61 protein-coding genes and 1 pseudogene (1 of these 62 running past the window's edge) are annotated in these 57,671 nt (G+C 48.3%); 5 read left to right on the top strand and 57 right to left on the bottom strand.

The window, feature by feature from the left end:
- Positions 1-526, bottom strand: the 5' portion of a protein-coding gene (locus JO375_RS16665) for a Crp/Fnr family transcriptional regulator (RefSeq protein ID WP_229525524.1). 173 nt of this gene lie to the left of the window's left edge; 526 of the gene's 699 nt are visible here — the first part of the coding sequence; its start codon is at positions 524-526; its stop codon lies off the left edge, out of view.
- A 114-nt stretch (positions 527-640) separates the two neighbouring features.
- On the opposite strand from JO375_RS16665, the gene JO375_RS16660 reads away from it, so the two are divergent.
- Complete coding sequence (locus tag JO375_RS16660; RefSeq protein ID WP_229525523.1) at positions 641-985, top strand: DoxX family protein; 345 nt, start codon at positions 641-643, stop codon at positions 983-985.
- Positions 986-1,341: 356 nt separating this feature from the next.
- Here the strand turns inward: JO375_RS16660 and JO375_RS25100 are convergent, their stop codons facing one another.
- Positions 1,342-1,593 carry a helix-turn-helix domain-containing protein gene (locus JO375_RS25100; RefSeq protein WP_377532126.1) on the bottom strand — a complete coding sequence of 84 codons (252 nt, stop codon included), beginning with the start codon at positions 1,591-1,593 and terminating at the stop codon, positions 1,342-1,344.
- A gap of 204 nt (positions 1,594-1,797) precedes the next feature.
- A pseudogene (locus tag JO375_RS16655) lies at positions 1,798-1,968 on the bottom strand (transposase); the annotation flags it as partial.
- A gap of 324 nt (positions 1,969-2,292) precedes the next feature.
- Between JO375_RS16655 and JO375_RS16650 the strand changes: the two are divergent.
- Both JO375_RS16650 and JO375_RS16645 read left to right on the top strand, forming a co-directional pair.
- On the top strand, positions 2,293-2,868 hold the full coding sequence (locus tag JO375_RS16650; protein WP_108532995.1) for an HD domain-containing protein: 576 nt from the start codon (positions 2,293-2,295) through the stop codon (positions 2,866-2,868).
- Positions 2,869-2,889: 21 nt separating this feature from the next.
- Complete coding sequence (locus JO375_RS16645) at positions 2,890-3,480, top strand: TetR/AcrR family transcriptional regulator (RefSeq protein ID WP_229525522.1); 591 nt, start codon at positions 2,890-2,892, stop codon at positions 3,478-3,480.
- Between the two features lie 557 nt (positions 3,481-4,037).
- Here JO375_RS16645 and JO375_RS16640 read toward each other — a convergent pair.
- The 27 genes from JO375_RS16640 to JO375_RS16510 form a co-directional block, all read right to left on the bottom strand.
- Positions 4,038-4,649, bottom strand: coding sequence for a flavin reductase family protein (locus tag JO375_RS16640; RefSeq protein ID WP_229525521.1), 612 nt, complete (start codon positions 4,647-4,649; stop codon positions 4,038-4,040).
- 167 nt (positions 4,650-4,816) lie between these two features.
- Positions 4,817-5,599, bottom strand: a complete 783-nt coding sequence (locus JO375_RS16635) for a hypothetical protein (RefSeq protein WP_229525520.1) — start codon at positions 5,597-5,599, stop codon at positions 4,817-4,819.
- Position 5,600: 1 nt separating this feature from the next.
- A complete protein-coding gene (locus JO375_RS16630) occupies positions 5,601-6,863 on the bottom strand; it encodes a multi-tm2 domain protein (RefSeq protein ID WP_229525519.1) in 1,263 nt (420 codons plus the stop codon).
- A 45-nt stretch (positions 6,864-6,908) separates the two neighbouring features.
- The gene (locus JO375_RS16625) at positions 6,909-7,379 is read right to left on the bottom strand and encodes a hypothetical protein (RefSeq protein WP_229525518.1); all 471 of its coding nucleotides are present in this window, start codon (positions 7,377-7,379) and stop codon (positions 6,909-6,911) included.
- A complete protein-coding gene (locus JO375_RS16620; protein WP_267497752.1) occupies positions 7,376-7,864 on the bottom strand; it encodes an RNA polymerase sigma factor in 489 nt (162 codons plus the stop codon). The genes JO375_RS16625 and JO375_RS16620 overlap by 4 nt, the downstream gene beginning before the upstream one ends.
- Before the next feature lie 341 nt (positions 7,865-8,205).
- Positions 8,206-8,934, bottom strand: coding sequence for a DnaD domain-containing protein (locus JO375_RS16615; RefSeq protein WP_322098748.1), 729 nt, complete (start codon positions 8,932-8,934; stop codon positions 8,206-8,208).
- A 3-nt stretch (positions 8,935-8,937) separates the two neighbouring features.
- Complete coding sequence (asnS, locus tag JO375_RS16610) at positions 8,938-10,233, bottom strand: asparagine--tRNA ligase (RefSeq protein WP_229525516.1); 1,296 nt, start codon at positions 10,231-10,233, stop codon at positions 8,938-8,940.
- 127 nt (positions 10,234-10,360) lie between these two features.
- Positions 10,361-11,557 carry an acetate/propionate family kinase gene (locus JO375_RS16605; protein WP_229525515.1) on the bottom strand — a complete coding sequence of 399 codons (1,197 nt, stop codon included), beginning with the start codon at positions 11,555-11,557 and terminating at the stop codon, positions 10,361-10,363.
- Positions 11,554-12,426: a 3-hydroxyacyl-CoA dehydrogenase family protein gene (locus tag JO375_RS16600; protein ID WP_229525514.1), complete on the bottom strand. Its 873-nt coding sequence runs from the start codon at positions 12,424-12,426 to the stop codon at positions 11,554-11,556. The genes JO375_RS16605 and JO375_RS16600 overlap by 4 nt, the downstream gene beginning before the upstream one ends.
- Positions 12,427-12,562: 136 nt before the next feature.
- Positions 12,563-14,065, bottom strand: a complete 1,503-nt coding sequence (locus JO375_RS16595) for an AAA family ATPase (RefSeq protein ID WP_229525513.1) — start codon at positions 14,063-14,065, stop codon at positions 12,563-12,565.
- A complete protein-coding gene (locus tag JO375_RS16590) occupies positions 14,058-14,591 on the bottom strand; it encodes a hypothetical protein (RefSeq protein WP_229525512.1) in 534 nt (177 codons plus the stop codon). The genes JO375_RS16595 and JO375_RS16590 overlap by 8 nt, the downstream gene beginning before the upstream one ends.
- 1,123 nt (positions 14,592-15,714) lie before the next feature.
- Positions 15,715-16,239, bottom strand: coding sequence for a cell wall elongation regulator TseB-like domain-containing protein (locus JO375_RS16585; RefSeq protein ID WP_229525511.1), 525 nt, complete (start codon positions 16,237-16,239; stop codon positions 15,715-15,717).
- Between the two features lie 37 nt (positions 16,240-16,276).
- Positions 16,277-17,578, bottom strand: coding sequence for an amidohydrolase (locus JO375_RS16580; RefSeq protein ID WP_229525510.1), 1,302 nt, complete (start codon positions 17,576-17,578; stop codon positions 16,277-16,279).
- Positions 17,565-18,218 (bottom strand): redox-sensing transcriptional repressor Rex, encoded by a 654-nt coding sequence (locus JO375_RS16575; protein ID WP_229525509.1) that lies wholly within the window; start codon positions 18,216-18,218, stop codon positions 17,565-17,567. Before JO375_RS16575 ends, JO375_RS16580 begins: the two co-directional genes overlap by 14 nt.
- 43 nt (positions 18,219-18,261) lie before the next feature.
- Positions 18,262-21,129, bottom strand: a complete 2,868-nt coding sequence (dinG, locus tag JO375_RS16570) for an ATP-dependent DNA helicase DinG (RefSeq protein WP_229525508.1) — start codon at positions 21,127-21,129, stop codon at positions 18,262-18,264.
- A 156-nt stretch (positions 21,130-21,285) separates the two neighbouring features.
- Positions 21,286-21,933 (bottom strand): tetratricopeptide repeat protein, encoded by a 648-nt coding sequence (locus tag JO375_RS16565; RefSeq protein ID WP_229525507.1) that lies wholly within the window; start codon positions 21,931-21,933, stop codon positions 21,286-21,288.
- A gap of 82 nt (positions 21,934-22,015) precedes the next feature.
- Positions 22,016-22,399: an aspartate 1-decarboxylase gene (panD, locus tag JO375_RS16560; RefSeq protein ID WP_229525506.1), complete on the bottom strand. Its 384-nt coding sequence runs from the start codon at positions 22,397-22,399 to the stop codon at positions 22,016-22,018.
- Positions 22,392-23,327, bottom strand: a complete 936-nt coding sequence (gene panC, locus JO375_RS16555; protein ID WP_229525505.1) for a pantoate--beta-alanine ligase — start codon at positions 23,325-23,327, stop codon at positions 22,392-22,394. Before panC ends, panD begins: the two co-directional genes overlap by 8 nt.
- A complete protein-coding gene (gene panB / locus JO375_RS16550; RefSeq protein ID WP_229525504.1) occupies positions 23,324-24,223 on the bottom strand; it encodes a 3-methyl-2-oxobutanoate hydroxymethyltransferase in 900 nt (299 codons plus the stop codon). The genes panC and panB overlap by 4 nt, the downstream gene beginning before the upstream one ends.
- A gap of 366 nt (positions 24,224-24,589) precedes the next feature.
- Positions 24,590-25,564, bottom strand: a complete 975-nt coding sequence (locus tag JO375_RS16545; RefSeq protein WP_229525503.1) for a biotin--[acetyl-CoA-carboxylase] ligase — start codon at positions 25,562-25,564, stop codon at positions 24,590-24,592.
- A complete protein-coding gene (locus JO375_RS16540) occupies positions 25,557-26,879 on the bottom strand; it encodes a CCA tRNA nucleotidyltransferase (RefSeq protein WP_229525502.1) in 1,323 nt (440 codons plus the stop codon). Before JO375_RS16540 ends, JO375_RS16545 begins: the two co-directional genes overlap by 8 nt.
- A 55-nt stretch (positions 26,880-26,934) precedes the next feature.
- Positions 26,935-28,098, bottom strand: a complete 1,164-nt coding sequence (gene bshA / locus JO375_RS16535) for an N-acetyl-alpha-D-glucosaminyl L-malate synthase BshA (RefSeq protein ID WP_229525501.1) — start codon at positions 28,096-28,098, stop codon at positions 26,935-26,937.
- Positions 28,099-28,222: 124 nt separating this feature from the next.
- Positions 28,223-28,912, bottom strand: a complete 690-nt coding sequence (gene bshB1, locus JO375_RS16530) for a bacillithiol biosynthesis deacetylase BshB1 (protein WP_229525500.1) — start codon at positions 28,910-28,912, stop codon at positions 28,223-28,225.
- Positions 28,909-29,346, bottom strand: coding sequence for a methylglyoxal synthase (gene mgsA, locus JO375_RS16525; RefSeq protein WP_229525499.1), 438 nt, complete (start codon positions 29,344-29,346; stop codon positions 28,909-28,911). The genes bshB1 and mgsA overlap by 4 nt, the downstream gene beginning before the upstream one ends.
- Positions 29,347-29,402: 56 nt before the next feature.
- On the bottom strand, positions 29,403-30,206 hold the full coding sequence (gene dapB, locus JO375_RS16520) for a 4-hydroxy-tetrahydrodipicolinate reductase (protein WP_229525498.1): 804 nt from the start codon (positions 30,204-30,206) through the stop codon (positions 29,403-29,405).
- 31 nt (positions 30,207-30,237) lie between these two features.
- Complete coding sequence (locus tag JO375_RS16515) at positions 30,238-30,756, bottom strand: tetratricopeptide repeat protein (RefSeq protein WP_229525497.1); 519 nt, start codon at positions 30,754-30,756, stop codon at positions 30,238-30,240.
- Between the two features lie 49 nt (positions 30,757-30,805).
- Entirely contained in the window at positions 30,806-31,135 is a 330-nt protein-coding gene (locus tag JO375_RS16510; RefSeq protein ID WP_229525496.1) for a nucleotide pyrophosphohydrolase, read from the bottom strand.
- 161 nt (positions 31,136-31,296) lie between these two features.
- Between JO375_RS16510 and JO375_RS16505 the strand changes: the two genes are divergently transcribed.
- A complete protein-coding gene (locus tag JO375_RS16505; RefSeq protein WP_229525814.1) occupies positions 31,297-32,166 on the top strand; it encodes a YitT family protein in 870 nt (289 codons plus the stop codon).
- Between the two features lie 99 nt (positions 32,167-32,265).
- Here JO375_RS16505 and JO375_RS16500 read toward each other — a convergent pair whose 3' ends face one another.
- The 8 genes from JO375_RS16500 to JO375_RS16465 form a co-directional block, all read right to left on the bottom strand.
- Positions 32,266-33,111 (bottom strand): sporulation protein YpjB, encoded by an 846-nt coding sequence (locus JO375_RS16500; protein ID WP_229525495.1) that lies wholly within the window; start codon positions 33,109-33,111, stop codon positions 32,266-32,268.
- 43 nt (positions 33,112-33,154) lie between these two features.
- Positions 33,155-33,793, bottom strand: a complete 639-nt coding sequence (locus JO375_RS16495; protein WP_229525494.1) for a DUF1405 domain-containing protein — start codon at positions 33,791-33,793, stop codon at positions 33,155-33,157.
- 286 nt (positions 33,794-34,079) lie between these two features.
- Positions 34,080-34,259, bottom strand: a complete 180-nt coding sequence (locus JO375_RS16490; RefSeq protein ID WP_013371655.1) for an IDEAL domain-containing protein — start codon at positions 34,257-34,259, stop codon at positions 34,080-34,082.
- A 22-nt stretch (positions 34,260-34,281) separates the two neighbouring features.
- Positions 34,282-34,788, bottom strand: a complete 507-nt coding sequence (locus tag JO375_RS16485) for a gamma carbonic anhydrase family protein (RefSeq protein ID WP_229525493.1) — start codon at positions 34,786-34,788, stop codon at positions 34,282-34,284.
- Positions 34,789-34,840: 52 nt separating this feature from the next.
- Complete coding sequence (locus tag JO375_RS16480) at positions 34,841-35,950, bottom strand: hypothetical protein (RefSeq protein ID WP_229525492.1); 1,110 nt, start codon at positions 35,948-35,950, stop codon at positions 34,841-34,843.
- 166 nt (positions 35,951-36,116) lie between these two features.
- Positions 36,117-36,719 carry a histidine phosphatase family protein gene (locus JO375_RS16475; protein WP_229525491.1) on the bottom strand — a complete coding sequence of 201 codons (603 nt, stop codon included), beginning with the start codon at positions 36,717-36,719 and terminating at the stop codon, positions 36,117-36,119.
- 69 nt (positions 36,720-36,788) lie between these two features.
- The gene (locus tag JO375_RS16470; RefSeq protein WP_229525490.1) at positions 36,789-37,415 is read right to left on the bottom strand and encodes an anti-sigma factor; all 627 of its coding nucleotides are present in this window, start codon (positions 37,413-37,415) and stop codon (positions 36,789-36,791) included.
- On the bottom strand, positions 37,412-38,008 hold the full coding sequence (locus JO375_RS16465) for an RNA polymerase sigma factor (protein ID WP_229525489.1): 597 nt from the start codon (positions 38,006-38,008) through the stop codon (positions 37,412-37,414). The genes JO375_RS16470 and JO375_RS16465 overlap by 4 nt, the downstream gene beginning before the upstream one ends.
- A gap of 681 nt (positions 38,009-38,689) precedes the next feature.
- On the opposite strand from JO375_RS16465, the gene JO375_RS16460 reads away from it, so the two are divergent.
- Positions 38,690-39,304 carry a class I SAM-dependent methyltransferase gene (locus JO375_RS16460; protein ID WP_229525488.1) on the top strand — a complete coding sequence of 205 codons (615 nt, stop codon included), beginning with the start codon at positions 38,690-38,692 and terminating at the stop codon, positions 39,302-39,304.
- A gap of 165 nt (positions 39,305-39,469) precedes the next feature.
- Here the strand turns inward: JO375_RS16460 and JO375_RS16455 are convergent, their stop codons facing one another.
- The 19 genes from JO375_RS16455 to JO375_RS16365 all read right to left on the bottom strand — a co-directional run bounded on the left by JO375_RS16455 (position 39,470) and on the right by JO375_RS16365 (position 57,400).
- Complete coding sequence (locus tag JO375_RS16455) at positions 39,470-40,558, bottom strand: prephenate dehydrogenase (protein ID WP_229525487.1); 1,089 nt, start codon at positions 40,556-40,558, stop codon at positions 39,470-39,472.
- Positions 40,559-40,584: 26 nt separating this feature from the next.
- On the bottom strand, positions 40,585-41,688 hold the full coding sequence (hisC, locus tag JO375_RS16450) for a histidinol-phosphate transaminase (RefSeq protein ID WP_229525486.1): 1,104 nt from the start codon (positions 41,686-41,688) through the stop codon (positions 40,585-40,587).
- Between the two features lie 53 nt (positions 41,689-41,741).
- Positions 41,742-42,548 carry a tryptophan synthase subunit alpha gene (gene trpA / locus JO375_RS16445; RefSeq protein WP_229525485.1) on the bottom strand — a complete coding sequence of 269 codons (807 nt, stop codon included), beginning with the start codon at positions 42,546-42,548 and terminating at the stop codon, positions 41,742-41,744.
- Entirely contained in the window at positions 42,545-43,741 is a 1,197-nt protein-coding gene (gene trpB, locus JO375_RS16440; RefSeq protein ID WP_229525484.1) for a tryptophan synthase subunit beta, read from the bottom strand. Before trpB ends, trpA begins: the two co-directional genes overlap by 4 nt.
- The gene (locus JO375_RS16435; RefSeq protein ID WP_229525483.1) at positions 43,738-44,424 is read right to left on the bottom strand and encodes a phosphoribosylanthranilate isomerase; all 687 of its coding nucleotides are present in this window, start codon (positions 44,422-44,424) and stop codon (positions 43,738-43,740) included. The genes trpB and JO375_RS16435 overlap by 4 nt, the downstream gene beginning before the upstream one ends.
- Positions 44,421-45,215: an indole-3-glycerol phosphate synthase TrpC gene (trpC, locus tag JO375_RS16430; protein ID WP_229525482.1), complete on the bottom strand. Its 795-nt coding sequence runs from the start codon at positions 45,213-45,215 to the stop codon at positions 44,421-44,423. Before trpC ends, JO375_RS16435 begins: the two co-directional genes overlap by 4 nt.
- Positions 45,205-46,251, bottom strand: a complete 1,047-nt coding sequence (gene trpD, locus JO375_RS16425; protein WP_229525481.1) for an anthranilate phosphoribosyltransferase — start codon at positions 46,249-46,251, stop codon at positions 45,205-45,207. Before trpD ends, trpC begins: the two co-directional genes overlap by 11 nt.
- Positions 46,252-46,326: 75 nt before the next feature.
- Complete coding sequence (trpE, locus tag JO375_RS16420) at positions 46,327-47,877, bottom strand: anthranilate synthase component I (RefSeq protein ID WP_229525480.1); 1,551 nt, start codon at positions 47,875-47,877, stop codon at positions 46,327-46,329.
- Positions 47,878-48,259: 382 nt separating this feature from the next.
- Complete coding sequence (gene aroH, locus JO375_RS16415; RefSeq protein WP_229525479.1) at positions 48,260-48,631, bottom strand: chorismate mutase; 372 nt, start codon at positions 48,629-48,631, stop codon at positions 48,260-48,262.
- A gap of 2 nt (positions 48,632-48,633) precedes the next feature.
- Complete coding sequence (gene aroB / locus JO375_RS16410) at positions 48,634-49,728, bottom strand: 3-dehydroquinate synthase (protein ID WP_229525478.1); 1,095 nt, start codon at positions 49,726-49,728, stop codon at positions 48,634-48,636.
- A gap of 1 nt (position 49,729) precedes the next feature.
- Positions 49,730-50,899, bottom strand: a complete 1,170-nt coding sequence (aroC, locus tag JO375_RS16405; protein ID WP_229525477.1) for a chorismate synthase — start codon at positions 50,897-50,899, stop codon at positions 49,730-49,732.
- A gap of 187 nt (positions 50,900-51,086) precedes the next feature.
- Positions 51,087-51,887, bottom strand: coding sequence for a CheR family methyltransferase (locus JO375_RS16400; RefSeq protein WP_322098747.1), 801 nt, complete (start codon positions 51,885-51,887; stop codon positions 51,087-51,089).
- Between the two features lie 29 nt (positions 51,888-51,916).
- A complete protein-coding gene (ndk, locus tag JO375_RS16395) occupies positions 51,917-52,360 on the bottom strand; it encodes a nucleoside-diphosphate kinase (RefSeq protein WP_229525476.1) in 444 nt (147 codons plus the stop codon).
- A gap of 111 nt (positions 52,361-52,471) precedes the next feature.
- Positions 52,472-53,446 (bottom strand): polyprenyl synthetase family protein, encoded by a 975-nt coding sequence (locus JO375_RS16390; RefSeq protein ID WP_229525475.1) that lies wholly within the window; start codon positions 53,444-53,446, stop codon positions 52,472-52,474.
- The gene (locus JO375_RS16385; RefSeq protein ID WP_229525474.1) at positions 53,443-54,309 is read right to left on the bottom strand and encodes a menaquinone biosynthetic enzyme MqnA/MqnD family protein; all 867 of its coding nucleotides are present in this window, start codon (positions 54,307-54,309) and stop codon (positions 53,443-53,445) included. The genes JO375_RS16390 and JO375_RS16385 overlap by 4 nt, the downstream gene beginning before the upstream one ends.
- Positions 54,266-54,928, bottom strand: coding sequence for a UbiX family flavin prenyltransferase (locus tag JO375_RS16380; RefSeq protein WP_229525473.1), 663 nt, complete (start codon positions 54,926-54,928; stop codon positions 54,266-54,268). The genes JO375_RS16385 and JO375_RS16380 overlap by 44 nt, the downstream gene beginning before the upstream one ends.
- 5 nt (positions 54,929-54,933) lie before the next feature.
- Positions 54,934-55,800, bottom strand: coding sequence for a UbiA-like polyprenyltransferase (locus JO375_RS16375; protein WP_229525472.1), 867 nt, complete (start codon positions 55,798-55,800; stop codon positions 54,934-54,936).
- Positions 55,793-56,521, bottom strand: coding sequence for a demethylmenaquinone methyltransferase (locus tag JO375_RS16370; RefSeq protein ID WP_229525471.1), 729 nt, complete (start codon positions 56,519-56,521; stop codon positions 55,793-55,795). The genes JO375_RS16375 and JO375_RS16370 overlap by 8 nt, the downstream gene beginning before the upstream one ends.
- A 9-nt stretch (positions 56,522-56,530) precedes the next feature.
- Positions 56,531-57,400 (bottom strand): heptaprenyl diphosphate synthase component 1, encoded by an 870-nt coding sequence (locus JO375_RS16365; protein ID WP_229525470.1) that lies wholly within the window; start codon positions 57,398-57,400, stop codon positions 56,531-56,533.
- Positions 57,401-57,671 lie beyond the last annotated feature (271 nt).

Genomic DNA, 57,671 nt, shown 5'->3' with positions numbered 1-57,671 from the left:
CCAATTGTACCCACTCCGAATCAACTAAGTGATTCGACCCGAATTTACCCAAAAGCTTATTCAGCAAAAACAGAAGCCGCTTTCGCACGCTTCCATAAGCCATATACTCGAGCATTTCCTCGACCTCTGATAACCTTGCTGTTACGATATCAATATATTTTAAAGCAAGTTCTGATTTTTTACTGATGATCTCGCGGAATTGTTGCCGGTCTATCTCGCAAATGATGGATTCTTCCATCGTCACGGCGTACATATGAGACCTGGTTTTAAAGGATGTCATTTCTCCAAAAACATGCCCTGTTCTTAGAATATCAAGTGTCAGTTCCTTCCCCTCTTCTGTCAATTTATAAATACGAACCTTTCCTGATTTCACAAGGTACAATACCTTTGCCTCCAAATGAGGAGATGCAACTACGGCTCCCTTTTCATGTGTACAAATCGGTGTTGCAACGTCCAGGCGCCTTAACTCCTCTTCGCTAAGTCCACTAAACAAATCAATTCTGGATAAATATTTAATAGTTTCCAAATACCTCTTCCTTTTCACTTTGTATTCTAGACTACATACACCAATGGTTTACTTCATTTAGACTATCTTTGGAAGCAGACATATAACTGGGTAAAACAAAGGAGCGAACGTCAGATGGAACAAACTTGGGTCATCCTATTTCAATTCATATTAATCGTTATGTTTTCCGTATCCGCTTCGTTAAAGTTTTTTCAGACTCCTTCAATGGTTCGTCACTGGAACCAATACAATTACCCCATGTGGGCAATGTTTGTTGTCGCCGCTGGAGAATTGATAGGTGTCTTGATCATGATAACAACGATCTGGGTTCCGGGGAACAAGGACTACGCAGCCGCTCTATTTATTGTTCTAATGCTAGGCGCTATTCATGCCCATCTTGTTCGTGCCAAGCATAAACCAATCATGGCGGTAAATGCAATATTAATGCTTGGTTTATCTGTTACCTTGCTATTTCAGTAAGTTGCGGCTTATGATAAGGCTCACCGCATAGCATGTAACAGTAAGACCAGATAGATGTTTGATGACTGCAATACAAATATAATACTTCTGCATTACCCGCCCAACGAATGCTCGTTTATTGAAACAGCATCCGGTTTTACTTTTTCCTCAAACATTTTAACTGGTGGTATAAGAGACTTCCCATTTATCTTCCGTAAGTTCAATGAGAGCATAATATATAGACTCAGGTTCACGCTTTCTATCGATTTCTGATATGCGTTGTCTAAAGGAATCCCAAAGCCTTCTGATTGCGTGAGAATGAAGTCTCGCATCTCATGCCAACCAATTGAGGTCTTCCCTCTATGATGATAACGGGGTCAAGAGCTACCCCGCTGAGTAATTGCCCGTAGTCTAACTTCATCCAATGCCTTCTTCTCCATTGCCCTGAACAACGTGTCATTCATATCAGTTTGCTTGCGGAATTGCCCCGGGGTGATAGAAAACATTTGCTGAAATGCACGAGTAACAGACTCTTGAGAAGCAAATTGATATTTGATTGCGATCTCTACATTTCTGAGGTTGGGGTAAAATAAGTCATAAACAGCATGGGTTAATCTCCGCCCCCTGATGTATTCCGAAACGGAGTTTCTTGTAAGCTTCCTACCAAATCTTTTAGCGACTCTGCCGATACGCCTCCTTCACCCGCTTAATCTCGGCTAGGTGATCGCGCACATGCTGGATGCGATATTCCAAAATTTCTTGACAGTAAACCGCTCTCCATCTGGATACACCCTTATCCGCTAGGCTTGCTGTGCTGTCAGATTGTTCAAACCTTGAAACTCCTTTTGCAAGCGTAACAAGGATTTAGCGCACTTAAAGAAGACTTCTATGTCCCAACGCATGGAGTAGATACGAATGACTTCCTCTACTGTTAAGCTCAGGTCGGTTGAGAGAATCGCGAGCCATTCATTCTTCTTCGTACGATGCCGAATGAATACAACGAGAACAGGAATGCCCGGAACCAATTCAGTCCGGATGGAACGAAGGATGTCGGAGTTCTTTCCTTCCAGTCGAGGAGACGCCAAATACAATTCCTTCAAGGAGGTACCGCTGGTTGTCATTTTTAATCATCCAAATAACATGAAGCCCGCGGTCTACGATATCTTAGATTCCGTAAGCAAGCATTTGTGGAAGCCAGCGATATAATAGACGACGCAACTCAACTATTGAAAACGAAATAGAACTATGCTAACATAAAAAGATACCGAACGGTATCTTTTTATGTTAGCATAGAAGCACACATTTTCTAACACAAAGGAGAGTAATACATGACTTCACTGTTTATTGTTCCAGAAAGCAAGCTGTCGGTTGATGCCACTCATTATGTGCGAGAACTTTCAACCCAAACACTATTCAATCATTTGATGAGAACATATGCTTTTGGATATATGATCGCTCAGAAGAATGATCTGAACATTGACATGGAATTGCTATATCTCGGTGCCATCATGCATGACTTGGGCTTGACCGAACCATTTGCAGACAGAGAGCGTACTTTTGAAATCGAGGGCGGAGAGGCGGCTTGCCATTTCTTGGTTCAACACGGTTATCCAATCGAAAAAGCGGAAATCGTGCAAAAAGCAGTCGAACTGCACGCCACCGTCGAAGCAGAAAAAAACCAACCTGAGATTGCTCTGGTACATTTAGGGGTTATGGTTGATGCAGGTTTTCGGGTCGATCTTTTTCCAAAGGATCTTGTCCAGCAGATCATCGAAGACTATCCGCGCCTTGGGATTAATCAAAAAATGATCGAGCATTTTACTTACCAACTTCAGAAAAAAAACGATACGAAATTGATTCCGATTATCGAAGCAGCGAAACATCACTCCCATTTCAGTGAATGATGCAAACTGGAGGTGAAGGATATGAAAAAAGGTGAGCAAACCCGAAGACACATCATTTGCAAATCAGCCGAGCTTTTTAACCTTCAAGGATATGCTGGTGTCTCTCTCAACGAAATCATAAATGCTACGGGAATTCAGAAAGGGGGCATCTATAAACATTTCGTCAATAAGGATGAAATTGCGATGGAAGCCTTTGAATATGCCGCCGATACTGTATTCGAGCAATTTGTAGCAGCTGTCAGTTCTCGGCAATCTGCTATGGAAAAACTGATCAGTATGTTTGAAGTGTACAGCAACGTGGTTGCCTCTCCTCCATTTGTGGGAGGCTGCCCCGTGATGAACGCGGCCATTGAGTACGATGATGGGCATCCATTGCTGCGCGAGAAAACCCAGAATCGCATGCGCGACTTTATATCATTTATCAAGAACATCTTGCATGAGGGCATAACGAATGGGGAATTCAAATCAAGCATCGATCAAGATGGCGCAGCCTCTTTTCTTATGGCCGCGCTTGAAGGCGGGATTATGTTGAGCAAACTGGAAGCTGACAATCGGCATATGCATTACATTAAAGATCATATATCTGCTTTTTTGAAGACATTGGAAGCCTAAGCCTCTGCATTTAGTTGACAAGAGCGCTGACCCCGGGGAGAATAGCATCTTGTCAAGAAGAAAAAACAGGAGGTTACGATCTATTGAATAACACCAGATCACGTTACCGACTATTGGTCGGAATCAGTATGTTATTTGGTCCTTTACGTCATTGTAAAAAACTATATTATCGATCCTGGAGCCGAGGGATTTTTAACTCAAACTTCGCTAGTGACAACTAATCCTTAAAGCTAATCCTTTGGAGTAACGGAAAGCGCTAATAGCTACTATCAAGTACAATTTCTTTCCTATCTTGTGTACCATCACTTGTGAAACGGCTCACCGTACATGATCTTAAACTACGCTCCCGATCCCTCGCTTGGGCTGATCCTTCCTCATATAACTACTTGCAATTATGAGTTGAAAGAATTACGCGAGTAGCTTTTCTGTAATCAAAAAGGCAGCCATGGGCTTGAAAATAAAGCCCCAGACTGCCTTTTTATTCTTATAAGCTTATCTAACTATTTATGCGGGATAGAGTATTCACTAGACACTTTATGCTGTAAAATAACAATGCCCTATTGGGGACGCTCCAGCCTGAACTGTTCTCCCAGCTTTGCATAGTCATTCCCGGCCAACCGACTCACCGGCCGTAGATTCTTGGCAATTATATATGTGTTCTGATACGCTTCCTCGGATAAGTGATACTGTACCACACGCCCGATCAGCAGATCACAGGCTGGTTCGCTTTCGGTGCCTCCCAGCGGTATTGCCCGCTCCAGAACACATTCCATCCGTATTTTCGCTTCGCTCACACCCGGAACCGCAATTTTTGTACTTGGGATCGGCGTCAGTCCTGCCAGCTTAATTTCACTCTCGTCTGGCGACAGTCGGGAAGCTGTCACATTCACTGCGCCTACATTGTCCTCATCTGTGATATGTACGACAAAAGCTTTTTGCTCCATCGCATTGCGCGCTGTATCTTTGGACACTCCGTCCACACGTTGTACGGATACGGACAGAAGCGGCGGCTCGGAGGCTACGATGGAAAAATAACTGAACGGGGCTCCATTCAGTACTCCTTTACTGCTCAATGTCGTTACAAAGGCTATCGGCCTAGGGATAATGCTTCCGCTTAACAGTTTATAATTTTCGCGCTCTGTAAGCGTATCAGGATTCAATGGTATCATAGTTTTCCTCTCTTTCCAGGCTACATTCATGTTGCATTCAATTCACTTGGTCGTAGCTCTGCCTGAAATCCCATACACTGAATGAATCACAAGGACTTCTCCTTTAAAGTATCGCGTGAATGATGCAGAATGTAAAGCTGGAGCCAGAAGCTCCCAGAAAGCTGCCTCTATTCTCCGATGATATTCCCTTGGCTATCGCGTACAGTAACCGCAATTCCCTTGGGAACCGCAATCGTAACGTCAAGCTGCTGTCGATCCTGCATAAAACGTGTCGGAATTTGGCTGAGCAGCACATATAACGTATCTCCAATTTGCTTCGTCTGGTATAGCTCTTGTCCTTTGAATTCGTTCTCGTTGCCTGTGTATACATAACTTCCGAACACATGCACCTCCGGTGAGGTCGTTGTGTCAATTTTGACCGCATACGGATTTTCTCCCTGTACGATGACCTTGGTCACGCCAGCAGGCATTTTCTCATGCCAATCAGGGAGAAGCCTTGTTTCCTGCACTGAGCCCATCATTTCCTTCACTTGCGAAGTAAGCCCCAGTGAACTGACCAAAGCAAATCCGATACAGAAAAAAAACAATACGGCCGTAATGAACATACTGAACAAATCATAACGAATGCGCTCACGTGTCCCTTTCCACGCTGTATACATCAGAATTTCCAATCCCAGTAAAACAAAAACGACAGGCCACCAGGTTAAAACCTGCTCCAGGATGCCGGCTCCCCAAAACTTGGAGGCAAACGTTACACCCCCTAACAGGACGAGAAAAAGTCCCATTGATAGCCTTCCGACCTTCCATACTCCTGCTGAAGCATTTGACGTCTTGTGGGAGCCCTTCTTATTGGATGAGGGATCAGAAAAGCCAATAGAACCTGTCCCGTCGCTATAAGAATGATGGACTCCCTTCATGGGAGCCTCACTCTTTGAAATTTCAGTATCCATTCTATTGTTTCCCCTTTCCCCGTTTAGATTTGGAATTACCGATCATCATCCAAATACCACCGCCAATTAACAAGAAGGAAACAATAATCGTTCGTAAATACGTGTCAACGATCGTGTATATTTGCCCCTCCGGGAACAGACGATCCAGTGTGGGAACAAGTACGTTGATCAGAATATAATAAGCGCCCAGCGCCAGCAATCCCAGCCCTACCCAGCGATGGTATTGTGCAAACATGCCGATCACAGGTTTGTCGATCAGTGGTTCCTGACCATAGCGGCTTACTTGCTGCAATGCATCGAAAAAGCTGTAAAACCAGACGACTGGAATCAGGAATAAAAAGAGTGAAAGATGCAGTACGTCCAGTACATAGATTCCTCCTAAAAACAGCAGCATGAGCTGAAGTCCCCGCTTTTGCAGACCAAGATACATATGTCCGGCGCCGGGAAATACCGATAAAATGGTTGCCAGCATTTTGCTGCGCCGCCCCTCGACTCTTCCATGCTCCAGTTCCTCAAACAAAGTCCGGTCATGCAGTACTTCTCCCGCCTGCTTGCGGTGTACAAGCTGTACCGCATCAAACATACAATATAGCCAAATAATCGGCAGCACGCCCGCAAACGCCATAAATCCAGATTCGTTTGTAACACTGGTAATAAAGACAAGAATCACTCCAAAGCCGAAGAAGGACATCAGAAAAGACAAGCCACGCTGCATCAATCCCAGGTGAAGGTGTCCCAAGCCGGGAATGAACGACAGCAAAATCGTGAAGAAACGTTCATTGTCCGATCCTTTTCGATAAGCAGGCGAGCCTGCCATGCCGTAGAGGCCTTGCTCATAAGGGTTATAACTTGTACCATAGCCTACTCCTGCTCCCGGTACATCTGTATTTGCATTCGTCATGCCTTCCGGCGCTTCTCCCGCCAATCCTTCACTTCCATAAGGCGCACCTTGAGCATGGAAGCCATATGGGTTCGGACCTGCATGTAGAGGATATGGAGCAACTGCATGAGCTTTATTACGCAATAAACTGATTAAGATATGCAGCATACTCAATCCCCAGATCGGAAAGGCCACAAAAATACTTGCCAAAAAAGGCCCTTCGTTGCTCACTACTACCGCAAAAACAAATCCTCCCGCCAGACATCCAAAAAACAAAATCGTGTATACAAACGCACTGGCTTTACGCTTCCAGTAATAGTGTCCTACACCGGGAATAATGTTCAGCAAAAATGCCAGCAGTCTGCTTGGTTCCGTATAAGGCACAACCACACTTCCTTTCCAATCTTTGGGTTTTAGCTAAGTCTGATTTTAAGGTTTCAATTTGTCGAGCCAGGATGTCGTAGCTCTCATGACCTCATCACTGTATGAGACGCGTTCTTTCGGAGGAATCGGCTTCCCGTTGTTTTGCAGCATAATTTTATCAAAAGCTCCACTGGACAGCAGGATCAATGTTAAGCTCGCCGCAATAACATAGTGAAACACAGGCTTCTCAAACCAGCGGCGTTTTTTGAACATGACTGGACATGGTTCTGCTTCGATATCAGGAAGAGCGGCCATAACCTGATCTGTGAAGCGCTCCGTATTTATCCGGACAGAATAATCTTGTAATGTCGGCTCTAATTGCTCCAGTGCAGCCAGATATGCATCCAGCGCCTGTTCGTCTTTCAGCAGAAGTTTTTCCAGCCGGCCTGACTCTTCTAACGTGCAAGTTCCAGTAATATAAGCATGCCAATCATTCGACTGCCCTTGCATCCACGGTTTATCCTGGTGGCAAGTCATTGCCATTCCTCCTCCTTCCAGTGATTTCGTATCCATTGCCGCGCGCGGTAAAGTCTGGATTCTACCGTTTTTAAAGCTACCTGCGTCTCTTCTGCAATTTGATCATAGGTCTTGCCCTGCATATAATAGGCTCGAATAATATCCCGATGCTGCTCAGGCAGCCGGGCGATTCTTTCCGATATTTCTACATTGCGTTCCTCACGGATCAGACGCGACAGCACATCCTCTTCCTGGGAAGGGAACTGTACGAGCGCTTGTGCAACGTCTACGAGCTCTGAGGGTCGCCTGTCCTGTTTGCGCTTAATATCCAGCGCTTTATGGAGCGCAATTCGACTCAGCCATGTTTTAAAGCCTTCGTTACGGTACTGGGGGAGAGACTTATATACCTGAACGAACGCTTCCTGCGCGGCATCTTCCGCTTCTTTGCTGTCATGCAATACCGAATAGGTTATATGAAATACATGCCTGCTGTACAGTTCTACGATCTCACGGAACGCATGCCGGTCACCGGACCGAATTCGATCAATGATTCTCTCTATTTCAATGACGCTCTCCCCCTTCCCAATACTATAGACGTCAGGGAATGTCCTCCCCCTGCAATATTTCGAAAAAATATTTAACAATAGGCTGTGAAGTGTCAAACAGCAATAAACAAAAAAAGCAAAACAGCGAATCCAAAGTGACGGAGTAATCGCTGTTTTGCTTTCATTTTGTACCCTTTTCAGAAGTTTAGGTGTCCCCTTCATAGAAAACTACTTACGGGACAGCCCCTATCATCAAAGCCCAGTACACAAGTCTACTGCTCAAAAGGCGGGAGACCCATGCATTAGCTGCGTCCGCCACCGCGGAATCGCTGGGCGTATTCTTTTGCATCCTGCGCATTGCGGACACGATTTCGACTCCACTCCAGCAATATGCGGTCAATATAGCGGAAGTGTACTTTTCCTGCAAACACCGCTTCCTTCAAAGCCAGCAAAATCAGCTCTTCAGGATAGCGGTCCTGATCCATCCAACTGTTGATCGTCTCGTATTCCATCGGTGACAGCGGCCGGCCAAACTCTTTTTCAAAAATCGTGAACAAATTTCGTTCTTCGGCATGTGGAGGTTCCATGATTCCATTCGGAATCTCCGGTTTCCCGGCGAACAAAAATTCGTCTTCATCGCCCGCCTCCGTACGCTCGGCAATCATACATTCCGCCAGTTTATGATACAGTCCCGCCAAGTTGTAGCGTTCAAATTGTACGGATGAGCTGCGGTCTTCCACAGAATCAATCCGCAGAAAGCCTTCTTTCATAAGCTTGCTGAAATAAAGCCCGATCTCGTTCGCCGTGCATCCCAGACGAGCCTGTAATTGCTCCCATGTCGGAAATTCATTGCGCTCCGCTTGCTTGAAAGCAAGCAATTGCATAAGCAGCAGCATTTCACCGTCGGTCAGCCGAAGCGTCCGATAATGCTTGAGCAAGGCATAGGGAATCTGGACCATTCCGGCTTCCATAGCAAAGGCTGCTCCCTCTGCCCACCCAGCCGCAGATGTCTTGTCGAATGATCCGTTCATGGGTTACGGGTACAGACGATACAGCATACGTGGGAATGGAATCGTTTCACGCACATGATCAAGTCCACAAATCCATGCTACTGTACGCTCCAGTCCCAGTCCAAAGCCGGAATGTGGAACGCTGCCATACGTGCGCAGGTCCATATACCATTGGTAAGCTTCACGCGGCAGATTATGCTCGTTAAAACGCTCTTCCATCAAGGCAGGATCATCAATCCGCTGGGAACCCCCGATAATTTCGCCGTAGCCTTCGGGAGCGATCATATCAGCGCACAGAACAACCTCTGGGCGAGCCGGATCAGGCTTCATATAAAAGGCCTTAATGTGAGCCGGCCAATGTGTAATGAATACAGGCTTGTTGTATTTTTCGGCAATAGCCGTTTCATGAGGAGCACCAAAGTCTTCCCCCCAAGGGATATCAAAGCCTTCACCTTGCAGGAATGCAATGGCCTCATCATACGTGACGCGCGGGAATTCGCCTTGAATTTGCTCCAGCTTCGAAACATCGCGTCCAATCGTTTCAAGCTCCTTCGCACAGTTTTTCAGAACAGACTGTACGATATGGCTTACAAACTGCTCCTGAATACGCAAAGATTCCTCATGATCCACAAAAGCCATTTCCGGCTCAATCATCCAGAACTCAATCAGGTGACGGCGTGTTTTGGATTTTTCTGCACGGAACGTCGGGCCAAAGGAGTAGACCTTGCCAAGAGCCATCGCTGCCGCTTCCATATACAATTGTCCACTTTGGGTCAAATACGCATCTTCGTCAAAATATTTGATGTGGAACAACTCGGTTGTGCCTTCAGCGGAAGACGGAGTCAAAATCGGCGGGTCCACCTTCGTAAAGCCGTTGCTGTTAAAAAATTCTTGTACAGCACGAATAATCTCTGCCCGTATAACCAGAATCGCACGCTGCTTAGAGGAACGCAACCATAAGTGACGGTGGTCCATCAGGAAATCAATACCGTGCTCCTTTGGAGTAATAGGGTAGTTTTCGGTCAAATGAATAATTTCAATGCCTGTGACCGTTAATTCAAAGCCCGACTGGCTGCGCGGTTCTTCACGTACAACTCCGGTAACATACAGAGAACTTTCTTGAGTCAGGGATTTGGCGTCATTCCAAATATCCTCAGACACTTCGCTCTTCACGATAACGCCTTGGATATACCCGCTGCCATCGCGCAGCTGCAGGAACTGGATTTTGCCGCTAGATCGCTTATTGTTTACCCAAGCGCCGATTGTAACCGTTTCCCCTACATGGCGGCCTACTTGGGCAATCGTACTTTTAATCGTCATAACTGTCTCTCCTCTTAACCGAAAATCAAACAGCCCTTCCCTAAGGTCAGGCTGTTTGTTCTCACTGGTTGATGCATACATACTAAAATATGGCCGTATGCATAAAGTTTAATTTTTTCCGGTTAAACTATTGTACCAAACGGAACGTGTCACGGGCAATAACCAGTTCTTCATTCGTTGGAATCACTAGTACTTCGACCTTGGAATTTGCCGTTGTAATCCGGCGAGGCTCACCAGAACGAATAGCGTTCAGTGAATCATCAAGCTCGATACCCAGGAAAGTCAGTTGCTCCAACACTCTCTTACGCAGCACGGACGAGTTCTCACCTACACCTGCTGTAAATACAATCACATCTACCCCGTTCATGGCGGCAGCATACGAGCCAATGTATTTACGCAGACGGTATTCATACATTTCGAATGCCAATGTAGAATTAGCTTCGCCTTTTTCCATACCTGCTTCGATTTCACGCATATCACTGCTGATGCCAGAAATCGCCAGCAGTCCACTGTGCTTGTTCAGCATCGAGTTGACCTCATTGACTGTCAATTCTTCTTTGTTCATAACATAAGGCACGATTGCAGGGTCCAAATCACCACTGCGTGTACCCATCATAAGGCCTTCCAGTGGAGTCATGCCCATAGAAGTATCTACGGACACACCGCCTTTAACTGCAGTTATACTACCGCCATTACCGATATGGCAAGTAATGGTCTTCAAATCTTCCAGTGGACGACCCAGGAATTTGGCAGCTTCCTTACTAACAAAATCATGGGAAGTACCATGAGCACCGTAACGACGTACCTTGTACTTATTGTACAACACCCGTGGAATGGCGTACATATAAGCTTTCTCTGGCATCGTTTGATGGAACGAGGTATCAAATATTACAGTCTGCGGCACATTCGGCATATTCGCTTCTGCGGCTTTAATCCCCATCATGGAAGGCGGGTTATGCAGTGGCGCAAGGTCGAACAGACGGCGGATTTCACTTTTCGCTTCAGGCGTTATAAGCGCTGACTGCTTAAAGATTTCGCCTCCATGAACGACGCGGTGACCCACAGCCTCAATTTCACTAATGCTGGAAATTACACCATGTTCCGCATCTGTAAGGGCATTCAACACTTTACGAATAGCTGTGGTATGCTCCAGAATTTCGCTTACCTCAGTATATTCTTCTTTGCCCGTTGGCTTGTGCGTAAGGATGGAGGAGTCCATACCGATACGCTCGACCAGACCTTTCGCCAAAACGGACTCATCTGTCATATCATACAGTTGGTATTTCAGGGAAGAACTGCCTGCGTTGATTACGAGAATCTTCATATCCGGTCACCATCCTTATCGTACTTGAAGAAGCCTTCGCCCGATTTTAAGCCCAGATTACCTGCACGCACCATTTTCTTCAGGACGATGGACGGACGATATTTCAATTCGCCGAATTCGCGGAACATGCGCTCCAGAGCGGCCAAAACGGAATCCAGACCAAAGCGGTCAGCCATTTCCAAAGGACCGTTCTGAAAGCTGTAGCCAATTCGCATCGCATCATCGATATCTTCAGCGGAAGCTACACCCTCTTGCAGCACGTGTGCAGCTTCATTGATCAACAAGCAAATGATACGGCTTGTTACGAAGCCCGGGGATTCATAAATCATAACCCCTTTTTTCTCTACTACTTCTTCAACAAACATTTTTGTACTTTCAAACGTTTCGTTAGAAGTTTTCAAACCACGAATAATTTCCACGAGATCAATGCGGGATACCGGATAAACAAAGTGAATGCCAATAACACGCTCTGGATACTTGGTTGAGCTAGCGAGCTCGGTTAGGCTTAGCGTAGATGTGTTACTTGCAAGAATAATGTTGCTCGGACACACATGGTCCAGTTCTTGGAAAACAGATTTTTTTTGTTCCAGGTCTTCTGTAATGGTCTCAATAACCATATCACAACTGCCAAGCTCCGCCATATGGGATACTTTTTGAATACGGGATAAAATCAATTTTTTCTCCGCTTGTGTGATTGCCCACTTTTCCAGTTGTTTGTCCAGACTCGTTTCAATCATATTATAGGCGTAGTCTAGTTTCTCTGGTGTCTGCTCTACCAGCAGCACATCAATTCCTTTGGACGCTAGCATTTCAGAAATACCTTGTCCCATGGTGCCGCCGCCGATGACGCCGATTTTTTTAAATTGCATCGTTCTTTACTCCACCCTTTCTTGGTCACCCTCATATATTGTATCTTTCTTTGTCGAAAAATACATTTTGATGTCCCAATAGATAATAATATCTTAGCACAGACAAAAAGTAAAAAAAAATAACCAGCATAAAAAATTATGCTGGTAAAAGAGCATTTTCACTAAATTGACACCTAAATTGGTCTCCGGAAAGTGTTTCCTCTCTCATCAGGATGTCAAGAGAATTGTCGAACACCGGGCGATGCTTCTCAAGCAGCTCCAAAGTTCGGGTATGCAGGTCATCCATAATCTGGCTGTTTTCACGCATAAGCTCTTCTTTTGTTACCATGTCCATATTAATAATGCCAAGTGAGGTCAAACCGGAGGTCATCATTGTATGAACGATGTTCAGCGCCTGCTCAAAATCGTTACTTGAGCCTGTACTGCGGCCGCCATAGTACATTTCTTCCGCTACAGCACCAGCGAGGGAGATCATAATCTGCTCCTCCAGAAACTGCTTGGTGTACAGATAATGCTCTTGCTGGGGATTGTGCCGCACATAGCCGAGCGCCTTTCCGCGAGGGCTGAGCGCAACCTGGTTCACGCTGCCGGGACGGACAATTTCGGCCATAATAGCATGTCCCAATTCGTGAATGGCTACACGCTTTTTCTCTTCCAGCGTCGATTCACGGTCCGTTTTCTCGCCCATCATCACCTTATCGATGGCCAGCGACAAATGCTTCTGCGCAATCATGTCCTGTCCCTCTCTCATCGCATAGATTGCCGCTTCGTTCATGACGCTTTCCAGCTGAGCGCCGGAAAAGCCATAGGATTCCTCAGCGATCTTGTCCAGACTCGCATCTTCCTGAATCGGTTTATTTTTAGCATGAATTCCAAGAATATGCAGTCGTCCCTTCTTATCGGGCAAATCCACTTGAATATGACGGTCAAAGCGCCCGGGACGCGTCAAGGCACTATCCAGCATTTCTTTGCGGTTGGTAGCCGCAATGAGCAAAATACGCGGTGTATCCGTTGAATAGATGCCGTCCATTTCTGTCAGCAGCTGATTCAGGGTCTGATCATATTCACGCTGCTGTCCGCCCTCGCGCTTACCGCCGATCACATCAATCTCATCAATAAAAATAATCGCATTTTCCTTCTTTTCCTTGGCGGCACGGGTGCGCGCCTCGCGGAATAGCTCACGGACGCGGCCTGCACCCACACCAACATACATTTCAACAAACTCACTGCCTGAGGCGCCGACAAATACAGAATTGGTATAATGCGCGGCTGCCTTCGCCATCAGCGTTTTTCCGGTTCCCGGAGGGCCTGTAAGCAAAATGCCCTTTATCGGACGGATGCCAAATTTTGAAATTTCATCATGCCGATTCAAAAAGTCCATGGCCTCGCGCAGCTCCTGCTTGGCGCTTTCTTGTCCGCCGATTTCTTCAAAAGTCAGCTTGTCCGGTCCATTTTTTTTACGTTTACGCTCTTGCCCGGCACCGACAGCCAAGCCGCCGCGCGCTTGCATAAGCATCACCAAGCCGCCGATCACCACGCCTGCGATCAACAGAGGAATAATGTTCACCCCGACATAGATGAGAAATATGACGGTTACCGGTACAATGCCAATCAGTGCTTCCTTGATCCATCTAGGCATTAGGCCATACCCCCATTTGCTGCGATTGACGCGGCAAAACGATAAACTTTGTCGCATTTCCTTCGCTGAGCCGGATATAGACATTGTTCGAATCCATATCGGTTTCAGCCTTGATACTCGTCTTTGTCTTTTTCATCTGCTTCACAGTAGACGAAATTTGGGTATATTTTTTGTTTTCCATTGCTTCCGCTACCGGAAACATGGCCTCAGACCACCACTGATTCAGGGCTGAATTGGAATGGTCAGCAATGTCCAGCTTAATCGTGCGGCTGCCGATAATAGATTGTCCTTGTTGCTTAACCGTATTAACCAATCCGGCCACATCCGCCTGTGGCTTGAGATCCAGTTTCAGCACAACCTGTTCAGGCTTAATATCTATTTGAGCGCTTGTCACGCCGGGATATTGAGATACCAATTTTTCCAGAGGAGATTGCATTGTAACCTGACGGTAAATGAACCATCCCCCAAACAACAGCGATGCAGTCAAAACTGCTGCAACAACGATAGGAACTGCACGCAACTTCAAATAACATCCTCCTCTCAAAATGTAAAACCAAGAAGAAACGGGACGAATGTCGACAACAACCAGACTTTATGATCTTGATCTTGCTGCAAACAGCAAGCCTTTTTCTATCATATTTGTCTATCACTCAGGAATATAGTATATCATATCGTATAGCGAATATCGAAGGCAATGTATGGAGGAGTTGTGATAAGGCAAAATCATTGGTTATGGGTGCGGAGGGTGAGACGCTGCGTGTAGGATTTGAGCTTACGATCGCTGTTGCCATGGGATTCTCTTAATGGTATCAAACATTCAAAGGTTAGAATCCCATGGCAAAGGCGAACGCTCCACTTCTCCAGCTTCAATTCCCCCTCGCTGCTGCCCGCCATCAAGATGAATTTTCCATAGTAGGAGAATTGAGCAAGCAAAGATGCTTCGCTGGCTTTCAGCCCGGCTTTGCAACGATGTCAAAAAAAGACGTAAATACGAATTTCATCGTATTTACGTCTTTTTCTTATTAATTCGAATCTCTGGATTTATTTTAGCTTATTTCGGATCACTTTACATTCTTTCGGCTATTCCTGCTTTTATAAGCGAATTGGCTGCAGCAAAAATTTGTAAACAGCACCTGAACCGCATATATAAGAGCTTTATACCTCATCATTAATAACATAGTCCTTTACAGGAACATCATGCCGCCGTCGATCAAAGGAGATTGTTAAGTGATGTAATCGGAATCCGGACCTGCCAGGAAGGAAACAAACAGCGGCGAAAACCTGATCGCAACTGGAGACATCGACTTTCCCATCTATTTTCCCCAGTTCATGAATCTCCTTTTGAGTAAACGTGTCATGATAACATAGACACAAAATTATAGGTTACGTTAGTCTGCATCTATAATTAGAGCATTTTTAGAAAAAAACAGGATAATCTATGTAATAGACTTTCATATTTAACTTATTTTTCACTTTTATCAAGTCCAGTTCGCGCCGCTTCTGATCACCAATACAAAACAAAAAACAGACGCAAATACGAAAATCGTGTTTACGTCTGTTTTGTCTCATACTCTATTCAAACGACACATCTTTTATGGCCTTACCACCCGTGATACCAGCAACGCATACTTCATAGCCTATTCTGCAGCTCAGTCGTTTGGCAGCGCGTATTTGACACCCGTCGTTCCCCCGTCTGAGAAACGGTAAAAGGTGTAGTAATGGTGGCTTCCATCATCGTAAAACAGCTGCCATACATATTCACCATTAAACACGCTCGGCCGGAGACTCACAATATCGGCATCCGGAAGCTGCTGCTGAATGATGGCCGTCATTTTTTGCTCGTCGACTCCATTTTTCAGCAGCTCCGTATGAACACCGCTATTATCGGAGACAGGTACATTAGGCTGTCCCTCCACTCTTTGGAAGGGAACCCACACCATGATGTTTTCATTCTGGGCATTTTTCCCTTGCACTACCCAATATACCTGATTCCAGACGGACTTCCATGTTCGAGTCGTGCTGACCAGACCACCTGATTGTTTGGCCTTAATGATAGCGGCATTTCTCTCAGCCACCTGGTCTTGAGTAACGTAAGAATAATACCAGAACATGCTGACCAGGATCAGTATGACGGCCAGTATGGCGACCGCTATCCATTTTTTCTTGTTTTTCAAACCCGAGCTTCCTCTCTAAGGGGATGTGACACCTGAATTAGCGCGACAGCAGCCCTTCAAAGGCGGCTTGTGCCTCATGTTGGATACGCTCCTCGTCCATCGTCAAACACTCACCGTTTTTCACGACCTGACGACCATTTACCCAGACATGAGTCACATCTTTGGCGCTTGCAGAGTATACGGCATGGGAAATGAGGTCCGTACGCGGCAGAAAATGCGCCTGATTCAAATCCAGCGCAATAAAGTCAGCTTTATTGCCTGCTGCCAGCGCCCCAACTTCTTTTAAACCAATTGACTTTGTCCCGTACTCAGTTGCCAGACGAAGCGCTTCATGCGCAGGGATCGCAGTAGGATCACCGGATACACCCTTGTGAATCAGCGCAGCCAGGCGCATTTCCTCGAACATATCCAGATTGTTGTTGCTGGCAGGACCATCTGTACCCAGCGATACGGTAACCCCCGCACGGAGCAGTTCAGGCACTCTTGCTACACCACTTGCCAGCTTCAAATTGCTGCCCGGATTATGGGAAACCGCCACACCGCGTTCAGCCAGCAAGGCTATTTCCTCGTCGTTCAAATGAACAGCATGGGCAACAAGCGAAGGACGGGAGAAAAAGCCGAGCTTATCCAGATGCGCAACCGGGCGCAGACCATATTCGCTTACATTTTGTTCAACTTCAGCAATGGTCTCGGACATGTGGGTGTGAAGCGGTAAATCCAAATCATGCGCAGCCTGAACAAATTTTTCGATAAATGCAGGCGGACATGTGTATGGCGCATGCGGAGACATCATCGTTGTAATGCGTCCATCCGCCTTGCCATGCCAGTTACGCGCAAAAGCCACCGCCTCAGCCAGCTTGATTCGCTGCTCCTCCTCCGAGCAGAGTCCAATCGCTCCTCGCATCAGACTGGCACGGATACCTGACTCTTCTACTACACGAGCTACCTCATCCATATGGTCGTACATGTCCAGGAAGGTCGTTGTGCCGCCTTTCAGCATTTCCAGCACAGACAGTGATGTGCCCCAGTACACATCTGAAGCGGTAAACTTGGCTTCCATCGGCCACATTTTCTCCTGAAGCCATACCTGAAGTGCCAGATCATCGCCATACCCGCGCAGCAGCGACATCGCCGCATGGCCATGCGTATTAACCAGGCCAGGTAAAAAGAGCAACCCTTTACCGTCAAATGCTTCTGTCTCTTCTTCTCCCGCAGGCAGGGTCTCGCCAATATAGGTTATCCGGCTATCCTCCACAATCATATAACCGTGGATGATCCCAACTTCAGGTCCGTTTACAGCAAAGGAGCCGTTTTTAATGATCCATTTATTCACTGTCATCTTCTGTCTCTTCCCTTCCATCCTCTAAATAATAAGCGAGGCTTAGCAAATCGGTTGTAAAATCTGTTGTATGGACCCGGATGTTCTCCGGGGTTTTCAGAATGATCGGTGCAAAGTTCAAGATCGCTTCAATTCCACTCTCAATCAGCTTGTCAGCCACTTGCTGCGCTTCAAAATCCGGTACGGTAATAATCCCGATCCGGATATTTTTTTTCTTCACCGTTGATTCCAATTGATCCATTGGCTGAACGACCAGGGTATTAATGCTTGTTCCGGCCTTTTCCGGAAGAGCATCGAATACGGCTACAATTTTCATATTGTCTTTCAGGTAAGCATTGTAATTCGAAAGAGCCTGGCCCAGATTACCTGCTCCGACCAAGACAACGTTGATTTGCTGGTCAATTTTCAGGATATGGCGTATTTTTTCAATAAGATAAGTCACATCATAGCCGATCCCCTTACGACCGAATTCGCCAAAATACGCGAGATCCTTGCGGATTTGGGCCGGATTGAGGTTCAGCCTATGCCCCAGATCCTGGGAAGAGACCGTAGCCACTTCCCTTTTGTTCAGTGCATTCAGATAACGTAAATATACGGGCAACCTCCGTACAACGGCCTCAGAGATTTTTTCTGATTTCATACTGCTCCCCCTAATCTAACCGATATGTCTTCGTGTCCGCCTTTTAAGTGTCAGTCTCCGGGTCGGCTTGGAGCCATTCAGAGATGCGGGGCACCATTTGCTCCGTCGGCATATGCTCCATTTTGGGTCCCGGCAACGAGTACAAAAAATGCTTTCCGTAAAAGGATTCGATCACACGTGTATCATAAACGATAACGACCCCGTGGTCGCTCGCTGTACGTACCAAACGCCCGAATCCCTGTTTGAAGCGAATGACTGCCTGTGGGACAGACAGCTTCATAAATGGATTTTTCTTCTGCTGCTGCAGCAGCTCGCTTTTCGCCTCCAGCAATGGATGATTCGGCGGTTGAAACGGCAGACGGACGATCGCCAGACATGTCAGCGCCTTGCCTGGAATATCAACCCCCTCCCAGAAGCTGCTGGTTCCAAGCAATACGGAAGCTTTGGCCTCTTGAAAGCGCCGGGTCAGCTTGCTGCGGCTCCCGCTGTCAACCCCCTGTCCCAGCACTGTGATATCGCTGGAGGATAACGCCTCTTTGAGCGGCTCATACACTTGCCTCAGCATCCGGTAGGAGGTAAACAAAACGAGCATTCTCCCCCGGGTCGCCTGAGCAGTTGCACTTAACGAGCTAACGAGCATATCTACAAAATGAGCGTCCCCAACACTGCCCTTTACACTCGGGAAATCCCGGGGAATGACCAGCAGCACCTGATCCCTGTACTTAAACGGCGACGGGAGCTGCGAAGTCATCAGCCGCCCTGCCTCTGCGGCTTCCTGCAAGCCGAGCTGATCGGTCATGTACTGAAACGATTTATCGACCGATAAGGTGGCTGAAGTCAGAATAATGCTTCTTTTTTTGTCAAAAAACATTTCTTTCAGCTGGCGGCTCACATCAACAGGCACTGCATAAAATTGCAATGATTTACTGCGGAATTGCCCACTCGCTTCAAGCCAGTATACGGTTGTCTCATCATCAAGACGCATAAAAAAGCGCAAATTCTCCCTGACACCCGCCAAATCCTTGAGCAAACCCGTAATATCCGTAATGAGACTGTCAGCCGCATAATCTTCAAATTCTTCTTTTACGTCCAGCATCAGCTTGTCGCCCTTGCGCAAAATGTCGCTTAGCGTGACATATATCTGATTCTCAAGTGCAGCCGCTTGATCCCACTTGGCAGGCTTGGCTGACGGCTTGAGACGGGAAGAAAACTGCCCCGTTTCCCCCGGTGTCGCATCACTTCGCTCCGGCAGCATCCCAAACAGCTTGTCGCTGAGCATATCCCATGTCTCCTTGACTTCCAGCACAAGCGGATATAGCTGATCGATCGTCGAAGCCCAATCCGCCGATTTCTCGTGCCCGGATTTCACCAGCTGCTGACGCAGTGAAGGAAGCTGTCCATTCTTGCTGTCTTTGAACAGCCGCGTCAACGTATGAACGAGTGTGAAATATTTCATGTGCATGCCCAGATGCTTGCCAGCGACTTCCTCCAAATGGTGTGCTTCATCAATGATCAGATGCTCATAGCTTGGCAAAAGCTGATGGCTTGCTTTGACGTCCGTAAACAGCTTGGAGTGATTGGTAATAACCACATCGGATATTCCCGCCTCATGACGTGCGCGATGGTAAAAGCATTTGCGGAACCACGGGCAGGAGCGGCCAAGACAGGATTCGGAATCACTAGCCACCGTTTCCCAAAAATCTCCGCCGCGGCTGCTCAGATTCAATTCTTCATCATCACCGGTTTCCGTCAGCGTCAGCCAGACGATCATCTGAGCTGCCGTAATTAAGTCTTCCTTTGGTGTTGCGAAGTCTCTTCTATTTATTTTATGTTCAAACTTGCGCAGACACAAATAATGTCCACGCCCCTTAAAAATGGCAGCCCGAAACGGGAACGGAATCACCTTCATCAGCATCGGAATATCACGCTCGCGCAACTGCTCCTGCAGGTTGATGGTATGCGTGCTTACTGTGACCCGCTGTCCATATTTTACACTGTGATACAGTGATGGAAGCATATAGCCTAACGATTTCCCCGTTCCTGTCCCCGCCTCAATCAGCAAATGCTTGTCTTCACTCAGCGCCTGGTTAACACCCTCTATCATTTGTACCTGCGCCTCGCGCTCCTCATATTGGCTTAAGGATGAACGCAATCGCTTTCGCACATCCTCCATGTAATCTTCAAAGGACACACCTGATAGCGGACTCGGGTCATCTTCTCTGCGCGGAGCAGCCATCTCTGTCCAATCTTCTATCTTCAGTGCAAGCTGACGATAAAACTGATGCCCCTCCAGATCCTGAATGGGATCAAGCTCTTTCTCCTCACGTATCCCGTCAAGAAACCAGCCAAGGTCACTGTCTTCCTCTGCAAACAAATCGCTCAGCCGCTCAATCGTGATTAAAGGCAGCGCGCGAAGCTCGTCCAGACACTTCAAAAACACCTCAGCTGTAGCGAGCGCGTCGCTGTCTGCTTGATGGGGGCGGTCGTGGGCCAGCCCGAACTCAGAGGAAACAAAGCCTAGCTGGTATGACGAAAGCGATGGAAACATGATTTTCAGAAAATCTATCGTATCCAGAATTCTGCCGCTAAACGGCAGGTATCCGCAGCGTTCCAAAGCGTTCTGCAAAAAATTAAAATCAAAGGCCACATTATGACCGACCAGAACCACATCATCTAGCATAGGTACAAGCTCCATCATCATCTCTTCGAGTGCAGGAGCATCCTTGACGTCATCGTCCGTAATTCCGGTCAACCCGGTAATAAAAGGCGGAATGGATCTGCCAAGATTCACATAAGAACCGTAAACACGGGAAATGCTGTTATCATGATCTATAATCGCAAGTCCGACTTGAATGATGTCATCCGCGGACTGGGTGCCTGTTGTTTCAAAATCCAATACCGCAAATTTCATTCGAGCTTAATCCTTTCTTTTAACACATACAAAAAATATGAACTCTGTATAACAGCATAGCAGAAGATCGCCTTTTTGGAAATTAAGACAGCCAAAAAAGACGACACACACACCGCCTAGGAGGTGGGCATGCATCGTCTATCCGGTGTCTGACAACTACATCCAAGCCATCAGTGAGCAGTCGTATCGAAGCATTTCGATACCGGACAAACAGGCTTCCATATTGTGCAAGGGCTCGGGCATCGCAGGATCGAACTGGTGTGCGAGAGCAAAGCATTTTTGCGCTGTCTTCACGTCCGCCTGTTTTGCCATCAGACAGCCGAGCGCATTATAAATGACCGCTTTGAGTGCCCGCTGCTCAGTCAGGTCAAGCACCTGCTCAAAATGGCGTACTGCCTCCGCTGTATTCCCCAGTTGAGAATACGACATCCCCAAATACATACAACTATGCCAGCTTTCTGGAAAACGCTGCAATACCTGCTCGAATTGCTGGATTGCCTCAGGGTACATGAGCAGTCGGTAGTACCCTTGCCCTCGGCTATAAGCTGGCAGCTCTTTTTCAGGCAGTCCCTGTTTAGATAGCTCGGTGTCAGACATGCTGGACTCTGCGGAAAATCCGGCTGCCCGCAGGCAAACCATTTTTTCTTCAAAGGCCAGCCATTCATCCATAATTCTGTCGCTCATTTTCCGCAGCAAACTCCAATGCTGTAGCAGCTCCTGCTTGCGGGAGCCATGGGCTGATGGGTAATGCTTCACGATATCATCTAACATGCTGTTCATTTCTGCGAATACATGCTGGAACATGTGCATCCCGCCCTTACGAAAGATGGATTAATACAATCACATTTTTCGCCTAAAGGGCAGGTTTCATCCGCACTCCCATTCATTACATGATCGTAGCATGTACTTCCTTGTTCGCCATCTGAGCCGGTTTATTATGCTCATCCACGAATACCACGGTCGGTTTGTATGTTTTTGCCTCTTCATTCGGCATCGATGCGTAGGAAATAATAATGACCGTATCCCCCGGCTGTACCAAACGCGCTGCCGCACCGTTAAGGCAAATGACGCCGCTGTCGCGCGGCCCAGGAATAACATAGGTCTCCAGCCGGGCTCCGTTATTGTTATTTACAATTTGAACCTTTTCATTTTCCAACAGATCGGCTGCCTCCATCAAACCTTCATCAATCGTAATACTCCCCACATAGTTAAGATTGGCCTCGGTCACCGTCGCCCGGTGAATTTTCGATTTCATCATGGTTCTAAACATGGGAAAGCACCTCCGCTTTCTGTAACCTTATATTGTCAATCAGGCGGGTATTCCCAAATTTCACCGCCAGCGCTACAATGATGTCCTCTTTAACATCACTTAGCCGCTGCTCGGGAAGCAGGGGCTCCAAGCCGGGAAACGTTAAGATTTCGATGTAGTCAATGTCCGCCAAAGGCGAGGAAGCGATGGTGGACTCCACCATCTGACGGATCTGATGGATCGTAAACGTATTTCGGGCACCATCCTCGCTCACTTCACGTACCTTGAACAGTGACCGGGACAGCACCAGCGCCTGCTCCCGCTGTTCCGCACTCAAATACACATTGCGCGAGCTCAGGGCCAGACCGTCAGCCTCTCTAACAATAGGGCAAGGTACAATGGTCACATTCATATTGAGATCGGTCACCATTTGCTGGAGCACGGCAACCTGCTGCGCGTCCTTCATGCCAAAGAAGGCCAGATCAGGATTAACCATGTTAAACAGCTTGGCTACCACTGTGGTCACACCATCAAAATGCCCTGGACGAGAAGCACCGCACAAGCGTTCGGTCAAGGCCGATACGTGAATTTTGGTTCGGGTCGGCTGCGGGTACATTTCTGCTACAGTTGGCAAAAATACAATATCCACGCCTTCGCGCCGCGCGACCTCTAGATCACGTGCTTCATCCCGAGGATAGCTGTCCAGATCCTCATTAGGTCCAAATTGAATCGGGTTGACGAAAATGCTGAGCACCACTGTGTCTGCCATTTCACGCGCCTTTTGCATCAAGCTCGCATGGCCTTCATGCAAATACCCCATCGTCGGTACAAACCCGACTGTATGCTGCTGTATAGTTGCACCGTGTACCTCTTTTGCTCCGCATGTGCCAAGCTGCCGGCGTTCAGCAATAGCCTGCCGCAGCTGAGCCACTTCTCTTACGATGATCATGACCGGGATTCCACCTTTTCCTTAGCTTGTTCCTCTACCTGGCCTTTAGCCTTGCCATACAGCGCTTCTACGACACGGTCATCCGCACTGAACACATGCTCTTCAGCCGGAAAGGCCCGTCCCTTCACATCGCTCACATATTGCTCAATGCTGCTACGGATCAAGCCGCCTACATCGGCATAGGTTTTCACAAAACGCTTGCTGTAATAAGGCGATGCATATTGAATCAGGTCGTGAAAGACCAGCACTTGCCCGTCGCATCCGCGTCCGGCACCAATTCCAATCGTCGGAATGGAGAGCTCTCTGGAAATCGCCGCTGCTACTTCCTCAGTCACCAGTTCGAGCACAACGGCAAAGGCACCTGCCTCTTCCAGCGCTTTGGCATCCGCCATCAGGCGGCGTGCATCCGCTTCGTCTTTACCCTGGATGCGATAGCCGCCAATCTGGTTAACCGCCTGCGGGGTAAGGCCGATGTGCCCCAGTACAGGGACACCTGCCTGGACAGTCGCTTTCACAACGTCGGCAATTTCCGCTCCGCCCTCCAGCTTAACAGCATGCACATGTCCTTCCTGCATCAGACGGCGGATACCCTGAAGGCTTTCTGCCACGCTGCCATGATATGTCATAAAAGGCATGTCCGCTACGATAAATGTATGTTCCGCGCCTCTTGCCACCGCCCGGGAATGGTACACGATATCATCCAAAGTTACAGGAATAGTCGAATCATAACCAAGCACCACGTTCCCCAGCGAGTCACCGACGAGAATCATGTCAATTCCCGCCTCTTCAGCTAGTTTAGCTGAAGGATAATCATAGGCAGTCAGCATACTAAGCGGAATGCCCTCCTGCTTCATTTTCTTCATTTTCACAATATTCAGTGCTTGTTTTCCTGCCATTGCCAATGCTCCCTTCCACCTTTTTTGGGCACAAAAAATAACCTTTTATGAACGCGTGTACATCTGCTTATGAACGCGTGTACATCTGCGTCATCAAAAGGTCCGAACAGCCAAAAAAGACACTCACTTTGAGATCGTCCCTTCTGTCTCGGTCCTGTTCGGCTCAGAGCAGAATCCAACGTAACCTTCAAATGAAGTTATGATGGGTTTATAATCTTCTAAAGTAGAGCATGTGCCCTTGGAGTGCAGCTCGGACCGTCCGATGCCGCCTCCTGCAAAGTATAACAAAAATCATCCGCTTTTACACTTGAAGTTTTACACAAGAATCGGAAGAATTGTCGCTGTTAATCACAGCTAAAGCTGCTTTTACAATTGCACATCCCCGGAAATGACCTGAATTCGCTCCCCCTGATCCGTTTCGATCACCAAGGCCCCGGAAGGGTCCAAACCGACAGCTGTACCCTCTACGGGGATATCTTGTCCGGTATGCACTTGTACGCTGCGGTTTATCGTTACAGATAACGCTTCCCAAAGCATGGCTATCGGCTGAAACCCCTGCTCCGCATATAACTTGCACAGCTGCTCCATCTCTTCCAGCACCGCGGCAATCAGTGCAGTACGTTCAATCTCGCGCCCGGTCTCTATTTTCAAGGATGTTCCCACCTTCAATAACTCTGGAGAGTAATCCTCAGGGTTTAAATTTACATCGATGCCAAGACCTGCAATGCAATAGCGGACCCGTTGATCCTCGGTCGCCGATTCCAGCAAAATGCCGGACACCTTACGGCCATGAATAAGCAGATCATTGGGCCATTTGATGCCAACCTCGACATCGGTCAGCCGGCGAATAGCCCTGCACATGGCCACACCTGTAAGCAGCGTTAGTTGGGGGGTGAAGGCCAGCGGCTGGGTCGGACGCAGCACTATGCTCATCCAGATGCCTTTGCCGCGAGGTGAAAACCATCTGCGCCCAAAGCGTCCCCGCCCAGCCGTCTGTTCCTCCGCGATCACGACGGTCCCCTCCGGCGCCCCCTCTTCTGCCAAACGCATGGCATCCTGCTGTGTAGAAACCGTCGAATCCAGTACAACGATACGCTGGCCAAACGATTTTGAATTTAATGCACGTGCCAGCTTGGAGACTTCCAGGCGATCCGGCCGGGACGCCAAACGATAGCCGCGACGCGAGGAGGCTTCAATGGTGTAGCCCAACTCGCGCAGCTTGTTAATCTGCTTCCATATGGCCGTGCGGCTAACCGAGAGACGACGGCTGATTTCCTCCCCGGATATATAATCGGATGCTCCCTCTTCCAATATGCTTAACAATTTTTCATGGTTATTCACGACTTATCACCCGTTTCGCTTCCTCAAGCAATGCTTCCGTTTCATTCGGAATATCTCCGCAGGCGGCGGCTAGTACAAGCTGTTCCATCGTTTTCCCCAGCCATGGCCCGCCCGGTCGATTCATCGCTTGAACCAGTATATTTCCAGTAATATTTAAATCTTTGATACGAATCACTGCAGCCTGCTTCGTCCATACATTGGCCTGTTCTGCCATCCTTGCCACATCCTTGGCTACCTCCGGCGACAATCCACGAAACGAAGCGGGCAGCGCTTTATAAAGCTTCAGCCAATCTGCAGCAGTATCCGGCCCCAGCTTGATTAACAGTTGAATCCAGCTGCGACGCAGCAAGTCATCGTGACGGTCATCCTCTTTCTTGGAAGCGGAGTGATCAGCTATCGCAACAGCAAAGCCGATTAGCGCGCTCTCCCATGCCAACAGATGAACCAGCCGCTGACGTACAGCGTTGGAGAAAGTCCAGGCTCTTAACAGCTCGTCCGCCTCCTCTGGGGCCAATCTGCAAGCCAGCAATAGCAGCCCTAAGCGCAGCTCATCCGGCAACCTCACGATCCCGTGAAGCGCATCCCCTTCACATTGCTGCCAGGGAACCGGAGCCTTGGTACACGCCAGCAAGCCGCTGCGGCTCAGCATTTCCAGACCACGCAGCGGATCCGGTCCGGACAGCATCTTTTCCAGCTCGACCCGCACGCGTTCCATCGCTATATAGCGAAGTCCTTCTCTGCGCCCTATCATCCCTTTCCAGGTGTTGAAAGCGATACGAAACTGGAAAACAGAGGCAAAACGGATACAGCGCAGCATCCGCAATCCGTCCTCCTCAAACCGTTCCTCAGCCCGTCCCACGCAACGGACAAGGGCAGCGCGCAAATCAGCTTCGCCTCCAAACGGGTCCACTCGCCCTCCATACTCATCCATCGCTATCGCGTTCATGGTAAAATCGCGCCGCATCAGGTCCTCCCGGATGTCCTTCACGAAAGCAACTTCCGTTGGACGGCGGTGATCGGCATAGCCGCTTTCCGTACGAAATGTGGTCACCTCAAACGCATGGCCGCCCTGCATGACCGTAACCGTCCCATGCTGAATCCCGGTCGGAATCACATGAGGAAACAGTGCTATAACTTGATCTGGCTCAGCCGAAGTGGTCAAATCCATGTCGTGAATAGCACGGCCTAACAGCTCATCCCGCACGCATCCGCCAACCCAGTAAGCCTCATGACCGGCAGCCGTAAGGGTATGTATGACCTCTCTGCCAAGGAGAGCCATCTCTGGATCAGCATATTGCCAGGTATTTGTGTTCACAGGGTTTCCCCCTTTGCAAGTATTCATTACAAAAAACGGACGCGAGTCCGCCTCCTTAAACGCTGATCGGTTTAAGATCCGGCACCTCGCGTCCCAACACACGGTAATATATCTCTTCATATTGACGACTAATCAGCTTATCACAGAAAACAGTACGGGCACGTGTCAGACAGGCTTCACGGAAACGCTCTGCCATCGCTTCATCGGATAACAGTTCGACTGCATATTGAGCCATTGCCTCGGTATTGCCAATTTCAGCAAGATAACCCGTCGTTCCATGAATAACGAGTTCCGGTACACCGCCCGCCTGGGAACCAACCGTCGGCACTCCACAGGCCATGGCTTCGAGGGCGACCAGCCCAAAGCTTTCTTTTTCCGAAGGAAGCAGCAGTACATCCGCCATGGAAATGACTTGTGCAATCTCATCCTGCTTGCCCAAAAAGAACACCTTATCCTGTAAGCCCAGGCTTTCGATTTTACAGCGGATTTTCGGAAGGTCCGGGCCTTCCCCGACCAGCAGCAGCTTCGCAGGTATTTTTTCCTGCACTCGTTCAAAGATATCCAGTACGTCCCCCACCCGCTTGACAGGGCGGAAATTGGAAATATGCATCAAGATCTTTTCATCAGGCTGGGCAAAATCTTTCCGCAGTGCAGCCGCATCCCTCGGATAATACACACGCTTATCTACAAAGTTATAGGTCAAATCAATAGGCCGTGTAATCTCCAGTGCATCAATGGTTTCGCAAATCAAATCCTTGGAAACTGCGGTCACAGCATCGCTTTTGTTAATAGCCAGCCGGATCAGGTCCTTTAGCGATTCATCCTGCGCCAGCACCGTAATGTCTGTACCATGCAACGTAGTTACTACCTTGAGGTGATCGCCTACCATTTCCTTGGCCAAATAAGCGCATACCGCGTGTGGCACGGCATAATGAACATGAAGCACATCTAAATTTTTCATTTGTGCAACCTGGGCCATTTTGGTCGCCAGTGACAAATCATAGGGCGGATATCTGAATACGTAATAGTCGTTAACTTCAACCTCATGATAAAAAATATTTTTTTGGAATGCCCCTCCTAATCTGAACGGAATACTGTTGGCAATAAAATGGACCTCATGTCCCTTCTCGGCCAGCAGCTTGCCCAGCTCTGTCGCCACTACGCCGGAGCCACCGAGCGATGGATAACAGGTAATTCCAATCTTTAATTTGTCAGTCAAGTTAAGCTGCCCCCTTCCGTTCAACGGAAATAACCTTCATGATATGATACACCGAATACAGTGCACATCTCCTTCTGTTGTATGAAGGATGCTGTGCATTTAAATAGTGAAAATTTTATTAGTCCTAGGTGAATAGATTAACCACATGAGGCGTTTTGGACGCAAAGCCCTCTGCATATGAAATCAGTTTGCGCTGACCAAGCAAAGAGTCTCGGGCTTTGACACGTTCCACATAACCCTGATTTAACGGCGTAGATACCGTATCCTTCCCCGGTACGGCCTGGAATTGCGAGACATAGCTCAACAATGATTGCTCCTTGGCCTCATAATGCCCGGTAATGTCGACGATCAAGTCCGTTCTGCCGATATCATTAATAAAATAAAAATATAGCTCCACCTGCACCGCAGGCTGCTCCGGCATAAAACGTCGCAGCTTGGCGTTAAATACCGCTTCCTCCACCAGCTTGCTGCACATGACATGATCCGGATGCCGATCCTCCCAGTAAGGTGCAAATACAACTTTTGGCTTATGGCGCCGAATCTCTGCTGTAACTGCAGCTACATGCTCTGGCGTCACATATAATCCACGGTCAGGCAGCCCCAGATTCGTCCGCACAGCAAGGCCCAGCACTTTTGAAGCTTGTTCAGCTTCTGCCATACGAGTATCCACATCCCCATTCGAGGACATTTCCGCCCGCGTCAAATCGCACACGCCCACCTTGAAACCGGCGGCTGTATGCTTGGCAATCGTGCCTCCCATACCGATCTCGGCATCATCAGCATGGGCTCCAAAAATCAATATATCCAGCGTCATTTCACATCACCCAGCTGGTCAAGACCCGGTTTATATTTATGTACCAACTCACGCCAGGCAAAATCGCCGCGATCCAGCGCCTTGACCAGGATTTCAGCAGTGGCAACATTCGTTGCCAGAGGAATCCCTTGCACATCACATAGCCGCAGCAACGCGCTAATATCCGGTTCATGGGGCTGTGCCATTAACGGATCACGCAAAAATATAATCATATCCATATCGTCTTGCGCAACCATGGCCCCGATTTGCTGGTCTCCCCCAAGCGGACCTGACATGAAACGGTGAATTTGAAGCTTGGTTTGCTCCATAATGCGCAGACCTGTCGTACCTGTTGAATACAATTGATGATCCGTAAACACATGCTCATATGCCGTTATAAAATTAACCATCTCATCCTTTTTGCGATCATGCGCTATAAATGCAATCTTTAACATTCAAGATTCCTCCTGCCTCATTCTATAGTACCATTCGTCATTTTATTCGCTTATTCTCAATCAATGTAATGCTCAAACCCGTATACAAGTCCCAGTTGCTCCATCACCTTTTGAATACCGATTTTGACGCCTGGCATATAGCCTGCCCGCTCATAAGAGTCCTGACGGATTTTGAGGGATTGTCCAAATCCTCCGAATACCACTTCCTGCTGTGCAAATACGCCGGGAAGCCGGACACTGTGAATTCGAAAGCCCTGATAGTAGCCACCGCGTGATCCTTCCAGGGTCTCTTCCTCCTCCGGATTGCCTTGTCGCAATTCCTCCCGCTGTTCAGCGATCAGTTCTGCAGTCTTAATGGCGGTACCTGATGGCGCGTCCAGTTTTTGGTCACCGTGATATTCGATAATTTCCAAATGCGGAAAATATTTTGCCGCCTGGGCCGCAAACCGCATCATCAAAATAACTCCAATGGAGAAGTTAGGCGCAATCAGCCCGCCAATTTGTTGTTCCCGGCACTGCTTGTCCAATTCATTAATCTGTTCAGGTGTAAACCCCGTGGTTCCGATAACCGGACGTACTCCATGCTTGATCGCAAGCGCTGTATTTGCATACGCAAAGTGCGGTCCCGTAAAATCGACCATGACATCCGGCCTGCTATCCAGCAAAGCCTGCTCCACATTCTCGACAATGGCGATACCCGCTTCCGGCAGTCCGACGAGAAGGCCGGCATCACTGCCGGCGTGCGTTCTGTTCACTGCGGCCACAAGCTGTAGTTCCTCATCCTGAAGAACCAATTTGACAACCTCACGGCCCATGCGCCCTGCTGCTCCTACGACAGCTACTTTTATTGGCTCTGACATATCCCAACAACTCCTTATGCATCAATTCATGCTAGATTTGTTCATTCATCTGTTGGCATAACTTCTTCATGAGATTGGCAAGCTGTACATTGTTGGGAAACAATGAGGCCGCTTCATGCGCAGCCTGTACAGCCAGCTTATATTCATTCAATTCATCATAAATCAATGCGAGCAGCATAAATGCATCACCGCATAGCGGATCAAGAGCAATCGCCCGTTTCAGCAGCAAAATCGCATCCTGATGCAGTTGTGGTGTAGTTTTGTCGACATCCAGCATCTTTCTGGCTTTCTCTGTAAGTTGCCTGGCTTTCTGCGCATGCAGATGAAGCACATATTCATCCTGATCCGGAGCCAGACGAACCGCATGCTTGGCATAGGCTAACGCTTGCTCCAAACGCCCGCTGCGGGCATAGGTAACTGAACACCGGAAATAATGTTCCGCATGATCAGGCTGGGCAGAAATCGCTTTTTCAAACCATTTCACGGCCTGCTCAAAATCATTCTGTAAAATGCATTGATACGCTTTCTGAACGTATTCCTCCGCCTTCATGACACTGCACCTCCGGGGAACCGGTTTGGTACAGCATATGTACAAAACGCTAATCGGTGTTCTTTTTGGTCCAGCGATTCGCATCTCGCGTGTTAAATTTATGCATGACCTTGTTATGAGCCTCGGTCAAATTGATCCCCAGCGAATTCGCAAAACAAACCGTGATGAACAAGATGTCCCCCAGCTCCAGTTCAATGGAATTGTCGGCTTCGTCCGTTTTTTTCGGTTTCTCGCCAAAGGAGTGATTCACTTCTCTCGCCAATTCTCCAACTTCCTCGGACATCCGGGCGAGCATCGCCAAGGGACTGAAATATCCTTCCTTGAATTGGGATATATACTGATCTACCTCATGCTGAATATCGTCTAACGATTTTTTCATGTAACACACAATCCCCCTATGTGCAGGTTTATTCATATGTTATCGTAAAGCACATTTTAAAACAAATTTTTTTTAATAAAAAGGTATACTAAACATAAGGAGCCGTGAATTACGTAAAACAAGAAACCGTTCCTTACCAAACTGCCAGTGCGAGGGATTATATGAAGATATCCAAGTTCGTGGAACAGCTTAAACTGATTTTACCCATTCTGCTCGGAACCGCCATCTACGCATTCGGTTTACTGTATTTCATTATACCCAGCAAACTGATGGAAGGCGGCATTACAGGGATTACCCTGCTGCTCAATTATGCTTTTTCGATTCCCCCCTCTCTTTCCACGTTGCTTCTGAATATTCCATTATTTTTAATTGGATGGAAAGGGCTTGGCAGCAAGCAGATTATATATACAGGGGTAGGAATCGGGTCGCTCACCTTTTTCTTATGGCTGTTTGAAAAAATGATTGATATGGGATGGATGGGAACGTTTCAGACCGAACATGATTTTATACTTTCTTCATTATATGCCGGGGTTACGCTTGGGGCCGGGTTGGGTATTGTGTTCCGTTTTGGCGGCACCACTGGCGGCTCTGATATTGTAGCTCGAATTTTAAACCGAAAGTTCGGCTGGAGTATGGGAAGAATTCTGCTGGTGATAGACATTATCATTATCGGCGCTGCCTTGCTGTACATACCAAAGGAAAAAATTCTCTATACACTGGTCGCCGTATTCATCGCCTCCAAGGTGATTGATTTTATACAAGAAGGGGCTTATTCCGCCAGAGCTTTCATGATTATCAGCGATCATACCATGGATATTGCCGATATGATAACTAGAGATATGGATCGGGGGGTGACAATTATTCCGGCTGTAGGCGCATTTTCCAAGCAGGCCAAACATGTGGCCTACTGTGTTGTGCCTCGTCAGGAAATACGACGCTTGCATCAGATTGTGAAATCTGTCGATCCACGGGCCTTCATTATCATTCAGGATGTGCATGATGTGCACGGAGAAGGGTTCAAAGAGGAATAGCCCGGAATTCCGGGCGAGGACCAATGTGCAGAGAACGGCTACATAGCTTAGGCTGTGAATGTTGAAATGTTCGAACTAGTCAGTTGTTCATGTTCAGCGTTATCCATAGAACCCGGTCCGGTATTTACGATAGCCTGCATACGTCAGCGCCAGCAGAACCATTATTCCGATGGCCAATTCCGCCCGGCGTTCACTTTCTTGTGGGATAAATGGCGCCAGTGCGGTGGCGTCTTTCTCACGCCCAAACAAAGCGTTAAACGTCAGGTTGCCCTGCTCCAATGCCCCTCTGATCGCTGAGGCGTCTACGTTCTGCTGCTGTCCCAATCCTTTGATATAGGATATCCATGAATCGGTCCGTACGACCTCAGTTGACTTGCCATGGATCAATGCTGCTGTACGAATCGTCTCATAATGATCTTCCAGCACTGCCGCCCCGGCTGCAAAGCCTTTCATGTTTCCTTTGGCAAACTGGGAGTTCAGACCGCTAACATCCTCTTTTAAAATTTTATAATACTGCTGCCATAACGGCTGATTCCGATGTGCAAGTGCATCTGTCGCAAGCCGCAAACTGGCCGCAGCCTTTACCCACTCATCCGGCGAGGCTTGCACGGACTGTGTAGCCTGCTGCACCTCAAGGATGCTGCCGGATAAGGCATGAATAGCCTCTACAGACAGCGCTGTCTGTACCTGACCCATGCTGAACCATCGGCTCACCTCAGCTACATCCGCGCGCGCTTTTTCAATATTCCCATCCATGACGTCCCGGTACAGTACCGCAGCTGCATGATCCATTCCTTCAATTTCTTTTGCAGGATTGGCGGCCTTAGGCTGGTCACGTGCTTCCGCTATACCTGGAGGGACGCAGACGGACAGCAGCAGAACCACAGCGAACACAACACTTGAAACAACACGTAACGTAATACGAACTACCTGACCCCAAATCATGGGACATCCCTCCTCACCTTACTGTATGGCAAGGACACCAGGACTAGAACTGCTTGTATTTTCGATTGCGCACATTCATGGCAAGCCATGCTGCTATGATACTGAAAAGGGTCAGCATATAGGTAAAAGCACGCACTCGCGGTACATCATCTATTAATGTCTTCGGAAGGTACGGATAAATGCTAAATGTATAATCCATTGTATCATTTAGCAGTGTCCACACAGCGGCCAATCCCCAAGCGATCCATTTGCAGGTAAAAAAACGCACGAACAGCAACGCTTCGACGGCCATAGCTGTATGAGAAGCCACCAGCATCCAATCCTGCCATACTATATGCCCCCCCTGTGCGACACCCCAAAAAATAATAGCCGAGGCCCAGATGCCATACTTGACACTTGTGACCACGGCTAGCGCTTCCATAAGCTGACGAATGGCCCTTAAGCTCTTGCGCCGCGGAGGATAAAGCAAAAATAGAATCGAAATCGTAAAAAACAAGCTGGCTGTCGGACTATCAGGCACAAACACAATTTGCCACAGCGGGTGATCGTTTAGTGTATATTCCAGTTGTCCTTTATACCATATATATCCATACACGGTTCCAGCCAGATTACACCAATAAAGCAGCCACAAAAAAGGCCGGCTCGTCAAGAACGACCGGCTCCACCAATAAGACAATGACACGTCCTTCATCCTCCGTTCATACGACAGACCCTTGCAAGCTCCATCCTACCAAGACTATATCATATCCAAGGATATAAGAAAAACGCCGATCGACATACTTTGACGGAAGTCAGACCTTGCTTAGCGAATATTTTGCTTGCGATTATCGAATGGTTCAGCTCCGCTGAAAATTTATAAATTCTATCATATCCAAAAAAACCTGGCCGGCGCTACGGTCAGGTTTTATAAGTATCATCTTGAACTGACGATTGGTTTGAAATGTCTGGCTGAAAGCCTAAAAATCGTTTCAACTCATCGCTTTCAGCTCATCCGTAAGATGACGAAAAGCTACTTCATCTCCGGAGGCCAGCGCCTCATCAATATCCTTGTAGAGCTTTTCACTCCGGTGTTTACGTAATGCCTCGTCCAAAACCATTTCAGCAGACAGGCCCAACATTACCTCATAAGTAACCTTCATTTTATCCATAGGATGCACCTCCAACATGAGTTTAAGAGATCCTATATTCTTTTCCTTTCGCCACATAGCTGAGTGCCGTTCGCGACATTCGCTGCAGATCTGCTTCTGTCAATTCGCGCACCACTTTGGCAGGTGTACCGAGAGAAAGAGTATAGGGTGGTATTTTAGTATTTTCCGTAACGACCGACCCTGCTCCTACTAAAGCATATTCACCGAGCTCCGCTCCGTTGAGTACAATGGCCCCCATACCGATTAAAGTGCCTTTGCCTACTGTACAGCCATGAATAATCGCAGCATGCCCCACCGAGACATCATCCGCCAATACCAGAGGCTGGCCTGTGTTCACATGTCCCACGGCACCATCCTGAATATTGCAGCGTTCACCGATGATGACAGGCGCCAGATCTCCACGCAGTACGGCATTAAACCATATGGAGGAATCCTGGCCGATCGTTACCTTTCCGACAATTTTAGCTCCTTCTGCCACATAGACAGATGAATGGAGCTGCGGTATGTTTCCGTTATAGTGAATCAACATCAGCTTCACCCTCTCATTTTGGGTGAAATTCTATCAACATGCGTACTGCTTGTCAATGGAGCCTTATACCTGAGCCGTTCCGCCCAATGCGGCATTCCCCCGCCAGTTTCAGCCCCCAGGCCGACATCTGTACAGAGGGTCCCGTCGAGTGCTCACCCTGGCGAAGCATGCCCAGATGCAGCATCATTCGGATGATCCTCTGATCAAAAACCGAACGGGGATTATCATAGTAAAACGGCCGGATCAGCGGGCCGATATGCATGAACAGCGATTCCGAGGACGTCCATGGCCTGGCACATTCTCCAATCCAGTAGACTAACGAGAGCAGATTGGGAACAGCCCCTTTATACAACCTTAACCAAAACCTGAATAGCTGTATCATCTCATCCTCAATGGTATGCTCTCTGTGCTCTTCCCCCTTTGCTGTCAGCACAACCCGATCCCCCTTCTCCTCAATGTACCTGGAGTGACGGGCATAATCATATAGCAGTGCCATTCGATCCGGATAAAACTTAAAAGAGGGACCGTATCCGAAACGCCATCCTCCCTTGCCCAGCAGTGGCTCCGGAATATGAAAATGCTCCATCAACTGCTGCTGATTGCGACGGTACCAGGCTCCTTCGGGATTGAGCGGAACCTCATGCTGCTCCACATATTGCAGGAAAAGTCGTAAATCCTCCGCCAGCAGATGTCCTTCTTCCCGATACGATGGCGGTTCACCCACCCGGGTCATTCCGTTCTGGAGATCATGCACCATAACACGGCGGAAGCGCTCCTTCATATCCAGCGGAATTTGGTATAAATACCTCGTACTGTGCGTAGAACCGTTGAACAGCCAACCGCTAGAACGCAGGCGGGTCACGATGTCCCGTGGCCGCTCACCCGAATTTCCGTCCTCCTCAACCGACTGTTTGGCAATCGCAATCAAATCCTCCATACTGAAGTAGGGCCGATCATCAAACAGCAGCGCATTCAAAAACCTTACCTCTGACAATCTCAGCTCCCTGACCTGTGTCTCAAAAAAACTGCTACTGCCAAGCTTTGTCAAAATACCCTGGATCAGCTCATGCTTGGAATTGGGCTTACAGTTACAATCGTAATACACCGCAATTCTATTCAAGTGCATAATATCCGCAAATGTCAGCATATCCGCCAGATTCATTATTCCATCGCCTCGCCACTGGACTGTTATCCGGAAATGATTCTTACCTGTTGTACCCACAGCTTTGACGGAATACCCAGACTCTAAACCTCTTTTTTTGTAAAGGTATAATTTAAAAAACAAAAAGACCACGTTTCTACGCTGGGTAGAAGCTCGTGGTCTTTCTTTATCTTTTAGAGTTACATCCACTTTTTTCCTGCAAATGGTTCGTACAATTATACAAAAGCGGTATCCAATCGGCGTCCTCACGCTGAAGTATGCTCAATGACAAATTTCCGATTCGTTCTGTATATTTTTCCCGATACAGAGCCTTGTACAAATGAGCCAAAAATCCGCCGTGGGAAACGACCAACAGGTGCTTGTCCTGATTTTCTGCCCACATGGCTTCCATAAAAGCCAATGCACGCAGCTGCAGGTCTTCATCGCTCTCCTGACCCAGATCAAGCAAATGCCAGTCGACTCCCCATTTTGCTTCACGTTGGGCTTGCGTCATCCCCTCGACCTGACCATAGGCCCGCTCTCTTAAGCGATCATCTGGCTCCAGTAACGGAAGATGCAGAGCAGAAGCAATGATCTCCCCGGTCTCTTTGGCTCTGGAGAGGCTGCTTGTAATAAGCCCGTCCCAATAATAAGGCTCCCTCTTTAACCGTTCTGCGAGTAATCGTGCCTGCCGGCGTCCTTCCTCATTCAACGGAATATCACTGTGGCCTTGTATTTTACCCACTGCATTCCAGTCTGTCAATCCATGTCTGATCAAACCAATAAGCATGTGTCGTTTCCTCCGCTATTTTGTTATTCAGGCATTGTAATGAATCTGTATCGGAGTCCGACTATGCTGCTAATTTCTAACCTTTCTTGCCCGATGAATCCAGCCCAGAGAAAACAAGGCAAGCGCAAGTGCCGATATGGACAACAAGATCCAGTATTGCGGGTAAGTCGGAACAATATTTGCAACCAGCGGTTCCATAATGCCAGTACTCATATCTTTAATGTGATATTGATATTGTGGAGATGTACTTGTAGTTTTCAGCAATCCTGTCGGTAAAATACCCGTATCCATGACAGGTGCTGCTTGAGGGGAATTTTCCTGAGAGGAGCTTCCATTCCAGTTCAAAAACAAAAAACTGCACAAAAATACGGCCAAAAAACCGGCGATCCATACAGACATATATTTACGGGCTGTCGGGTTCACACGCGCACGTCGATGCTCGCCGGGAACAAGCCACGGGGACTCCTCATAAATCCGATCCATGACCCTGCGATTCATCGCCTCTACCTGTTCATCTGATATTTGAAAAGAAATATCACGGATAGCGGATCGATTTTCTTTTGATAAATTCCACTCGTCTGCTTCCGAACCAAGCTCCGACTCGTCAGACGAGCCTTTGGCCCGTCTGCGTTCCGAGTCCTGTTTCGATACATTTTTGCCTGTAGCGAACAAATCCTCAGCGTCCCTGGATTTCATTGGCTGCTCATCCCTTCGTTTTCCTCATATAGAGGCTCAAAAAAATAAGGCTCCAACTGCGTCTTCACACTGGTTCTTGCCCGGAAAAGCAAAGACTTGACCGCACTGACCGTCTGCCCTAAAATCGTAGCAATCTCCTGATAGTCCAATTGCTCATATTCACGCAAAATCAGCGCAGATCTCTGCTTTTCTGGCAATCTGTTGATTGCTTCACGGACCATCTCTACCTTCTCGCCGCGAAGGACAGCCTGTTCTGGAATCGCATCCGATGGTGCTACCGGAACAAAACCGCTCTCCTCCAATGGAACCTGACCGCTACGGTGCTTACGAAGCTCGCTGAGCACCGTATTGCGTGCAATCGTATATAGCCATGTGGAGAACGATGCATCTACCTCACGGAAAGAATGGAGGCTCCGGTACGCTTTATAAAACGTCTCCGAGCATAAGTCCTCTGCAATCATTTCCAGGTTTGAACTTTTCAGCATATGATAAACAAAGGCTAAAATTTTACGTTGGTGCCGCCTCATTAATTCTGAATAAACCTCAACATTACCTTGTTTGATTTCCTGAATCATCTGGGAATCTGTCATCATCCGAGTGAGACCCTCCTCGCCCATACATGTGCTGTTCTCCCGTCCGATTCTGTCTATATATACCGAACAGGTTCAAGAAAGTTGCGCCCTCTGCGCAAATGATGAAACAGCATCATGAAACATTTGTTATTTTCTTACCTTATGTACTGCCAGCATTAACGGTGCTATCCAACGATATGCATGGTCCCAAATGGACTTACTTATTGTACCACAAAATGGCCCTCAGTAAAAAAGTCTAAAATCCCCATGATTTCCATCCATGACTGCCCAACGCTGGAAATAGATTCAAATATACGACTTTTTAATTGATTTTGAGTCTTTTCAAGTTAAAGCGGACAAGGTCCTATTCACTGATCCGTTCCATTTATGATACATAGCTTGAATAATTAGTAAAAAGAAAACGCTTTAAAAAAGATTGACAAAATGAAAACGGATACATATAATAAAAGTACAGTATGGTTTCTCTCCACTCCTATCCTACTCAGCTACTTCACAAAAGTAGCTACCATCCGTGGCCTTTGCCCGGATGGTCTTTTTTTGTTTTCAATTACTCCTCTTTGGCTATTCAGTTGCCCCACATGTGGTGATAAACTCCAACTTTCAATAATTCACCAATTATTTGATTATTCTATTAAAACACAATATTATATAATAAATTTTTTCAATAGTAGGAGGCAAGAAATGAATAATAAGTGGAACAAAGCAATATATAAGATTTGGTCTCCATTTTATGATAAGTTTTTCAATTCAGGCAGCTTTCTCAATTCTAGAAAGATCATATTTCAAGAAAAGTCATTCCATAGCGCGCAAAAAATACTTTTTGTAGGTGTAGGAACTGGAGCAGATTTAGAATTGATAAATCACCACGGGCTGGATATTACCGCCATAGATTATTCAACTGAAATGCTTAACAAAGCAAAAAAGAAATTTGCCAATACCTCCATACAATTTTTAGAAATGGATGCTCAACAAATGAATTTTATGGATGAGCAATTTGATATAGTAGCAGGAAGTCTAATTCTCTCGGTAGTACCTGACGCAAATAAATGCTTCGATGAAATGGTGCGAGTTTTGAAAAAAGACGGGGAACTTATCATATTCGATAAGTTTTCTCCTAAAGGAAAAGAGCCCTCATTATTTAAAAAAACGATAAGGCCCGTTATTAAGGTGTTAGGAACCGATATAGGGTTGAATTTTGAAGAACTGTATGAAAAACAAAAACTAAAATTGCGGATCAAAGAGGATGTACCTATAATGTTCAACGGTATGTACAGAAAGATAGTCATAACTAAATAGTGCATAGAATGATTCGACTTTGAATCTGGAGAAGCAAAGCGTTCGCCTTCGCCTGCGGATTTTCCCTTTTGAGCATATATTCAGAAAATCCGCAGGCAACAGCGATCGTAAGGTCAAATGAATCGCGGAGCGGCCTCCTTAACGGACACCCACTTTCCCGATGCCTTACACTACCACTTTATAGCCTATCGAATCAAGCAGGGTCTTGGCACGTTCCCAATCCCGCTCCTGACGGAAGGAAAGCCGCATAATGCCTGGAACATCCTCCCGGCTTTCGATAATTTGCATATTGCTCAGGTTCACGCTGTGGTTCCCCAGTTCCATCGCAATGCGTCCAATAATCCCCGGGGTATCCGGTACATCAATATACAGGTCAAACGTAGAGACGATGACTCCTTTGCGACGCTCTGGCAGCTCACTGCGGAAATTTCCAGCCATCAAAAACTCATCAGTGATTCCCTCACCGTCTCGTGTTCGCAATAAATGAGTAAAACGCTCAATCTGCCCGTTCCATTCTTCCAGCAAGTCCAGTATAACTTCACGATTGCTCAGCAAAATGTCGCGCCACACAATCGGATCACTGGAGGCGATCCGGGTAATATCACGGAATCCGCCCGCAGCCAATGTACGATACAATGGATTTTCATCATTGTGCTTTCGCACCTGATTCACCAGCGCCACTGCAATAATGTGCGGCAGATGGCTGATCGCTCCGACAATATCATCATGCATGTCAGGTTCAACGCGGACAACCTGTGCCCCTGTATATTTCAACAGCTGTTCCAGCGAGCGGCATGCTTTCTCTGGCACACCCTCTGCCGGAGAAAGCACATAATACGCATTCTCAAACAGCAACGCAGAAGCCGCCTTCACGCCGGAACGCTCCGAGCCAGCCATTGGATGGCCGCCGATAAAATAAGCGTTGTGTAAAGAAATCTCGGATGCTTTTTTGGCAATGGGCGATTTGGTGCTGCCTACATCGGTAATAATACAGCCCGGATTGAGCGGCAGCTTGCTTAACAGCTCCAGATAGTGCTCCAGTAAACCAACAGGTACGCATAAAAAAATAAAATCGGCATCCTCTGCCGCCTCTTCAACCGAAACCGTTGCGGTATCCACGACACCACGGCTTAACATCGGCTCCATCAGTTCAGGAAGATGAGCATGACCGACAACGGTAATGCCCGGCTTCCCTTTAAAGCAAAGCGCGAGGGACCCGCCAATCAGCCCCACACCAAAAATAGCTATCTTCATTCATTATCATATCCTATCTGCGGAAATTATAGGCCTACATCCGCCGCTTCCGCCCTCGGGATCTGTTCCAGCGCACGGATAAACAACTCATTTTGCGGCTGAGACCCAACCGACACCCTGATATATGTCGGATATTTATGATGACCAGCGCGAATGATCACACCTTTGCGAAGCAGTTCTTCAAACACTTCACTGGAAGGACGACGCACATCCAGCATGATAAAATTGCCATGTGCCGGAAAAAACTTCAGTCCAAGGCGCTTAAACTCAGTTTGCAAATAAGCTCTACCCTCTTCGTTGCGCTCCCGACATTCACGAACAAACTCCTGATCCTCTAACGCCGCAATCGCCGCAGCCTGTGCCACCCGTGAAGTATTGAACGGCTCACGGACCTGATTGATCAAGCGAATGGTTGACTTAGTTGCCATACCGTATCCGATACGCAGCGAAGCCAAACCATAGATTTTGGAGAACGTACGCAGCACAACCAGATTCTCATACGCTGACAATAAACGAATACCGTCCGGATACGAGCGATCCGTCACAAACTCGGCATATGCCTCATCCAGCACGACCATCACATGCTTTGGTACTTGATTCAAAAATGCAATCAAATCAGCCTCAGATACAATCGTGCCTGTCGGGTTATTCGGATTGCAAATCCAGATGATTTTCGTGCGGTCATTGATTTGAGCCAGCATTGCATCCAAATCATGCACACCATCGCGCAATGGCACCTCAACAGCAACCGCGCCCTCAATTTCCACGTTGCTTTTGTATACGGAAAATGTCTGATCGGCCATGATGCTTTCTTCCCCGGGCAGGAGAAACGCACGTGTAATCAACGCAATAATTTCATCAGAGCCGCAGCCGTAAATAAACTGATCCTCATTCAAGCCCGTCTGTTTGGCCAGCGCCTGCGTCAAAGCTACCGCACTGCCGTCAGGATAGATGCTAATGTTAGTAAACTCCTGCTGAATGGCCTGCAATACTTTGGGAGAACTGCCATACGGATTTTCATTCGATGCGAGCTTGATCACTTCATCAAGCCCCAGCTCGCGTTTTACATCTTCAATCGGTTTGCCTGGCTGATATACCGGCAAATGTACAATATGCGGTTTAGGCTGCATGCCCCTACCTCCTCTATCCAATCAGAACTAAACTACTTTCTATATGACTCCAATTATGGCTTTAATTGTGCCACAAAATCACGAATTTGCAAAAGCCCTTCTTCTCTGCGCGCAGAATTCTCCAATAGCGGAATGGCTTCCTCCACCTGACGCACAATGGCGCTGCCGACTACAACTCCATCACAAATGTCGGAAAACCGGACGACCTGCTCGCGATTCGAAATTCCAAAACCGATCGCTACCGGAATGCCGGTATGGCGTTTGACCTGCGAAATGAAGTCCTCTATCCCTTCATAAAAGGAAGCTCTCTCCCCGGTTACACCAAGCGAGGATACACAGTATACAAATCCGCGGGCATGGCGGACAATCCGCTCAATCCGCAGCTCAGAAGTTGGTGCCACCAGCGGGATGAGATGCACTCCTGCCTCTGCCGCCCTCACTCCCAGTTCCTCCGCTTCCTCAAGCGGAAGGTCCGGAATAATCAGACCGCTGATACCGTGCTGCTGCAGGCCAGCAAAAAAAGCATCCATCCCCATCTGCAGTACAGGATTGTAATACGTAAACAAAATAAAAGGCAGGCTTGAACCTGCCGCCCTCGCCAGAGAAGCCGTCTCCATACAAGTGCGGATCGAGATTTGCCGTTTGAGCGCACGCTCAGATGCGCGCTGAATTACAGGGCCGTCAGCCAGCGGGTCGGAATACGGGACGCCCAGCTCCAATATGTCGGCCCCAGCCGACTCCAGCTGGCGGATAATTGCTATCGTGGTATCCACATCGGGGTCGCCCACCGTCAGAAAAGGAATTAATGCCGTTTTGCCTTCATTTTTAAGGCGCTCAAACGCCTGATCAATTAAATTCATGACGGATTTCCTCCCAGATACTTGATAATGGAATCCACGTCTTTGTCCCCGCGCCCGGACAAACAGATCACGATCATATCATCTGCCGTCAGTGCAGGTGCAAGCTTGACGACCTGTGCAACGGCATGTGCCGACTCTAATGCAGGAAGTATGCCTTCTGTGCGGCAGAGAAGCTGTAGTGCATCGAGCGCTTCCTGATCTGTGATCGGGACATATTGGGCCCGCTCGATATCTTTGAGATACGAATGCTCCGGCCCAACACCCGGATAATCCAGTCCGGCCGAAATCGAATGCGCAGGCTGCACTTGTCCGAATTCATCCTGAAGCAGATAGCTCATGGAACCCTGGAAAACCCCTTTGGTTCCCTTGCTCATCGTTGCCGCATGGAATTCGGTTTCTACGCCTTTGCCAGCAGCCTCTACACCGATCAAGGCAACCCCCTGATCCTCAATAAAAGGGTAGAACATGCCGATGGCATTGCTTCCGCCACCGATCGCAGCCACGACGACATTCGGAAGTCTACCTTCCTTTTCCAAAATCTGACGGCGCGTTTCATCGCCAATCACACGCTGGAAGTCGCGCACCATCATCGGATATGGATGCGGGCCAACAGCCGAGCCCAAAATATAAAACGTATCATGAACATGGCTCACCCAGTAACGAAGGGCTTCATTTCCGGCATCCTTGAGTGTACGTGTACCCGATGTCACCGGAACGACCTCTGCCCCCAACAGCTGCATCCGAAATACGTTTAGCTGCTGGCGGACCGTATCCTCTTCCCCCATGAACACCTTGCATTCCAGTCCGAGCAGCGCCGCTACCGTCGCTGTCGCGACACCATGCTGTCCTGCACCTGTTTCGGCAATGACCTTCTGTTTGCCCATACGCTTTGCCAGCAAGCCTTGTGCCAATGCATTATTGATTTTGTGGGCACCAGTATGATTCAAATCTTCGCGTTTCAAATAAATTTTAGCCTCGCCCAAATGCTTGCTCAAACGCTCTGCATAATAAAGCGGAGTTTCCCGGCCGGAATAATCCTTTAGCAGTTCGTTCAGCTCTGCTTTAAATTCCGGATCATCCGCATACTTCCGGTAGGATTCCTCTAATTCAATAAGTGCGTTCATCAGCGTTTCCGGTACGAAACGCCCGCCAAATGTCCCAAAACGTCCGTTATTATCAGGTAATTGTGTCATGCCCGCTTCACCCTTTCTACGAATGCCGTGATTTTTGAAATGTCCTTGACTCCATTTGTCTCTACGCCGCTGGATACATCCACCCCTTCAGGATGGTACTCGATAACCAGCTTTTCAACATTTTCAGCAGTCAGTCCACCGGCTACAAACAAAGGAATTCCATGTTGGCGGGTCCGAGCCAGGTAGGCCGGAATTCGAGCCCACGCGAACGTTTTACCGGAGCCGCCGACATACACAGGGTCATATGTATCCAGCAGCAGTGCGTCAATCGTTCCGAAATAGGCCTCCAGTTCGTCCACCGGGCGTTCCATCAGTCCCTTCATCATCTGTTGTTGACCGTCTACAGACCATGCCTTGAATACCTGTACGCCAAAACGCTCCCTGATCTCGCTGCAGCGCTGCGGGCTTTCCTGTCCATGCAGCTGAATGACATCCAGTGGAGCCTGCCTCATCACATCAATTAATCGTTCATCATCAGGGTTCACAAATACGCCTACGCTGCGCGGTCTGCTGCCCGGGGCCCATTCATCCAACACGCGGAGCAGCTCTCCAGCCTGCGCACCATCAATGCGGCGCTTACTGCCGTCAAACACAAAACCTATATAATCGGCCGGTAAGTTTATCATAGATTTTAGCACTTCAACGCTTTGAAGTCCACAAATTTTTATGCCCGTTTTATTCATGCCGTAACCCCGTTCATTAAGTCCGCTACCGCTTGGCCCACATCATCCTTACGCATCAGGTGCTCTCCTACCAGGATACCGTGTGCGCCTACCGAGTGCAGGTATATTACATCCTCCGGCCCGCCTATGCCGCTTTCACTAATGAACGTAACTTCTTTGGGAACCAGTGCAATCAGCTCTTCCGTCGTTTGGAGGCGGGTCTCGAACGTTCGCAAATTGCGATTGTTGACCCCAATCAAGGTTGCTGTGCCCAAATCCAGTACCCCTTTCAGCTCCTCACTGTCATGCACCTCCACCAGTGCGTCCAGTCCTAGGTCCCTGGCGATCTGTAAAAACGATCCCAAAACACGCGGCTCCAGTATAGCCGCAATCAGCAGCACCGCATCGCCTCCCAGCAGACGTGCTTCATAAATTTGCCGTTCATCGATGATAAAATCCTTTCGCAGCAGCGGAATGTTCACCTGCTCACGAATTTGCTGCAAATATTCGGGACTGCCCTGAAAATACGTCACATCCGTCAGTACCGAAATGCAATCGGCTCCTGCCTGCTCATAGGCTCGCGCAATGTCCACCGGATGGAAATCCGGTCGAATCAGTCCCTTAGACGGAGAAGCCTTCTTCACCTCAGCGATCAGCCCGAGCGGACGGTTGCGGCGTACAGCTATCGCATCCTCAAATCCTCTAGTCGCAGGTAGATTGGCAATGAGCCGCTGCGCTTCACTAATATTAAAGTGCTCCTTGAGCTGCTCCACTTCCTGACGCTTCGTCACCACAATTTGATCAAGATACATATTGATATCCTCCCGTCGCTTGTATTAATTGATCCAGCTTGGAAAGTGCCAAGCCAGAGTCTATAGCTTCTGCCGCCCGTGCTACTCCGTCCGTCAAGCTGGCTGCTACGCCGGCAACATAAATGCACGCACCAGCATTCGCCAGTACGACATCCCGGTAAGCTCCACGCTCTCCGTTCAGAATACGCCGTATAATGTCGGCGTTAACCTGAGCATCACCGCCCAGCACCTGATCGAGACGATGGATCTGCAAGCCCAGATCCGACGGCTGGAGCTCAAACGTGTGAACCTTGCCGTCCTTCAGCTCGGAGACTCGCGTCGGAGCCGAAATACTGATTTCATCCAGTCCGTCCAGACTGCTGACAACCATGGCTCGTTTGGAGCCGAGACGATTCAGCACCTCGGCAATCACTTCCGTTTTCCCGGCGTCGTAAATGCCCAGCAGCTGTCGATCCGCTCTAGCCGGGTTCGTCAACGGCCCCAGCATATTGAACACCGTCCGCACCCCAAGCTCGCGGCGCGGGACGGCGGCATGCTTCATCGACGGGTGGTATAGCTGCGCGAACAAAAAGCAGATGCCGATCCGGTCCAGACATGACCAGGCCTGGTCACTCGTCAGGTGAATGTTGACTCCGAGTGCCTCCAGCACATCTGCACTCCCGGCACGGCCGCTTGCCGAACGGTTGCCGTGCTTCGCCACCCGCACAGATGCCGAAGCAGCGATGATCGCAGATATGGTAGAGATATTAAACTTGTGAATCCCCGAGCCACCGGTCCCGCATGTGTCCAGCAGACGAGTCTCCCCTTCTTCAGCATGCACGGGACTGTCGTAACCGCGCATAGCCTCGGCAAAGCCGGTGATTTCGTCGACCGTCTCCCCTTTGATGCGAAGGGCCGTCAGCAGCCCGCCAATCTGCGCCTGTGTGGCACTGCCGCTCATAATCAGTTCCATTACGCTGCGGGCCTCCACACGCGAGAGATGCTGTCCCTTAATAACCCGGCTTATTCCCGCTTGCATCGTGTTATGTCCTTCCATCGTCCTCTCCTCCTCTAAATCAGATTTTTGTCTATTCTGGCTCCCGCCAAGCAGTTTTACTTGCCCGATGCCTGCTTAGGGAGTGTACAAGTAATCTTGGTTGATGACGCTATTGTAGGGCTGTGTCGTTGCCGGGAACATTGCTTCCGCCGTGCGAATGGCTTTCAGCAATGCCTTGGCCTTGTTCACCGTCTCCTGATACTCGCTTTCGGGAACCGAGTCCCATACAATCCCCGCACCGGCCTGAACATAGGCCCGGTTCTTTTTGAACACGATTGTACGAATCGTAATACAAGCATCCATATTGCCCGAAAATCCCAAATATCCGATAGCTCCTGCATAAGGTCCGCGCGCCTCCCGCTCCAGCTCGGCAATAATCTCCATCGCACGCAGCTTCGGAGCCCCCGATACGGTGCCCGCCGGCAAGCAAGACAGGAAAGCATCAAAGAAATCTTTATCCTCACGCAGTTGACCCGACACGTTGGACACAATGTGCATGACATGGGAATAGCGTTCGATCTCCATAAACGTATCGCATTTGACCGTACCAAACTGGGATACACGGCCCAGATCATTTCTTCCCAAATCGACCAGCATCAGATGCTCGGCACGTTCTTTTTCATCCTTCAGCAATTCTTCGGCAAGCGCTGCATCCTCTGCCTCCGTTGCACCGCGCGGCCTCGTCCCTGCAATAGGGCGGGTTTCTACCCGATGGTTTTCTACCTTGACGAGCGCCTCCGGCGAAGTACCTACAATGATCTCGTCATCCATTTTCAAATAATACATGTATGGCGACGGGTTCATCGTGCGCAGTACGCGGTATACCTGGAGTGGAGAAGCCTCAGTATCAATGTGAAAACGCTGGGACAACACCACCTGGAAAATATCTCCTGAGCGAATATATTCCTTCGCCTGCTCCACATTTGCGATAAACTGTTCCTTCGTCACATTGGATTGAATCTCGCCCAGCTCTACATCATCCGGAATGAAAGCCGATCCCGTTCTTTCTGGAGGTGCCTGCTTGCGCAAATTTTGCGCTGTTTCTTCCAGCTTGCGTTCCACCTCAGCATAGGCCGCCCGAATGTCCTCATCGCGGAACCCTTCGCCTACATGAACATTGCCAACCAGCAAAATCTGCTGCTTCACATGATCAAAAACAATCACCTGATCGCAAAACATAAAACGAATATCATCCATATTCAGGTCATCGACCGAATGCTCCGGCAGCCTTTCATAGTACTGAAGCAGATCATATCCAAAAAATCCGATCGCTCCGCCTGTAAACGGAGGCATTTCTTTCAGTTTGGGACTGCGGTATTTGCGAAGCAGCGCCTTGAGCGCTTCAAGCGGCTTGTCGTTTAATATGTGCCGCTTGCCATGCTGCTCCATAATCAAACGGCCTTTTTTACCCGACACCATCAGAAAAGGGTCCGTTCCGATGAAGGAATAGCGGGCCCACTGCGCGCCCCCCTCTACACTCTCCAGCAGAAAGGCTCGATTCCGCTCCGCATACCGACGAAAAATCCGAATCGGCGTCTCCATATCGGCCAGCACTTTTTTGTACACAGGAATCAGGTTAAATTCATTCGCCATCGTTATCACTTGCTCCACATGCGGCGTTAACATGAGATCACTTCCTTTCCAATTTGGCGCAGACCCAAAGGAGAGAATACAAAAAAGCCTCTACCTGGAAGGTAGAGGCTGTCAGTTTATTGAAATTATAAGAATGCGACCATATGTAAAAAGATTACAACAAACGGGCAAAGTATACACTTATCCCTCTGCATGAACCTCAGGCTAACTCAAATAAGCTCCGCTGTCGAAGATAAATCTTTTCATGACACCAGCTCACTTGTCGCCGTCGGTCTCTGTAATCTCATATGGAATTGGCTCGGACTGCACTCTTCTCATCTCAACTGGCTCTGGCTAACTCTACTCAACTCTGCTACACACACTATATCTCATCAGATGTTACTTTGGCAACCAGCAACTTAAAAAAAGGGCAGTACTACCCTTTGGAAGCCAGGTCCGGTCTTAGCGCCTGCGCTCCGTTCAAATATACATGCTTGATTTCCCGTTGGGATTTATGGGTGTTCACCTGTACCATCAAACGGATACATTTGGGCAAGCTGCCTGCAACAGGAATTTCCAATGCACACATCAGCGGAACCATATCCCATCCGTCAAGCTGGCGGATCGCCTTGGCCGGGAATGCAGCATCCAGGTCATGAGTGACCGTAATCCAGACATTGCTAATGTCCTCAGGCTGAATTTCGTTGTAGGATACGATCTCATCCAACAGTTGGCTGGTCGCTTCCAAAATTTCGTTTTCTTCATTATTCGCTACGGTCGTCGCTCCACGAATTCCACGATTGTACATCTTTACGCCTCCTCTTTTAACTGTTCAATGACTTGCCTTATGTCAGAGATGGGAATATCCTTTACAACCTCCACGTATCCGATACTGCGCGGGACTACAAAAGTAATGCTGCCTTCTTTAAACTTTTTGTCATGCATCATCGCCTCCAGCAGCCGATCCGTATCCAGATGTGCTGGAAGGGAGGTCGGCAGCCGCAGTGAAGACAGCATATCTCTGGTTTCTTCTACCAAAGAGGGGGCTGCCCCTAGCTTCACACCTAAAAGCGCAGAGCCGACCATCCCAATCGAAATCGCTTCTCCGTGTAAAAATTCACCGTATCCTGCGATTGCTTCAATCGCATGACCAATCGTATGACCGAGATTTAAAATAGCGCGCAAATCATTTTCCCGTTCATCGCGTGAGACCACTTCGGCTTTTACAGAACAACCCTTCTTCAGCCCGTACTCCAGAGCTGCCGGGTCTAGCGCCAGCAAATCTACCGCATGATCATGGCACCAATGGGCAAAATCAGCATCCCAGATCAAACCATGCTTGATCATTTCAGCCAGCCCGGCGGATACCTCGCGCGGAGGCAATGTAGACAACGTATCTACGTCATACAGCACGAGTTCCGGCTGATGAAAGGCCCCAATCATATTTTTGGCCAAAGGATGATTGATGCCAACCTTGCCACCCACGCTGCTATCATGGGCAAGGATCGTGGTAGGAATCTGGACAAACTTGACGCCTCTCATAAACGAGGCTGCCACAAAACCGGCCAGGTCGCCCACTACACCACCGCCAAGTGCGATAACGGCAGAATGGCGATCCAATCCACCCTTGATGGCTGCTGTTATGACCTGCTCAAATACAGCCAGCGATTTGGACGTTTCACCCGGCTTGACCACAAAAGATACTGTCTTGTATCCCGATTCCTGTAGACTGTTCTCCAATGTCGCCAGGTAGAGTTTCGCTGTATGCTCGTCAGAAACAATCAACAATGGACTTCTGGACGTTACTGCCCGTTCCTTCAAAAGCGCTCCGGCCCGGTGCAGCAATCCACGCCCGATATGAATGGGATAGGAACGCTCTCCAAGTTGTACCGTCAGCGTACTCATCTTAATACCGACCCAGTTGTTCTTCGTAGGATGCTATATTCGCACGGATCTCTTCAATCGAATCCCCGCCGAATTTTTCAAGCAAAGCCTTCGCGATTTCCCAGGCTACAACATGCTCCATAACCACACTTGCCGCCGGTACTGCACATGCATCCGAACGCTCAACCTGTGCAGTGAACGATTCCTTGGTATCAATGTCAACGCTTTGCAGCGGTTTATACAAAGTCGGAATCGGCTTCATGACACCACGAACGACAACAGGCATTCCATTGGTCATGCCACCCTCAAAACCACCCAAACGATTGGTCCGACGGTAATATCCACGTTCCTCATCATACAGAATCTCATCATGCACCTGTGAACCGCGCAGTTCTCCCGCTTCAAAGCCGATACCGATTTCCACGCCTTTAAAAGCATTAATCGACATGACTCCCTGAGCAATGCGCGCATCCAGCTTCCGGTCATACTGTACATGACTGCCCAGACCAATCGGGACACCTTCCACGATACATTCCACTACCCCGCCGACCGAATCGCCTTCCTGCTTGATCAGGTCAATGTACGCTTCCATTTTCTTTTCGGTTTCCGGATCGGTCACTCTTACCGAAGAGGCTTCCGTCACGGCAATCAGCTCATCAATCGGCAAATCACGGTAAGGAGCCTCGATTTCCCCAATGCGGATGACCTGACCAGCCACCTTGATTCCGAACTCGGCTAGCAATTGACGGGCCAAACCGCCACATGCGACACGAATCGCAGTTTCACGTGCACTGGAGCGCTCCAGTACGTTGCGAAGGTCCTTCAGGTTGTATTTCAATCCCCCGTTCAAGTCAGCATGCCCCGGGCGCGGACGGTGAACGCGGCGCTTTTCTTCGTCACTGCCTTCGATCGGCTCAATATTCATAATGTTCTGCCAGTGTTTCCAATCTTTATTTTCCACTACGAGAGCAATGGGGGCACCCGTGGTATAACCGTGACGCACGCCTCCGACAATGCTGGCCGTATCCTTTTCAATCTGCATGCGCCGACCCCGTCCATACCCTTTCTGACGACGGTGCAGCTGAAAATTCAGCTCCTCAAAATCCAATTTCAAGTTGCTCGGCATACCCTCTACAATTGCAGTTAGCTGGGGACCATGCGTTTCCCCCGCGGTTAAATAACGTAAACTCATGACGCGTTCCCCCTTTAAACTGTTAAACTGTGCATCGCTAAAATCTTTAACTGTGCTTCATTATAGTATACGCACCTTTCTTTGACAAGAAAAGCCACCGGGATGCAAATAAACAAAACACGCCCCTCAGACAAAGCCAAGGGACGTGCGTTTCCGATCAGCAGGCCATTCACATGCTATGTCTGACCTATGCTTTTTTGCGGTAAAAAAAGGTTTCCGTTGATTCCAGATCATATTGGTTGGGAGAAAAAATTTGCTCTGTACTTCCCACAAACAGTACACCGCCAGGACGAAGACTGGCTGCAAACTTCTGGTACAGCTTATGCTTGGCCTCTTCAGTGAAATAAATCATAACATTGCGGCAGATAATGAGGTCATAGTTATCTTCAAACCGATCCAGCAGCAAATTTTGTTTTTGAAATTTTACAGCCTGTTTCAGCCGGTCATCCACCCGGAACATCGCACCATCCGGCTTAAAATATTTGCTAGCCACCTGCTCAGGCACATCCTTGAGCGAGCGCTCCAAATATCTGCCCTCCTTGGCTTTAGCCAATGCGCCATCATCGATGTCCGTAGCCGTAATCGAGCAATTTCCCAAGATCTCTTTGCCGTCGAGAATCATCGCCAAACTGTAAGGCTCCTCGCCAGTCGAGCAAGCCGCACTCCACAGCTTGAGCTTCTGCTTGCCTGCAAGCAGCTGCGGCAGAATCGTATCCCGCAGCACTTCCCAACGATTAGGATTGCGCCAAAATTCAGAAACATTGATCGTCATGCGATCCAGAAACTCATAGAACAGAGGTTTTTCCCTCATCATGGCATCATAAAAAGAAACAAAACTGGGAAACCCGTTTTTATTGCGAAGTGTCGTTAACCGCCTTTTCATCTGTGCTTCTTTATATTGTGCAAGATCAATACCTGTGCTGTCCTTGATTTTGCGGATAAACGCCGTGTAATCGGGGTCCGTCTGACCCAGTTCCATATCTGTCATGCTACCATCCTTCTTCAACGAGATTAGACTTACACCCAGGTCGATATGCTTTTCTCATACCGAACCAGCTCTTCTGGGATGAAAAAATTCGCAATCTCACGTTCCGCACTCTCCAATGAATCCGAACCGTGTATGAGGTTAAACGGCGTATGTGCAGCAAAGTCTCCCCGGATCGTGCCCGGCTGAGCCTCTGTTACTTGAGTTTTGCCAATCAACAGGCGGGAAAGCGTAACGATATTGTCCCCTTCCCAAACCATGGCAAATACAGGACCTGATGTGATAAAACCTACAAGCTCTTCAAAAAAGGGCTTGCCCGCATGCTCTGCATAATGCCGCTGCGCCTGTTCTCTAGATACCTGTACGAGCTTGCCAGCCGTCATTTTGAAGCCTTTGTCTTCCAGGCGGCTGATAATGCGTCCAATCAGTCCGCGTTGCACTCCATCCGGTTTAACCATCAAAAACGTGCGATCCATCGGCTCACTCCCAATTCAATCTTAATGTATTTATACAGCAACAATCTGTATTGTAACAGAAAGCATGGAAACGGTTAAAGAATTTTTTCACAGCTAGCTCAAAACACAACTTTAGTAGGAGCGGCGTGTCACAAAATGAGCGATATCGCGGAGCGTCTTTTTCGTTTTGACATCTGGCAGTAAGTCCAGCGCCTTTAGCGCTTTCTTAATATATCGGTCAGCAAGAATTTCCGCTTTAGCGATTCCTTCACTTTTTTTGATCATATCCACCGCTTTACGGGCATCTCCTTGCCCATCCCCGTCCTGGATGCGACCGATTTCAGCCAGCAGATCATCGCGCAGCTCAGGCTGCTTGAGCGCATAAATTACCGGAAGCGTAATATTGCCCTGTCTCATATCGCTGCCTGGCGGCTTGCCCAGCTTTTTTTCGGTGCCGCAAAGATCGAGCAGGTCATCCTGAATTTGAAAAGCCATACCTGCGTTATAGCCAAAGCTGTACAGCAGGGAATTGATTTTTCCCCTGGCTCCCGCAGCCATAGCGCCCAACTGACAGCTAACCGCAATCAGCAATGCTGTTTTGCGGCGTATGCGCAGCAAATAATTACGCACACTTTGATCCACATTAAAAAAATCGCGGATTTGTTCCATTTCACCAATAGACATCTGCACCAGTGCCTTGGACAGTACCCGGTGAATGTCGGGACTTGGCAATTCGGCAACCATTGACAGTGCACGTGCATATATGTAGTCTCCCGTGTACATCGCCACCCGATTGTCCCATTTGGACTTCACGGTGGGCTGGCCACGTCTCATTTCAGCATCGTCAATCACGTCATCGTGAACGAGCGAAGCTGAATGAATCAATTCGAGTGGTACCGCTATGCGTTTGAGCTTGTTCAGGTCATATTCTCCGAACTTCCCTCCCAGCAAAACAAATACCGGACGCAAACGCTTGCCTCCCGCTTTGAGCAGATGGAGCGACGTATCATTAATTAACGGCTCCTTGCTGTCGATGCTGCGGTACAGCTCTTCCTCTATGAAGTTCATATCCTTTTTTAATAAACCGAACAAATCCAATCGTTTCATTCCTTCACCCGTGTCAGCGTATTGTCACTCCAGAGAAGCGGCTTCACTCGTCGATCAAGCAGCCCCAGTTCATGCGCATACTGAAAATAAAGCTCTAAGCCTCTTTGTTCTTTCTCTCCAAAATCATAACATAGATTGGTGAAGTAGCGCTCCCAATAATCTGGCAGACCGCCAATTTCGCTGCAAGCCTCAGAGACAACAGGCGTCAGGTCAGCCAAGCTGCGCTGCTTGCTTGCACAGAACGCAGCTGTAATTTCAGCCACTGCATCCGGGTTCTGAGCAGCAACGGCGCGACGGACAGCCCATACGGCAAAGGTCATGCTATACCCCGTCCAGCGTTTCCACTCTTCGCCAAGATCGGTTACATACAGACCTTCTTGCCGCCAGGAGGCCTTGATTGCGTGATCTCCAATCAGCAGCCCTGCATCTGCCTGTTCCAGCATCAGGTCCAAATCCGGTTCACAGTCAAAATAAGATGGCTGTCCTTCCCACGCCTTTTGCATCAGAATTTTTAACAAATTCACGGATGTAGCAGACGTATTCGTCAATGCAATCGTTCCGTTTTTGATCTCATCCAGCGGCTTGTGTGAAAATAGTAAAATGGATTGCACAGGACCGTCCGCACTGACGGATAAGTCCGGCAGCAACAGCATCTCCTCAGAGCCTGATGCATACGCAAAGGACGACATCGCGCTGACATCCAGGCTCCCGTTCAGCATGCCGCGATTCAATTCAGCCGGAACTTTAGAGATCATCTCTACCGGGTGGACAAGCTCTGAAGGATTAAAATAATGAAAAATGGGCCAAGCATTCGTATATTTAATTTTTCCGATTGTGATTGTCTCGGTGTCCGGTGTTGACATCGGAATCCCCCCATCTCGTAAACAGTTGATGTTCAACACGCAAGCTATCTAACACTTTGCCTACGAGGAACAATACAATATCATCCAGCGTCTGCGGATGAAAGTAAAAGGCCGGCATGGCCGGAATCATTTTGACGCCAAGCCTCGCCAGCTTGAGCATATTTTCCAGATGAATGGCATGAAGCGGTGTTTCACGAGGCACGAGGATCAGCGGACGGCCTTCCTTCATCATGACGTCCGCTGCACGCGCCATCAAATTATCGGACGAACCTTGGGCTAACGCAGACAACGTTCCCATGGAGCATGGCATAATAATCATCGCATCCACCAGATAGGAGCCGCTTGCGATCGAAGCCCCGATATCTGTGAATGGGTGGTATACAAGAGAACCGGGACGGCCTCCGAATTGTTCATTCAAAGCCCCCTCCCGGTCAGTCACGTTCCAGCCCAATTCCTCTTTCAGTACCCGCCAGCCGGCATTGGAAACAATCAGGTGAACTGTATAATGCATGTCCAACAATGTTTCAACCAGCCGTACACCATAGATGCTTCCGCTCGCGCCTGTAATGCCGATAACAATCCGTTTGCCTTGATGACTGCTCTCCTGATTCAGATTCATTAGTATTAACGCACCACCAAATCAACCAATGTAAACACAAATACGACAATGCTAAGCGCACCGTTCATCGTAAAGAACGCCGTCTGTAAACGACTCAGATCTTTTGGAGATACAATATAATGCTCATAAAATAAAATAATGTACGAAATCAGCATGCCCGCCAGATACCACCAGCTTAAATCTGCAATAAAGAACAGGGCAATAAATCCGACTGCCGTCATTACGTGAAATGCGCGGGCAATGTTGAGTGCACCGGCTACTCCAAAGCGGGCAGGGATGGAATAAACCCCCTCGCGCTGATCGAAATCAACGTCCTGACAAGCATAAATCACATCAAAGCCTGCCGTCCAAAATGCAATGGTGAGGTACAACACTATCGAGATCCAATCGATCTGTCCTGTTACCGCAACCCACGCACCCAGCGGCGCTAAACCAATCGTTAGCCCCAGTACAATATGGCAAAGCCAGGTGAAACGTTTGGTATAAGAATAAAAAACAAGCATAAAAAAGGCCAGCGGGAACAGCTTGAACGCCAGCGGACTTAATTTGAATGATGCCCAGAATAATAACAACAAGCTGACGATAATGAAGACAATCACTTCGCTTGATTTGAGCAGTCCTGCCGGAATAGCTCTTCCTGCTGTACGCGGATTTTTCCCGTCAATTACCCGGTCAATCATGCGATTAAAGCCAAAGGCCGCACTACGTGCGCCAACCATAGCCAGCAAAATCCAGCCCACCTGCGGCCAAGAAGGGAGGCCGCCTGTGACAACAACCGACCCCAATACAGCTCCCATAAATGCAAATGGGAGCGCAAATAATGTATGTTCAATTTTAATCATTTCCAGAAAAATTGCAATTTTCTTAAACATGCTGACTCTCCTTGATTCCAATATGTAATGCCGCGATGCCTCCGGTGAGAGAATAAGCCTGTACATCTTTTAGTCCGGTTTCACGGAAGATGTCAGCCAGCTCATCTCTTCCCGGAAAAAGCGCCAACGAATCAGGGAGCCATTTGTATTGCTCATAATGTTTGGCGAACAATTTGCCGAGCATGGGCAAGATGTGTTGAAAATATGTGTAATAAATCCCCTTGAACGGCTGCCAGGTAGGCTTGGACAGGTCCAAGCATAAGATTTGCCCGCCAGGTTTGACAACTCGCTGCATTTCCTGCAGCACACGGCGCAGATCCGGCACATTGCGCAGACCAAAACCAATCGTCGCATAATCAAATGAATTGTCTGCAAAAGGCAGGTCCATCGCATTGCCCTGAACAAGCTTGATTTGCTTTTCACGACCCTCTGCTTTAATCTTGCGCTCGCCTACATTAAGCATGTTCTGACTAAAGTCCAGTCCTATGATGTGACCCGTTTCACTTGCATGCGCCATCGCAAGTGTCCAGTCGCATGTGCCACAGCACAGATCAAGTGCCGTGTCGCCACGATGCATATTCATCTTTTTCATTGTAAATTTTCGCCAAGCCTTATGTCTGCGAAAGCTCAGTAAATCGTTCATCAAGTCGTATTTGCTTGCTATGCTTTCAAATACCCCATGAACGAACTGCTCTTTCGGCTTGGTGTCGCTAGCTCCCATGACGTTCACCTAACTTTCCCTCACAATTGGGTGTGGACTATTCAGCAGCTTCAGGAAAGGTTCCAGCATGCGTTCAAATTCCTCGTCCCCCGTATTTTGATTAGCTGACAGGACTTGCTGGATATTTAAAACAGCCGTACGGAGCTTGTCCAGTAATGCATCCTCAGCCTTATATTTTAGAACAAGCATACGCCATGCTTTAGCATCAGTACCGTCCTCTGAAAGCATAGCCTGCTCATTCCGATCCCCGTTACCATAAACATACCAAAACATATATCCAAAACGGGACTTGTCCGGTTCTAACCGCTTATCCCATTCCTCCAGCAGCATATCACAAAGAGCAAATTCGTTGAGAAGCTGTTCCCAAACATCCTGATCCTGTTCTGCTACAAGTGAGGTCAGCGATAAAAAAAGCTCCTTTTTAAAACGGACCATCTGACATAAATACTGAGCCGCATCCAGTTGGAAATGCTTCATTTTCCCATACAGGCTCATCTTGCCGGCATTGACCTCACATACGGCCTCACTCAGCTTTGAAATGGCCGTGATGCGGCCTGCCATCGCAAGCAGCTGATAAAAGCGGCTGCTAAAATAATCCCCGGCTAACACTTTCAGCTGTCTGGAACGCATCTCTTCCGGGCTCCGTATACCGGATAAAGTATCGATCATATCATGCGTATCCAGCCCCATCTGTACAAGTGAGGTAACCAATGCGTACAGTTCTCCCTCGCTGGCATGCAGCTCCTGCACATTCCGGTTCAAAAACATAAATAGCAAACGGGTACGACTGTCGGGAAAAGTCGGCATTTCCGTATGTTGCTGAATCATGTCGTATTCCACATATTTCTTTGCTAATTGGGGTACGCGATACGGTTTCATCCTAAGCCTCCGAGCCATGACTTTCTCGTGCATCAAATAATTGCAATGCCTTATATTATATCATAATTTAAAATGATTAGCGACTAAAGTACCGTAGGTCCAACGACAAAAACCTCTAATTGGTATATACACTGTCAAACCTCTTTTGCCACATAGGTGTAACTGTAATGCGGAAGCGGGATTTCAGTTCCGCGGGCAATTCTGCGCCCTCCCGGCTTCTCAGCTGATCCAGTGTTTCATTCGTCCACTCATTCCGCCTTATATCGGATGC

The organism is Paenibacillus farraposensis (assembly GCF_020736845.1).
In the GTDB taxonomy this organism is placed as follows: domain Bacteria; phylum Bacillota; class Bacilli; order Paenibacillales; family Paenibacillaceae; genus Paenibacillus; species Paenibacillus farraposensis.
Note: the sequence above shows the minus strand (reverse complement) of the source record. Positions and strands in the feature narration are given on the sequence as shown.

Excerpts from the sequence above, each read along its gene's own strand:
- JO375_RS16500 (WP_229525495.1), bottom strand. The coding sequence starts at position 33,111 with ATGATTTGGGGTCAGGTAGTTCGTATTACGTTACGTGTTGTTTCAAGT.
- JO375_RS16460 (WP_229525488.1), top strand. The coding sequence starts at position 38,690 with ATGAATAATAAGTGGAACAAAGCAATATATAAGATTTGGTCTCCATTT.
- JO375_RS16390 (WP_229525475.1), bottom strand. The coding sequence starts at position 53,446 with ATGAAACGATTGGATTTGTTCGGTTTATTAAAAAAGGATATGAACTTC.
- JO375_RS16605 (WP_229525515.1), bottom strand. The coding sequence starts at position 11,557 with ATGAAGATTCTCGTAATCAACGCAGGCAGTTCTTCCCTGAAATACCAA.
- JO375_RS16435 (WP_229525483.1), bottom strand. The coding sequence starts at position 44,424 with ATGAATAAAACGGGCATAAAAATTTGTGGACTTCAAAGCGTTGAAGTG.
- JO375_RS16375 (WP_229525472.1), bottom strand. The coding sequence starts at position 55,800 with ATGTTTAAGAAAATTGCAATTTTTCTGGAAATGATTAAAATTGAACAT.
- JO375_RS16615 (WP_322098748.1), bottom strand. The coding sequence starts at position 8,934 with ATGAACGGATCATTCGACAAGACATCTGCGGCTGGGTGGGCAGAGGGA.
- JO375_RS16635 (WP_229525520.1), bottom strand. The coding sequence starts at position 5,599 with ATGGATACTGAAATTTCAAAGAGTGAGGCTCCCATGAAGGGAGTCCAT.
- panB (WP_229525504.1), bottom strand. The coding sequence starts at position 24,223 with ATGGCAGGAAAACAAGCACTGAATATTGTGAAAATGAAGAAAATGAAG.
- JO375_RS16370 (WP_229525471.1), bottom strand. The coding sequence starts at position 56,521 with ATGGGAGCTAGCGACACCAAGCCGAAAGAGCAGTTCGTTCATGGGGTA.
- JO375_RS16650 (WP_108532995.1), top strand. The coding sequence starts at position 2,293 with ATGACTTCACTGTTTATTGTTCCAGAAAGCAAGCTGTCGGTTGATGCC.
- JO375_RS16625 (WP_229525518.1), bottom strand. The coding sequence starts at position 7,379 with ATGACTTGCCACCAGGATAAACCGTGGATGCAAGGGCAGTCGAATGAT.
- JO375_RS16365 (WP_229525470.1), bottom strand. The coding sequence starts at position 57,400 with ATGAAACCGTATCGCGTACCCCAATTAGCAAAGAAATATGTGGAATAC.
- JO375_RS16575 (WP_229525509.1), bottom strand. The coding sequence starts at position 18,218 with ATGAAATCAGAAAAAATCTCTGAGGCCGTTGTACGGAGGTTGCCCGTA.
- JO375_RS16455 (WP_229525487.1), bottom strand. The coding sequence starts at position 40,558 with ATGAAGATAGCTATTTTTGGTGTGGGGCTGATTGGCGGGTCCCTCGCG.
- aroH (WP_229525479.1), bottom strand. The coding sequence starts at position 48,631 with ATGTACAATCGTGGAATTCGTGGAGCGACGACCGTAGCGAATAATGAA.
- JO375_RS16490 (WP_013371655.1), bottom strand. The coding sequence starts at position 34,259 with ATGGATAAAATGAAGGTTACTTATGAGGTAATGTTGGGCCTGTCTGCT.
- ndk (WP_229525476.1), bottom strand. The coding sequence starts at position 52,360 with ATGGATCGCACGTTTTTGATGGTTAAACCGGATGGAGTGCAACGCGGA.
- JO375_RS16600 (WP_229525514.1), bottom strand. The coding sequence starts at position 12,426 with ATGCAATTTAAAAAAATCGGCGTCATCGGCGGCGGCACCATGGGACAA.
- trpE (WP_229525480.1), bottom strand. The coding sequence starts at position 47,877 with ATGTTAACGCCGCATGTGGAGCAAGTGATAACGATGGCGAATGAATTT.
- aroC (WP_229525477.1), bottom strand. The coding sequence starts at position 50,899 with ATGAGTTTACGTTATTTAACCGCGGGGGAAACGCATGGTCCCCAGCTA.
- hisC (WP_229525486.1), bottom strand. The coding sequence starts at position 41,688 with ATGCAGCCTAAACCGCATATTGTACATTTGCCGGTATATCAGCCAGGC.
- bshB1 (WP_229525500.1), bottom strand. The coding sequence starts at position 28,912 with ATGACGCTGGATATATTGATTTTTGGAGCCCATGCTGATGATGCCGAG.
- JO375_RS16470 (WP_229525490.1), bottom strand. The coding sequence starts at position 37,415 with ATGAAATCCAGGGACGCTGAGGATTTGTTCGCTACAGGCAAAAATGTA.
- dapB (WP_229525498.1), bottom strand. The coding sequence starts at position 30,206 with ATGTCAGAGCCAATAAAAGTAGCTGTCGTAGGAGCAGCAGGGCGCATG.
- JO375_RS16595 (WP_229525513.1), bottom strand. The coding sequence starts at position 14,065 with ATGCCTAGATGGATCAAGGAAGCACTGATTGGCATTGTACCGGTAACC.
- trpA (WP_229525485.1), bottom strand. The coding sequence starts at position 42,548 with ATGAATTTAATTGATCAGGCGTTTGAGCGCCTTAAAAATGAAGGCAAA.
- JO375_RS16485 (WP_229525493.1), bottom strand. The coding sequence starts at position 34,788 with ATGTTGATTCACTATAACGGAAACATACCGCAGCTCCATTCATCTGTC.
- JO375_RS16565 (WP_229525507.1), bottom strand. The coding sequence starts at position 21,933 with ATGTTCCAGCATGTATTCGCAGAAATGAACAGCATGTTAGATGATATC.
- trpC (WP_229525482.1), bottom strand. The coding sequence starts at position 45,215 with ATGTATCTTGATCAAATTGTGGTGACGAAGCGTCAGGAAGTGGAGCAG.
- JO375_RS16385 (WP_229525474.1), bottom strand. The coding sequence starts at position 54,309 with ATGTCAACACCGGACACCGAGACAATCACAATCGGAAAAATTAAATAT.
- JO375_RS16515 (WP_229525497.1), bottom strand. The coding sequence starts at position 30,756 with ATGAAGGCGGAGGAATACGTTCAGAAAGCGTATCAATGCATTTTACAG.
- panC (WP_229525505.1), bottom strand. The coding sequence starts at position 23,327 with ATGATCATCGTAAGAGAAGTGGCTCAGCTGCGGCAGGCTATTGCTGAA.
- JO375_RS16480 (WP_229525492.1), bottom strand. The coding sequence starts at position 35,950 with ATGAATCTGGCGGATATGCTGACATTTGCGGATATTATGCACTTGAAT.
- JO375_RS16580 (WP_229525510.1), bottom strand. The coding sequence starts at position 17,578 with ATGACAGTGAATAAATGGATCATTAAAAACGGCTCCTTTGCTGTAAAC.
- asnS (WP_229525516.1), bottom strand. The coding sequence starts at position 10,233 with ATGACGATTAAAAGTACGATTGCCCAAGTAGGCCGCCATGTAGGGGAA.
- JO375_RS16380 (WP_229525473.1), bottom strand. The coding sequence starts at position 54,928 with ATGAATCTGAATCAGGAGAGCAGTCATCAAGGCAAACGGATTGTTATC.
- JO375_RS16475 (WP_229525491.1), bottom strand. The coding sequence starts at position 36,719 with ATGCTTATTGGTTTGATCAGACATGGATTGACAGACTGGAATGCAGTG.
- panD (WP_229525506.1), bottom strand. The coding sequence starts at position 22,399 with ATGTTTAGAACCATGATGAAATCGAAAATTCACCGGGCGACGGTGACC.
- JO375_RS16505 (WP_229525814.1), top strand. The coding sequence starts at position 31,297 with ATGAAGATATCCAAGTTCGTGGAACAGCTTAAACTGATTTTACCCATT.
- mgsA (WP_229525499.1), bottom strand. The coding sequence starts at position 29,346 with ATGTTAAAGATTGCATTTATAGCGCATGATCGCAAAAAGGATGAGATG.
- JO375_RS16640 (WP_229525521.1), bottom strand. The coding sequence starts at position 4,649 with ATGATACCATTGAATCCTGATACGCTTACAGAGCGCGAAAATTATAAA.
- trpD (WP_229525481.1), bottom strand. The coding sequence starts at position 46,251 with ATGGAAGGACATAACACGATGCAAGCGGGAATAAGCCGGGTTATTAAG.
- JO375_RS16400 (WP_322098747.1), bottom strand. The coding sequence starts at position 51,887 with ATGACAGATATGGAACTGGGTCAGACGGACCCCGATTACACGGCGTTT.
- JO375_RS16660 (WP_229525523.1), top strand. The coding sequence starts at position 641 with ATGGAACAAACTTGGGTCATCCTATTTCAATTCATATTAATCGTTATG.
- aroB (WP_229525478.1), bottom strand. The coding sequence starts at position 49,728 with ATGAGTACGCTGACGGTACAACTTGGAGAGCGTTCCTATCCCATTCAT.
- JO375_RS16510 (WP_229525496.1), bottom strand. The coding sequence starts at position 31,135 with ATGAAAAAATCGTTAGACGATATTCAGCATGAGGTAGATCAGTATATA.
- JO375_RS16645 (WP_229525522.1), top strand. The coding sequence starts at position 2,890 with ATGAAAAAAGGTGAGCAAACCCGAAGACACATCATTTGCAAATCAGCC.
- dinG (WP_229525508.1), bottom strand. The coding sequence starts at position 21,129 with ATGAAATTTGCGGTATTGGATTTTGAAACAACAGGCACCCAGTCCGCG.
- JO375_RS16465 (WP_229525489.1), bottom strand. The coding sequence starts at position 38,008 with ATGATGACAGATTCCCAGATGATTCAGGAAATCAAACAAGGTAATGTT.
- trpB (WP_229525484.1), bottom strand. The coding sequence starts at position 43,741 with ATGACACAATTACCTGATAATAACGGACGTTTTGGGACATTTGGCGGG.